Source organism: Roseovarius sp. Pro17 (genome assembly GCF_035599575.1).
Taxonomy (GTDB): Bacteria; Pseudomonadota; Alphaproteobacteria; order Rhodobacterales; family Rhodobacteraceae; genus Roseovarius.
The window spans coordinates 3,840,774-3,898,444 of sequence record NZ_CP141179.1 but is presented as its reverse complement, the minus strand read 5'-3'; the positions used below and the strand labels follow the sequence as shown (position 1 = coordinate 3,898,444).

Genomic DNA, 57,671 nt, shown 5'->3' with positions numbered 1-57,671 from the left:
CGCCGCTTGCGGACGGGCGACGGCGACGGCGCGCGCATGGCGCTCAGCCGCGCGGGAGAGGTGTCGCTGGCGCTGACGGTGCCCTGTGCCGTGGCGCTGGTGGTTGTGCCGATCCCGCTGATCACGGTGCTGTTCCAGCGCGGCAATTTCGGCTTTGACGATACCGCCGCGACAGCGCTGGCGGTGGCGATCTATGGCCTTGGCCTGCCGGCCTTTGTGCTGCAAAAGGTGCTTCAACCGATCTATTTCGCGCGCGAAGATACCAAGAGGCCGTTCTATTACGCCGTCGTTTCACTTGTGGTGAACGCGGCGCTGGCCATTGGCCTTGCGCCCTATATCGGCTGGATCGCGGCGGCCATCGGCACGACACTCGCAGGCTGGGCGATGGTGTGGCTGCTGGCGCGCGGCGTGCGCCCGTTCGGCGATGTGGCGCGGTTTGACTCCCGCTTTCGCAGCCGGATATGGCGCATCTGTGCAGCGTCGGCTGTAATGGGCGTCGCGCTATGGGGCTTTATGATTGGTCTATCGCCGTTTTTCGGGGTTGCTGGCTGGCGCTGGCTGGCGCTGCTGATACTGATCGTGCTTGGCTCAGCCGTCTATTATTTTGCCGGGCGCGCCTTCGGTGCATTCAAAAAGAGCGAGCTGAAGTCGGCGCTGAAACGTTAACGCTGCAAGAGACGCGCACGCAGCTTGGACCACCCGCCGGGTCGCAGCACAAAGGACGCGGCAAAGCCGGTCAGGAACCCGGTCAAATCCGCAACCCAACGCAACGTGCCGCCAAAGAGCAGGCTGAACAGCAGCTGTGCGCCCATCAGGAAACCGATCAGCACGAAGGCGCGCGACTGGCTGCCGCCCTGCTGGCCCAGCTTGAGCCAAAGCAGATAGGTGAAGGCTCCTATCAGGCCGTAGATGCCGGGAAACGCGCCGTAAAGCCACGGATTGTCCCGCGCGACGAGGCCATAGACCAGCGCGCCGCAGATAGCGGGGATGAAAAACGCGGCAAGGGTGGCTGCCGGGCGAAATACCTCGCCGACAAATTTGCCCATCGCCAGCAGCAGCGCGGCTGCGAACAGCATTTGGCTGAAACCGCCATGCAGGAAGGGATAGGTTATCACGCGCAGCAGCATCTCGGGCGGATAGACCCCATTCGCGATCATCCAGCGCATCAGATCGCCGCTAAAGCCGTATTGTTGTATCGCGGCCTGCCGCCAGCCCACGGCCTGCGGGCCGCCGATCAGCCCTTTGGAGCCGAGAAAGAACGCGATCTCGGGGATCACGACGGCGAGAAACAGAACCACCACGACGGGCGGCAGTGGGTTGAACGGGCTGGAATCGTCTGGATGGCTCATGGTTCGCTCCGGGCCTTTGCTTGACGGGGCATTGGCGCATGGGTAAGCGAGGCTGGCACGGAAATCCAGACGGAGTTGAGCGATGAGCGATGTGGCCTTCACCCCACGGGTGTTTTCGGGCATCCAGCCCTCCGGCGATCTGCACCTGGGCAACTACCTTGGTGCGCTGAAACGGTTTGCCGATGCCCAAGGTCGCGGGGTTCAATCGCTATATTGCATGGTTGACCTGCACGCGATCACCGTCTGGCAGGACCCAGCCAAGCTGCGCCATGCCACGCGCGAGCTGACAGCGGGGTTCATCGCGTCGGGGCTGGACCCCGAGAAGTCGATCCTGTTCAATCAGTCACAAGTGCCCGAGCACACCCAAATGGCGTGGATATTCAACTGCGTAGCGCGCATGGGCTGGATGAAGCGCATGACCCAGTTCAAGGACAAAGCGGGCAAGAATGCCGAGAACGCATCCCTCGGCTTGTTCGGTTATCCCGCGCTGATGGCCGCCGATATTCTGGTCTATCACGCAACGCACGTGCCGGTGGGCGAGGACCAGAAGCAGCATCTGGAATTGACACGCGACATTGCGGCCAAGTTCAACCACGATTACGGCGTCGAATTTTTCCCGATGGCCGAGCCGGTGATCGAAGGCGCAGGCACGCGGATAATGAGCCTGCGCGATGGATCGAAAAAAATGTCGAAATCCGATCCCTCGGACATGAGCCGGATCAACATGACCGATGACGCGGACACCATCGCCAAGAAGATCCGCAAGGCCAAGACCGACCCTGAGCCTTTGCCGAATGATCTGGACGGGCTGGACGGGCGGCCCGAGGCGCGCAATCTGGTGAATATTTATGCCGGATTGGCCGACATGAGCGCTGAGGCTGTTATCGCTGAGTTGGGCGGACGCGCGTTTTCCGAGTTCAAGCCGATGCTGGCCGATCTGGCCGTTGACCGCATGGCACCCATTTCCAAAGAGATGAGCCGCCTGATGCAGGATACGGCGGAAATTGACGCCATCCTTGGCCGCGGGTCCGAGCGGGCGCGCGAGATCGCGACACCGATCCTGAGCAAGACCTATGAGATTGTCGGAATGGTCGGACGATAGGCTTCGCGGTTCGCGGATTTTCTTCGGCGCATCATAGATGATGCGGTAGTCTTGGCGCGCGATGGATGCCTCCGGCGGGAGTATTTTTGGAACACTGAAAGAAGGGGCGTGCGACATGGCGACTGGCACCAATATCCGGACTTACTTCGAGGGCACATGGCATGAGGGCGACACGCCCGTCATGCGCGCAGCGGATCATGGAATGTGGCTGGGCAGCGCCGTTTTCGACGGGGCGCGGTTGGCGCATGGGCTGGTGCCGGATCTGGATCTGCACTGCGCGCGCGTGAACCAGTCGGCTGAGGCATTGATGCTGGTGCCGACTGTCGAGGCAGGCGAGATGGTAGAGATCGTGCGCGAGGGTTTGCGCGCCTACGCGCCGGGCGCGGCGGTCTATATCAGGCCGATGTATTGGGGTCAGGATACCGGCTATATGGCGATCGTGCCAGATGGCGCCTCAACCGGGTTTGCAATCTGCCTCGAAGAGATCGCGATGCCGCCCGAGGGCGCATCGACCACGCTGACGCGCACGCGCTATCGCCGCCCGGTGATGGAGGACGCGGTGGTCAACGCCAAGGCCGCTTGCCTTTATCCCAACAACGCTCGGATGCTGGCCGAGGCGCGAGCCAAGGGTTTTGGCAATGTCCTGTGCGCTGACGCGCTGGGCAATGTGGCCGAAAGCGCGACGGCGAATGCCTTTATGGTCAAGGATGGCGAGGTGTTCACGCCTGTGCCCAATGGCACGTTTCTGGCCGGGATCACGCGGGCGCGGCATATCGCGAACATGCGCCGTGATGGGATCGCTGTGCATGAATGCACGCTTGGCTTTGATGATTTCCACGCCGCCGATGAGGTGTTCCTGTCGGGCAACATGGCCAAGGTCACGCCGGTGACGGCGTTCGACGACACGTCCTATCAGGTCGGGCCGCTGACGCGCCGCGTGCGCGAGATGTATTGGGATTGGGCCGCGTCCAGCCCCCTATGATCCGTGCGCCGGGCGTTTGCCGCCCGGCGCGTTTTTGTCACATCGCGTTCCGCTCCAGCGGGGTCATGCGGAGCATCGGCAGCTGGCGCAGGAATACCGGTGAGACCAAGGCGAGGCCGACCAGCGTGGCATAGAGGTTCGGCGCGACCAGCAGGATCGCGGCGACAGCCAGCAACGCGCGCTCATAGGCGCGCATCGGGCCGATCAGCCAATCGGCGAAGGCTGCCGATAGCATCCAGATACCCGCCATCGCACCCGTCACGCCGATGAAAAACTCCGTCCAGGTGAACCCGTCCACCACCAGCAGCAGCGACGGCGAAAAGACAAAGACGAACGGCACCAGCGCCTTGCCCATGCCGAGACGGAAGGCCGTGTTGCCGGTCTTGAACGCGTTGGAATCCGCGATGCCCGCCGCCGCGTAGGCGGCTAGCGCGACAGGCGGCGTGATATCGGCCATGACACCGTAGTAAAAGACAAAGAAGTGGGCGACCAGCGGCTGCACCCCCAGCATGCTCAGGATCGGCGCTGCGACGGCGATCATAATTAGGTAGTTGGCCGTTGTCGGGATGCCGCAGCCCATCAAGATACAGACGATTGCCGTCATGATCAGCGTGAACATCAGCGTGAGGGCCGAAACCGACATCACCTCAAACGGCAGGAACGACAGGAAACTCCAGACATCCTCGGCCCAGCCTGCGGCGACCGAGGTGACCATGTAGGCGATCTTGAAGCCGACGCCGGTCAGGGTAACGACGCCGATAATGACGCCAACGAGGGCTGCCGCCGCAGTCACCGCCAGCGAGAATTTCGCGCCGGTGACGAAGCTGTCCCACAGCTCGGACATGGTTTGTTTGGCAAATCCAACGATGTCGGTGCCGTGACGCAGCAGGTTCTGAATGACCAGCACGAGGATGCACGACAGGATGCCGTAGAAAGCGGCCAGATACGGCGTCTTGCCCGACAGTAGCGTCGCTATCAGCACAAACAGCGGCAACGTGGTCAGCCAGCCAGCCTTGAACACTACCCATGCGACTGGCAGCTCGTCCTTGGTCATGCCGCGCAGGCCGCGGCGGCGGGCCTCAAGGTGGACCTGCACCAGCACGCCGAAAAAGTGCATGAAGGCCGGGACCAGTGCGGCGGTCAGGATCGTGGTCAGCGGAACGCCGAGATATTCGATCATCAGGAAAGCGACCGCGCCCATGACGGGGGGCGTGATCTGGCCACCGGTGGATGATGCCGCCTCGACCGCTGCCGCGAAATGGCGAGGGTATCCGATGCGGATCATCGCCGGGATGGTCAGCGAGCCGGTCGTCACGGTATTGGCAATGGACGAGCCCGAGATCGAGCCGAGCATAGCCGAGGACACTACCGATACCTTAGCCGGACCACCCGCAAACCTGCCCGCGAGGGCGGATGCGAGGTCGATGAACAGCTGGCCAAGGCCGATGCGCGTGGCCATCACCCCAAAGAGGACAAAGTGAAACACATAGGTCGCGATGACGCCCAGCGCGGTGCCGTAAATGCCCTGAGAGGTCAGGTAGAGGTGGTTCACGATGTTGGTCCAGCTGGCACCGGGATGGGTCAGCACCCCCGGCATCGAGCGGCCGAAATAGGCGTAGGCCATAAATAGGATGGCGATGACCGGCAGGGGCCAGCCCATGGCGCGGCGTGTCGCCTCCATCAGCACGACGATCAGGATGGTGCCCATGACCACGTCGATGGTCAGCGGGTTGCCGACGCGAAAGGCCAGGTCGCTGAAAACCCATGGCACGTAAAGCGCTGAGACGATGCCCGCGATTGCCAGCACCCAGTCGTAGATCGGGATGCCCATCGGGGTCGCCAGAGTATTGCGAGGCGTGGACCGAGCGCTAAAAACGGTAAACGAGAAAAAGATCAGCCCGAGGGTGAATGCCAGATGCGTGCCGCGATGCAGCGTCGCCTGCGGGATGCCAAAACCGGACGTGTAGAAGTGGTAGCACGAGAGCACAAAGAGAACGCCGCCGACGAACCATCCCATGCTGGGCAAGAGCGGCCTGAACCGGACCTCTGGATCGTATCTCTCTTCCAGAGCCTTCATTTCCGCGTCGGTCATTTCCTTGACGCGATCAGATTCTGGTGTCTGCGACATTGTCGCCTCGCTCGCTAGGTTTGGGGTAGGAAAGAACCGGCCCGCGCGTGGCGGGCCGGTAGAGCGTGTCGATTACTCGATCATGCCTTGTTCGCGATAGAACTTTTCCGCACCTGGGTGCAGCGGGATGCCCACACCGTCGAGGGCCGTTTCAACGGTGATCTCCTTGCCCTTCTGGTGGCCAGAATCCAGCAGCGTGCGGGTGTTCTCGTTCCACAAGGCAGCGGTGATGCCGTAGATCAGATCGTCGGGTACATCCGCGCTGGTCACCCACTGGGCGCCCACCGACAGGGTGGTGACGTCATCGTCCACGCCCTCATAGGTGCCACCCGGCACGGTGTTTTCCGCAAAGAAGCTGTATTCGCCGGTCACTGCCTCAGCCTCGGCGCCCGTAATCGGGACGAGGATGATGTCCTCTTGGCTCGCCAATTCCGCGATCGCGCCTGCGGGAAAACCGCCGACGAAAAAGAACGCATCCATCGCGCCGTCGCGCATACGATCCGCGGCCTGATCAGGCTTGAGGAAGGCGGCGTCGATGTCGTCCTCACTCAGGCCATAAGCGCCCAGAATGATACGCGCATCGACCAGCGTGCCCGAACCCGGCTCGTCCAGCGACACTTTTTTACCCTTCAGGTCCGCGACGGACTTGATGCCCGATGAGGCGGAGGCGACGAGGTGGATCGTCTCGGGGTAGAGGTTGGCGATAGCGCGTAGATTGTCGACAGCGTCACGACCTTCCCAGATACCGGTGCCGGAATGCGCCCAGGTGGCGACGTCCGACTGCGAAAAACCCGATTCCAGCGTGCCGCCGGCAATCGCGTTGATGTTCGCGACCGACCCGTTGGCCGACAACGCCGAGGCGATAAGGCCCGGGTAGCCGCAGGACCCACCCTCGTCGCAGGCCCGCGAGCCGGGTGGCGCCGAGATTGCATTCGCGATCAGGCCGCCAATGGGATAGTAGGTGCCGGACGTTCCGCCGGTGCCGATGCGGAAAAACTGAGGCTCTTGCGCGGTGGCGGCAGAGCCGACCGCGATCATCGCGGCGCCGACCGTCGCGGCGCGGATAAAGCGTGTAAAATTCATTTTCATGAGGGTTCCTCCTTGAACTCTTTGAGATCATGAAGTGCGACTAGACTACAGCCGACTTTGCGATGCAATGAGCAAGGTGAGAACAGTCATGCGACATGAGGTGGGCTAGGTTCAGTGCAAGGACCCGCCGAAAGCGTTTAGACATATTGTCGTGACCCGAATACTAGGTCAGAGCGCCTTAAATCACGATCACTCCGCGCGACATGGCGCAGGCGACCGCGTGGATGGTGTTCGACGCGCCCAGTTTGAATCGGGCGCTTTCGATATAGGCGCGCAGTGTGTGTTCCGAGATATTCAGTGTCTGCGCAACCTGTGCGCGACTATGACCGACCGCCAGCAAGGTCAGCGCGTCCACCTCACGTGGGGACAACGCCTGCGTCTGAGGCGGGCTGCGCTGTGGCTCAAACTCCAGCGCCTTTTGGTGGAACGCGTGGGCGATCAGGATCAGCGGGCGGCGGTTCGCCTTGGTGAACGTGGCCCAATCTGCGTCAGTGCAGCTGTGGTTGGCCGAGAATAGCGCAAACTGCCCATTTGGGCCCCTGATCGGCACAGAGTATCCTTGGCTGCCAACGCCGAATTCGATGGCCTCGCGCAGGAATTGGCGTGCGGCCTTGCCGGACCAGTCCAGTTGCTTCCAGTCGACCGGGTGAAAGCGCTGATAGCAGCCCTGTATAACCGGATCGACGCGCAGATAATCCTGTGCGATGTAATGCTTGATCCATGCGGCCGCGTACGTGCCGACACCGTAATTGTCGCTTGCCGCACTGATCCAGTGATAGCCCATGTGATCAACGCCGAAACTGTCGCGGCAAACCTCAATCGCGCGCTGAAGCGCGGCAATATCAGTTGCTGTTTCCAGCCTCTCCAAAAGCGCGTCTGGTGACAACTGTTTGGCGGCGATCATGCGCGGTCTTTCCTTGCCCTTGCTCATCCCCAAGTGCCGCGATTTCGGTCGCAGCGATCACACGGGCGTCGTCCAGTTGTTCCGACAGCGCTGGCAGGTCATGCTCAAGAGCATATGCGCGTAAATCCGCCAGTACCTCGAGTATCCAATCGTTCTTCATGCAAACCTCACCCATAGGTGTTAAATAACCATTAACACAACCCTAGCATGCAAGTATTGCGGACAGAATTCGCGGTTTCCATCCCCGCAGTTTTGGCGGGGTGATTCAGCGCAAGCTATTGATGACGCGACGTCAATCTAGTGACAAAAATGCCCGCGAACCGTTTAAGCGATTCGCGGGTTTTTGTTTGCGATGTGGCGACAGCAAAGACCTTTTCAATGCTGTGGGTGTTTTGCATCAAATCTGTAACTCGGATTAAACGCAAAACGCGTCATTCTTAGCTGCGCGCGTCCACTGCATCCTCGATCGTGCGCAGGCCAGTACGGGGCGATTGAACCAGCACGGCCATGTTGCCCGGCTTATGCTCATTCCGCAGCATTTTCAGATGCGCAGCGGGGATATCGGCCCAAGGGAACACCTCGGACATGCAGGGATCAAGGCGGCGCTCAACCATCAGGTTGTTCGCGGCGCTTGCCTGTTTCAGATGGGCGAAATGCGAGCCTTGCAGGCGCTTTTGGTGCATCCACATATAGCGCACGTCAAAGGTGCAATTGAAGCCGGTGGTACCGGCGCAGATCACGACCATGCCGCCCTTTTTACAGACCAGCGCCGATACCGGGAAGGTCGCCTCGCCCGGATGCTCGAACACCATGTCGACGCTGACGCCCTTGCCGGTGATCTCCCAGATCGCCTTGCCGAACTTGCGCGCCTCTTTCAGCCAAGCGTTGTATTCGTCGGTGTTCACCTTGGGCAACTGGCCCCAGCAGTTGAAATCCTTGCGGTTGATCGCGCCCTTGGCGCCCAGCGCCATGACGAACTCGCGCTTGTCCTCTTCGGAAATCACTGCAATCGCATTGGCGCCTGCCGTGTTGATCAGCTGAATAGCGTAGGAGCCGAGGCCCCCCGACGCGCCCCAGACCAACACGTTCTGACCAGGCTTCAGGTCATGCGGTTCGTGGCCGAACAGCATCCGATAGGCGGTGGCCAGCGTCAGGGTGTAGCAGGCCGATTCCTCCCATGTCAGATGCTTTGGACGGGGCATCAATTGCTGCGCCTGCACGTTGGTGAACTGCGCGAAACTGCCATCCGGTGTTTCGTAGCCCCAAATCCGCTGCGAGGGCGAGAACATCGGATCGCCGCCATTGCATTCCTCATCGTCGCCATCGTCCTGATTGCAGTGGATGACCACCTCGTCGCCCACTTTCCAGCGGCGCACCTTGTCGCCCACGGCCCAGACAACGCCAGCGGCATCCGAGCCTGCGATATGGTATTCCGCCTTGTGCACGTCAAACGGGCTGATTGGCTGGCCGAGGCCCGCCCAGACGCCATTATAGTTAACGCCAGCGGCCATCACCAGAACCAGCACCTCGTTGCTGTCCAGTACGGGCACATCGACCACTTCCTGCTTGAACGATTTGTCAGGCTCGCCGTGCCGTTCGCGGCGAATGGTCCACGCATACATCTGCTTGGGGACGTAGCCCATCGGGGGCATTTCGCCGACCTCATACAGATCCTTTTCAGGCGCGTCGTAGCGCGCGATGCCGGTGTCGGTGTCCAGAGCCATGAGGGCCTCCCTGTCATATCATTGCCGCGATGCAGAATCGCATATTTCTGCCCTTGGAGATACCCACGCATACGCAATAATGCAATGCCGGGGGGTAAATTTTGGTAACTTTATGACCCAGCAGGTGCAGAAATTTCCTGTGCAAGCGCAGCATTGGCAGGCAGCAGGTGCGTGACGGAATTGGCGTAATAGGTAAGCAGTGGCGCACCGCCTTCTGCCATGATCCACCCGCCGTCGTTTTGCTCAATCGCCTCACGGCCCTCCAGCGCCGCGCAGGCCTGCGCGACACCGGTCGGGATATCTTGGATCAACGGCGTCGTTCTGGCAGAGCTGCGCAGCATATCCTGAACCTCGGCCACCAGCGCAGCCTTATCCATCGGCGCATCGCGGTGCAAAAGCGCGCGCGCCACCATCGGGACGCACAGCATCGGCATTGCCGCCTCAATCCGGCCCATCAGGTCGTGGCCCAGATCACCAAGAGCGGGCGCATCGCCATAATCACTCAGCCTCACAGGCTCGGCAAAGACAACTGCCGCAGTACCGAACCGCTGAAAGCGTCCGCGCATCCGCTGCCACAACAGCCGCCACACTGCCTTGGCTATCACCGATTTACGCACGCGAAAGCGCCGGTTGCCCCGCGCGGCAGCCGCCATCAGCACGCGGTCCTCCAGCACACGGTCGTAATTGATCGCGACAGGCACGAATACCACGTCGCGCCCGCCGGGTTTCCATCCCTCGACCACGTAGGACAGCAGACCCAGCTTGGCCGGTTTCACAATGCCGTCCACGGTCAACCCGCCCTCAGGGAAAATCGCCTGCGTCACGCCACCCAGCGTCGCCATCTGCACATAGCGCGACAGTACCGTGCGATAGAGCCCTCCGCGCGAACGGCGGCGGATGAAATAGGCACCCATCGCCTTGATGATACGGCTGAGGGGCCAGACGCGCGCCCATTCACCCACGGCGTAGGACAGCGCCGAGGATTTCGCAGCCAGCGTCGTGACCAGCACGTAGTCCATATTACTGCGGTGATTCATGATAAAAATCATCGTCGCATCGTTTTCGATACTGTCGATGATCTGCGCATTTTGCGGCCCGGTCCGCACAGTATAGAGTGTGCGCGCCAGCCAGTTCGCCACCCGCGTGCCAAAGCTGAAATAGGCAAAGGCGCTAAAACTCGGAACGATCTCGCGCGCGTAGCTGCGCGCCTTTTCAAAGGCGACATCCTCGCGCACCTTATGCTTGGCGGCGTAGTCGACGATGGCTTGCGTCACGTCTGGATCATAGACCAGGCGCAGGATCATGTCGTGGCGCCGGGCCAGTTTGAACGGCTCGATCGGGCGGGTCAGACGCGTATTCAGCCGCGCCACCGCCCGCTCGAGTCGGCGGCGAAAGAACCAGCGCACCGACGGAAACAGAAAATGCGAGGCAAATGTGACCGCCGCAAACGCGATCAGCAACAGCAGCGCCCAAAGGGGCATATGAATCGTGGATGTCATCCTAGCCCCTCGTGAATGCCGCGCCCTGACCCGCGAATCCCTGACCCCTTATACGGACGGCAGGGCAAGGCGCCTCTCATTTCGGCTGCATCCCCGCCAACACGGCGGCCAGCGACCGCTGATCCACTTCGATCAGTCCACGGCGGGGCCGGTCAAGGTCGATGATCATGAATACCAATAGCACGATTAGCGCCAGCATCAGATAAACCGGCGTCGCAGGCAACGTCCCGGCCAAACCCGACGAAAAGCCCAGCATCGCGCCCGACAGGATAAACGTGCCGAACAACATAAACAGGACAATCTCCGGCACGTGCCGCTCAATTGCCGCATCCCGCGCGCCTAGCGCGTCGATCATGTCATTGAGGGACGCGGCATAGCTGACCGCCGACGGGCCGCCCTTGACCACCGCATGTTCCGACGCCTGTTTCCACAGATCGCCAAATGCGGCCTCGGCGTTGGCGATCAGGCGCGCACGGCGCTGGTGCTGATCGGCAGACACTTCGGCCGCCTCCAGCCGCAGCCGGGTATAGCGGCGCAGATCGGCCTGCGCGACGGTGCGCAGATCGGCAGGCAGGAAATCGGTGCGCAGCCATGCGGTGCCGATGGCGTTCGCCTCGTGCACTACCGCAGTTGATCGTGCGTCGTGGCGCGACAGGCCCAGCGAAAAGGTAAAACCCAAGAGCAACGCCAGCAGGCCCAGCATCGAGCCTTGCACGGCGGTCGTCTGACTACGCCCCTCTTCGGATTGGTTGCGGTGGCTGCGCCTGCCGATCAGATAGGCGATGATCATGGCGACCAGCATCCCAGCCAACAGACCGAGTGCAATGAAAATGGTTGGGATATCGTAAAGCAATTCGCGCGGTCCTGGCATTGTGGCCCCTTGTGGCACAGATGCCACCGGCACCCTTGGTGTGTCGTTTGCGCGGCTTTTATGCCATGCAGGACCGCCGTGCCAGCACCAAGGGCGTCGCGCAGCGATCCCGCCCGAATGTGCGGCATGGGTGCAATATGTTTGGACGACAGTAATGGCGTCGGCGCCGTCGGCGCCGCGCAGCGCGAGGCCAGAGCAGACTAGGACCAGCAGCGATTTGAAAAGTGTAACAACCATATCAGCATCGGCCTCGGACAAGATGCGGCGCACGAAATAAATGCGATGAGGCTGTTAGCGCTAAAACTGCAACATCTTGCGCAGATCGACGTCAAATTGCCGCGATGCAGCGAATTGACAACAGCGCAATCTTTCGCATAGTGGGGCCGAAGCGCAATAATGTTACCACCTCGCGAGGCCCGCCCATGTCGCATCCGACCCCCGATCGCCCCTGGCTGATCCGTACCTATGCTGGCCACTCGACAGCGGCAGCGTCGAACGCACTATACCGCGCGAACCTCGCCAAGGGGCAGACAGGCTTGTCGGTCGCGTTCGATCTGCCGACGCAGACCGGATATGACAGCGATCACGTTCTGGCGCGCGGCGAGGTCGGCAAGGTCGGCGTGCCGGTCTGCCATCTGGGTGACATGCGCCAGCTCTTTGCGGATATCCCGCTGGAGCAGATGAACACATCGATGACGATCAACGCGACGGCGCCTTGGCTATTGTCGCTATACATCGCCGTGGCCGAGGAGCAGGGCGTCGATCCGCGCACCTTGCAAGGTACGGTGCAAAACGATCTGATCAAGGAATACCTGTCACGCGGCACCTATATCTGTCCGCCAAAACCGTCGCTAAAGATGATCGGCGACGTGGCCGAATACTGCTATAAAAACGTGCCGAAATGGAACCCGATGAACGTGTGTTCCTACCACCTGCAAGAGGCTGGCGCGACGCCCGAGCAAGAGCTGTCCTTTGCCCTCGCCACCGCCATTGCGGTGCTGGATGAGTTGAAGCCGCGTGTGCCGGATGCCGATTTCCCGGCACTGGCCGGGCGTATCAGTTTCTTTGTTAACGCAGGCATCCGGTTCGTCACCGAAATGTGCAAGATGCGCGCCTTTGTCGATCTGTGGGATGAAATCCTGCAAGAGCGTTACGGGATCGAAGATCCCAAGTTCCGCCGCTTTCGCTATGGCGTGCAGGTCAACTCGCTGGGTTTGACCGAGCAGCAGCCTGAAAATAACGTCTACCGCATCCTGATCGAAATGCTGGCCGTGACCCTCAGTAAGAAGGCGCGCGCCCGCGCTGTGCAACTGCCCGCCTGGAACGAGGCGCTGGGCCTGCCGCGCCCATGGGATCAGCAATGGTCAATGCGGATGCAGCAAATTCTGGCATATGAAACCGACCTGCTGGAATTCGACGACCTGTTCGACGGCAACCCGGCAGTCGATCGCAAGGTCGAAGAACTGAAGGAAGGCACGCGGCACGAACTGTCCAGCCTCGAAGGGATGGGCGGTGCCATCGGGGCCATCGACTACATGAAATCGCGGCTTGTGGATAGCAACGCCGAGCGTTTCAATCGGATTGAGCGCAACGAGACGATTGTCGTCGGCGTCAACAAGTGGACCACCGGCGAACCTTCGCCCTTGATGAGCGCGGATGGTGGCATCATGACCGTCGATCCGGCCGTCGAGGCCCAGCAGATCGACAGCCTGAACGCCTGGAAGGCGCAGCGCGATGCCGCCGCCGTCAAATCGGCGCTGGCGGACCTGCGCGCCGCTGCCAGCGAGGGACGCAATATAATGCCCGCGTCGATCGAGGCCGCCCGCGTGGGCGTCACCACAGGCGAATGGGCGCAGCAAATGCGCGCCGTGCACGGCGAATATCGCGGCCCGACGGGTGTGTCGTCCAACCCCTCGAACAAGACCGAGGGCCTCGATGAAATCCGCGAGGCTGTTGCCGCCGCCTCTACCCGGCTGGGTCGCAAGCTCAAATTCCTTGTCGGCAAGCCGGGCCTCGACGGACACTCGAACGGAGCGGAACAGATCGCCTTTCGCGCGCGCGACTGCGGCATGGACATCGACTATCAAGGCATCCGCCTGACCCCCGAAGAGCTGGTGCGCGCCGCGTCCGATGACGGCGCGCATGTCGTCGGTCTGTCGATCCTCTCGGGCAGCCACATCCCGCTGGTCGAGGATCTGATGGAACGGATGCGCGCGGCAGGGCTGGGGCATATCCCCGTCATCGTCGGCGGCATCATCCCCGAAGACGACGCCAAACGCCTGCGCGCGATGGGCGTCGCGCGCGTTTACACGCCTAAGGATTTCGAGCTGAACACGATCATGCGTGACATCGTCACGCTGGTAGATCCCGGCGCGGTTGCAGCAGAATAACGAGTCTGGCCCAACAGGCAGCATGGGCTAGACTGACCGGCAAGCAGAATCAGCCGGAGCGCAGACCATGTCCGATACCATCACGATCCGCCCCCTCGCCGCCGCTGACGAGGCGGAGTGGCGTCGCCTTTGGACCGGTTATCTGGAGTATTACGAGACAAGCGTGCCCGAGGAGGTGTATCAGACCTCTTTTAGGCGCATGTTGTCCGAGGATCACCCGAACCAGAATGGCCTGCTGGCGCTGCAAGGCGACCAACCTGTCGGCCTTGTCCACTACATTTACCATCCCCATAACTGGAAGATCGAAGATGTTTGCTACCTTCAGGACCTCTATGCCGACCCTGCTGCTCGCGGCCTTGGTGTAGGGCGCAAGCTGATCGAGGCGGTCTATGCTGCCGCCGATGCGGATGGCCGCCCGTCAGTCTACTGGATGACGCAGGATTTTAATGTCACGGCGCGCCACCTCTATGACCGTATCGCCAATCTGACGCCTTTCATAAAATACACGCGCTGAAATCCCGCATCTTCTGGCGAAATTTTCGTGGAGGAGACGCAGAGAAGCCCACGAATTCTCGGCGGCCGGGACAAAGCGCCCTGATTGGTGCGACTCTGTCGGCCAAAACAGCACGCGATGGCACGCCAGCCACTTTTCAATCCCTCCGACGAGATTACATTGCTGCCATGCCCTATGAATGGTCACCCTCTGCGACAGGCACCGACGCGACGCGGCTCGACATGTGGCCACATCGCTCGCTGCCACGGCGTGGCTTTGCCGGCTTTATGCTGGTGACGTGCATCATGATATCGCTGCCGCTGTTTCCGCTGCTGGGTACGGTCGTGCTTTGGGGCCTTTTGCCGTTCCTCGCCGGGGCCGTGGTGCTGCTGTGGTGGGCGCTGGAGCGCAGCTATGCGGCGGGCCGTCTGCACGAAGCGCTGGTGATCGACGCTGAGGAGGTGGCGCTCACGCGCACCAATCCGCGTGGCGACGTTCAGAAATGGGATTGCAACGCCTACTGGACGCAGGCGCAGATCTATCCTTCTGGCGGACCGGTCCCTTATTACATCACCCTGCGCGGATCAGGCCGCGAGGTGGAGCTGGGCGCGTTTCTGTCCGAAGATGAGCGTAAGGCGCTTTTTGACGAGTTGCGTCGCGCGCTTAATACGGCGCGGGGCGGCTCCTGAGACACTGCTCAAACAGGGTGTTTCAGGTGCACGACTCTGAGTATTTTTTGGAACAATGAAAGCTATTCAGTGAATGAGGCCGTCACTGGATCAGGCGGTCCTTGATCTTGGGGCCGACGACGCCGAAATCCATCTGGCCAGTGTATTTTGCCTTGAGCACGCCCATGATCTTGCCCATGTCGCGGATTGATGTCGCGTCCGTCTCTTGTATGGCGGCCTCGATTGCGGCGTCTGCCTCGTCTGCGGTCAGTTGGCGGGGCAGGTATTCGGCGATGACGGCCACCTCCTGCTGCTCGCGTTCGGCCAGATCAATGCGCCCGGCCTCCTCATAGGCGCGCACGGATTCATGACGCTGCTTGGTCATCTTGCCAAGGATCGCCAGCACATCATCGTCACTCAGCTGGGTTTCGCCGCCCGTACCACGGGCCGCGATCTCTTGGTCCTTGATGGCGGCGTTGATCAGGCGCAGCGTCGCGAGGCGCGCGGAATCCTTGTCGCGCATGGCCTGTTTAAGCGCCGTATTAATCCGGTCGCGCAATGTGGTTTCCATGTTGGTACCCCTTGGCCGCAGAGATGGCCGGTCACCCGGCCCTTGTCACAAGCCCGAGTACCTATCCAATAGGGCGCTCCAAGGCAACCTGCGCGATGCCCTGCCGCAACGTCAGGCGCCGGCGCTTGGCCCTTGACCCTTTGGGGCGCGGCCCTTAGTTTCGCGCAGATTTTGCCCCCGCCATTCCCATATTCGGAGAGCCGCCATGACGCACGCGCCCCAGCCTCGCCCCACTGCCTGCCTCGCGCTGGCCGATGGCACGGTATTTTACGGCCGCGGCTTTGGCGCAGTGGGCGAGGTGGTGGCCGAGCTTTGTTTCAATACCGCCATGACCGGCTATCAGGAGGTCATGACCGATCCCAGCTATGCGGGTCAGGTCGTCACCTTCACCTTTCCGCATATTGGCAACACCGGCACTAATGCCGAGGATGACGAGAACGCCGATCCGGTGGCCGCAGGCATGGTGGTAAAATGGGACCCGACCGAGCCCAGCAGTTGGCGCAGCACGCAGACCTTGCAGGACTGGCTGGTCCAGCGCGGGCGCATTGCGATGGGCGGGGTCGACACCCGTCGTCTGACCCGCGCGATCCGCCAACAGGGCGCGCCGCATGTGGCGTTGGTGCATGATCCCGAGGGCAATTTCGACATCGCCGCGCTGGTGCAAAAGGCGCGCGGTTTCGCCGGGCTGGAAGGGCTGGACCTGGCCAAGGACGTGACCTGCGCGCAATCCTATCGCTGGGACGAGATGCGCTGGGCATGGCCCGACGGCTATCCGCGCCAGACCGACCCCAAGTACAAGGTCGTCGCCATCGACTATGGTGCCAAGCGCAACATCCTGCGCTGCCTCGCAAGCGCGGGCTGCGACGTGACCGTCCTGCCTGCGACCGCCACCGCAGAAGAGGTGCTGGCGCATCAGCCTGACGGAGTGTTCCTGTCGAACGGTCCCGGCGATCCGGCGGCAACCGGAATCTATGCCGTGCCGGTAATCAAGGAGTTGCTGAACGCAGACCTGCCGATCTTTGGTATCTGCCTCGGGCACCAAATGCTGGCGCTCGCGTTGGGCGCCAAAACCGTCAAGATGAGCCATGGCCATCACGGCGCCAACCACCCGGTCAAGGATCACACCACCGGCAAGGTCGAGATCACGTCGATGAACCATGGCTTTGCTGTTGATGGCCAAAGCCTGCCCGAGGGCGTCAAGGAAACGCATGTGTCGCTGTTCGATGGCTCGAACTGCGGGATCGCGATTGAGAATCGCCCCGTCTTTTCGGTCCAGCACCACCCCGAGGCCAGCCCCGGTCCACAGGACAGTTTTTACCTTTTCGAGCGTTTCGCAGATTTCATGGCGGCTAAAACCCCTGTTTTGTGACGTTTTCCCCTAAATTTGTTTACGTTCCGTTAACCGATATGAACGAAACTCATCGCTGGGCTTGAAGGCGAAGGGTATTCCATGGGCATCTCGGAACTGCGGCAGCTGGACACGCAGTCCTGGGCATCTGCCAGTCTGCGCGAGGGTGCCGCGAACGGCGATCAGTTGTGCGCATTGGGCCGCCACCTCGTGCGGACTGGCACGATTTCGCGCTCGGACGCCGAGCTGGCGTTGATCGTGCAAGAGAATTGCGACGCCCCCATCGACCGCGTTCTGATGGCCGAGGGCCTGATGGACGAACCCGACGCTTTGCGCGCGAAGGCCACCCGCAGCGGATTACGGCTGGCAAGCGCGGACGAGTTGACGTCGGGCGTCGAAGAACTGGCAGGCATTGACGCTCGCAGCATGATCCGACGCGGCATCGCGCCCCTGCGCGGTGCAGATGGGCAATTGCGCCTTGCCATCGACCGCATCGAGGCGACGGTTGGTCTGAGCGATCTGCCCGCGGGGATTCGCAGAACCGTTCCTGTCATCGCGCCGCGCCGCGAAATTCAGACCGCCATGGCAGATGCCGCGCGCGCCGCCCTGACCGCCGCCGCCGAGGCACGGCCCGCCGCATCCGAAAGCTGCCGCACCTGGAGCGCATCGCCCGCTCGGCGCCTGACGCTGGCGCTGGCGGCGATCGCGCTGTGCATCACCGCCAGCGTGCTCTATCCCACGATAGTTTTTAGCGTGTGCGTTGGCTGGGCCACGCTGACGCTGATCATCTCGGCGGTGCTCAAAATGGCCTCGGTCTGCGCGCGCCTCATCGCCGGCGCACCCGAGGCAGTGCAGCCGCCGCTGGGGGCGGGACAAAAGCTGCCCAAGGTGTCGATCCTCGTGCCGCTCTTTCGCGAGACCGAAATCGCGCACGCGCTGATCACGCGGCTCAGCCGTCTGACCTATCCCAAGTGCCTGCTGGACGTCATTCTGGTGTTGGAGGAAAACGACGCCACCACCCGGCAGACGCTGGCCCAGATCGACCTGCCCGCATGGATGCGCGCCGTCGTCGTGCCGGATGGCCAGCCGCGCACCAAACCGCGCGCGATGAACTATGCGCTGGATTTCTGCGAAGGCGACATTGTCGGCATTTTCGATGCCGAGGACGCACCCGATCCCGATCAGATCACTCAAATCGCGCGCCGGTTTGCCATAGCGCCGCCCGATGTGGTCTGCCTGCAAGGCATTCTCGACTACTACAACCCTCGCCAGAACTGGCTGGCGCGGTGCTTTACCATCGAATACGCGACGTGGTTTCGCGTGATGCTGCCCGGCATGGCCAAGCTGGGCTTTACCATTCCGCTGGGGGGAACCACGCTTTATTTTCGCCGCGACGTGCTGGAGGACTTGGGCGGCTGGGACGCGCATAACGTGACCGAAGACGCCGATCTGGGCTTTCGCCTCGCGCGGCACGGGTATCGCACCGAAGTTGTCGGAACCGTCACCGGGGAAGAGGCGAACTGCCGTCCTTGGCCTTGGGTCAAGCAACGCTCGCGCTGGCTGAAAGGGTATATGACCACGTATCTGGTGCATATGCGGCGGCCAGTGCTGCTATATCGGCAATTGGGCGCGTGGAAGTTCTTGGGCTTTCAGGCGCATTTCGTCACGGCATTGTCGCAATCCCTGCTGGCCCCATTCCTGTGGTCCTTTTGGCTGGTGCTGTTGGGCCTGCCGCACCCTCTGGACCCGGTGTTGCCGCGCGAGGTGCTTGTCGGATTTGGCCGATTGTTCCTGACGGTCGAGATCCTGAATATCGGCCTACACATGCTGGGCGTTTCGGGGCGCGATCATCGGCATTTGCTGCCTTGGGCGGTGACGATGCACCTCTACACGCCGCTGGGCACCATCGCGGCGATCAAGGCGCTTTACGAGATGATCGTCGCGCCGTTCTATTGGGACAAGACCAGCCACGGTCACTCGCTCAGTCATACCGAAAACACCGGATAGGCCATAGCGTCAGAGCGTTGATTTCACCTCACCGGATTCCAGTTTCAGCCGGGTGACGAACGCCTTGGAGATATGCGCCTTGAGCGCGTCATGCGCCGTTCGCGCCTCGCCCGCCTCAATAGCGGCGACAATCGCGTCATGCTCGGCAATCGCCGCCTCGCCCCTTCCCTCGGCGGCCAGCGACGTCGTGGCCATCAGCGCCATCGAGCGATGGACGAGGTCCAGCTGCTGCACCAGAAACCGATTATGCGAAGCGAGGTGGATCTGCTTGTGAAAACGGCGATTGGCGCGTGCCATCTGGCCGGGATGCCCGATCAGGGTGCGGTCCCGCTCGACCATATCGCGCAGCACGGCGACCTCTTCGGGGGTTGCATGGCGCGCGGCAAGGCTGGCGGCCAGCCCCTCTAGCTCGGCGCGCACGACATATAGCTCGGCACGCTGATTATGATCCAATGAGGCCACGATCAGGCTGCGCCCATCCCGCGCCAGCAGCGATTGCGTCTCCAACCGCTGCAGCGCCTCGCGGATGGGGGTGCGCGACACGCCGAACCGTTCCGCCAGATCGCTTTCAACCAGACGATCGCCGGGCTTGAAATCGCCCATGTCGATCGCCTCGAGGATTAGGGAATATGCATCTGTCTGGGGCGGTTTCATAGGCGCGGGTCCGGTCATTTCTGGCTACCGCGCGACGGTAGGCGCGCGGGCGCAGGCAATCAAGCCTGCATCCATTGACAGCCGCCCCCGCGCCGCTACCCTCACGGCCATGCCAAAGCACGACTTCAGCCATGTCGACACTTGGGTCTTTGACCTCGACAACACGCTCTACCCGCCGCATCTGCGCCTGTTCGACCAGATCGAAGTGCGGATGACGCGATTCGTCATGGATACCGTAGGCGTCGATCAGGCCGAGGCGAACCGCCTGCGCGCGCTGTACTGGCGCGAGCATGGCACGACGCTGGCCGGGCTAATGCGCGTGCATGGCATGGACCCCGAAGCCTATCTGGTCGATGTGCATGATATCGACATGGGCGCGCTGACGCCCGACGCCGATCTGCGCGCACGGATCGTGGCGCTACCGGGGCGCAAGATCATCTATACCAACGGCACAGCGCCCTATGCGGCCCGCGTCGCGGCTGCGCGGGGCCTCGACGGTATTTTCGACGCAATCTACGGCGTCGAGCACGCTGGTTACTTGCCCAAGCCTGAGCATAAAGCGTTTCAGGCGGTCTTTGCCACCGACGGGCTGGACCATAGCAAGGCCGCCATGTTCGAGGACGATCCGCGCAATCTGGCCGCGCCCCATGCGATGGGCCTGCGCACCGTGCATGTCGCGCCCGAGCCGCAGGAGGGTGCCCATATCCATCACCACACGGATGATCTGGCTGGGTTTCTGGCCCGCCTGATCTGAGGCCTGCGGCCTCTTGGCGGCTGGCCTCCGGCCCTGCGCGGCCCTATATTCGGTGCAACGGCGATGCGAGGATAGCGCGATGACCAAGGTAGGCATTTTGATCTCGGGTGGCGGCATTGCGGGGCTGACGGCGGCCTGCGCCTTTGGCAATGCGGGGTTTTCGGTGCTGTGTGTCGATCCCACCGCGCCGGTGACCGAGCGGGGCGCAGATGGCGCTGACCTGCGCAGCACGGCCTTTCTGCAACCCGCGCAGGCCCTGCTGGAGCGCGTGGGCCTGTGGGCCCGCCTTGCGCCCCACGCTATGCCCTTGCAGACGATGCGCATCATCGATGCGGGCGGCGCGGACGGCGCACCCCGCCTGACCCGCAGCTTTGACGCGGATGAGTTGTCGGATCGCCCCTTTGGCTGGAACCTGCCCAATTGGCTGCTGCGCCGCGAAATGCTGGCGCATCTAGCGACGCTGCCGGATGTGGAGTTTCGTCCCGGGGTCGGCACCGATGGGCTGCTGACGCGCGACGCCGAGGCGCGCGTGACCCTTACTGATGGCAGTCATGTGTGTGCGCGTCTCGTTGTCGCCGCAGACGGGCGCGCCTCGCCGATCCGCAATGCGGCGGGCATCGGCGTGCGCACCACACGCTATGGGCAAAAGGCGCTGGCCTTTGCCGTTACGCACCCGATCCCGCATTGCAATGTCTCGACCGAGATCCACCGCAGTGGTGGCCCTTTCACGCTGGTCCCGCTGCCGGATTACGAGGACTTGCCGTCCTCCGCGGTCATCTGGATGGAGCGCGGCGCCGAGGCGCAGCGCCTTGCCGCACTGGACGAAACTGCATTCAATACCGAGATGAGCGCGCGCAGTTGCCACATCCTTGGCCCGCTCACGCTTACGTCAAGACGCAGCGTCTGGCCCATCATCAGCCAGATCGCGGACCGCTATAGCGCCCAGCGTGTGGCGCTGATCGCCGAGGCGGCGCATGTGATGCCGCCCATCGGCGCGCAGGGTCTGAACACCAGCCTTGCAGACCTGCAAGCGCTGCTGGACCTCGCAGAAAAATCACCCGGCACGCTGGGCGACACGCCCATGCTGGACGCCTATCACCGCGCCCGGCACACTGAGGTGGCGCTGCGCATGAAGGGGATCGACCTGCTGAACCGCGCCTCGATGATGGACGCCCAGCCCCTGCGCGATGTCCGCGCCATGGGCCTGAACGCGCTGCACGCACTGGCCCCCGTCCGGCGGGGCCTGATGCGGCTGGGCATGGGCGCCAAGGGCTGAGGCGGCTACAGCACCTTGTCCAGCACGGCCCTCAGGCGGCCCAGCGCACCATCCACGTCGTAGAGCTTGTCGAGGCCGAACAGCCCCAGCCGGAATGTGCGAAATCCATCACCCTCCCCCACTTGCAACGGCACGCCTGCGGCGATCTGCATGCCCGCAGCGGCAAATTTCTTGCCGTTCTGGATGTCGGGATCATCCGTATAGCTGACGACGACCCCCGGCGCGCCGAATCCATCGGCGGCGACCGAGGCTACACCACGATCCTTCAACATCGCGCGCACACCATCGCCCAGCGCCCATTGTGCCTCGCGCAGCCGCTCGAACCCGTATTCCTTGGTTTCGACAATTGTGTCGCGAAAGGCGCGCAGCGCGTCGGTGGGCAGGGTGGCGTGATAGGCATGGCCACCATTCTCATAGGCCTGCATGATCTGGTGCCACTTCTTGAGATCCATCGCAAAGCTGCTGGACGTGGTCGTCTCAAGCCGCTCAACCGCGCGCTGCGACATCATCACGAGGCCAGCAGAGGGCGAGGCAGACCACCCCTTTTGCGGGGCCGAAATCAGCACGTCGACGCCCGTCGCCTTCATGTCGATCCATGCGCAACCCGATGCGATACAATCCAGCACCAGCAGCGCACCGACCTCGTGTGCGGCAGTCGCAAGTGCCGTGATGTAGTCATCCGGAAGGATGATCCCGGCCGAGGTTTCCACATGCGGGGCGAACACCACATCGGGCTTGGCCTCGCGGATCTGGGCCGTGACGTCCTCGATAGGGGCAGGTGCATAGGGCGCGGTGGCGCCATTGCCGGTCTGGCGCGCCATGCAGACGGTTTCCTGTGCGGTGAATTTGCCCGCGTCAAAAATCTGGGTCCAGCGGTAGGAAAACCAGCCGTTGCGCACGATCAGCGCATGCGCGTCACTGCCGAACTGGCGGGCGACCGCCTCCATCCCATAGCTGCCACCGCCGGGGATCACTGCCACCGCATCGGCGTTGTAGACCTCTTTCAGCATCCCCGAGATGTCGCGCATCACGGTCTGAAAGCTGGCCGACATATGGTTCAGCGAGCGGTCTGTGAACACCACCGAGTATTCCAGCAGGCCATCGGGATCGACATTATCGAGAAGGGCGGTCATGAGGCATCTCCTTTGCGGTTCCCCCAAGTGCTAGCGCGCCACATTCGCATTGGCAAAGGATACATGGGCATACTTGCACGCGCCACGTCAGCCGATGGGGCCGGGCCTGCGTTCTTCGCTAAGCAGCACGTTGGCCTCAACATCGCCGACCCCCGGCAAGGTCATGATCCGGCGCCGCAGCACACGCTCAAAATCGCTGATATCACGCGCAACGACGCGCAGGCGGTAATCAAAAACGCCAAGGATATGTTCCACACTCTGCACCTCGGGGATGGCCGAAACAGCGCGTTCGAAATCATCCAGACTGACGCGCCCCTTGGTGGCCAGCTTGACCCCCAGAAACACGGCGACGCCGAATCCCAGCCGTTCGCGGTCCAGATCCAGTCGCTGGCCCTTGATGACACCGGTGTCATGCAGCCGCTTCACCCGCCGCCACGTTGCGGGCTGCGACAGGCCCAGCTTGCGCCCCAGCGCACTGGCGCTTTGCGTGGCGTCCTGCACCAGGGCGCGCAGGATGCGGCGGTCCATATCGTCCAGCAGGATCACAGTGGCAGCCCCTCGTCCGACTTAATCCGCGCCATATGCATCAACGCCTCGATATCGGTGATATGCGGCAGAGGCAGAATCGCGCTGCGATAGATGTGCTGGTAATGCACTATGTCCCGCGCGATTACATAAAGCCGCAGATCGACGCGACCCAGAAACGTCTGGATCTCGATCACTTCGGGCACCTCGCGCGCCGCGGCCGTGAATTCATCGAACGCGCGCGGCTGCGTCTTGTCCAGCGCCACCCTCAGACTGACCTCCACCTCATACCCCAATGCGCGCCAGTCGATCACGGCCCGGTTGCCCAGAATGACGCCGCTCGCCTGCATCCGCTCCAGCCGCCGGGCGCAGGTATTCGCCGTTACCCCGGCCAGATCCGCCAGATCAGTCAGCCCCAGTGCTGGATCATGCTGATAGTGCCGCAATATGCGCCTGTCGGTATCGTCCAGCATGATTTTCCCACTTATCTCTTATTGTTCGCATAAATACTCAAAATTCCCGCAGCATCAACACGCTTTTGTAATTCCTCTAGCACCTCGCCCGTGTAATTTCAGCGCAAACACCGCATTGAAAGGGACCAAAACATGCGCGTCTATTATGATCGCGATTGCGACATCAACCTCATCAAAGACAAAAAAGTGGCCATCCTCGGCTACGGCAGTCAGGGCCACGCCCACGCGCTGAACCTGCGCGATTCAGGCGCGAAGAACCTCGTCGTTGCGCTGCGCGAAGGCTCGAAGTCGGCCAAGAAGGCCGAGGGCGAAGGCCTTAAGGTCATGGGTATCGCCGAGGCGGCGAAATGGGCCGACCTGATCATGTTCACCATGCCCGACGAATTGCAGGCCGAGACCTACAAGAAATACGTGCATGACAATATCCGTGACGGCGCGGCTATCGCGTTTGCCCACGGCCTGAACGTGCATTTCGGCCTAATCGAGCCGAAAGAAGGCATCGACGTCATCATGATGGCGCCCAAAGGCCCCGGCCATACCGTGCGCGGTGAATACGTCAAAGGCGGCGGCGTGCCCTGCCTCGTGGCTGTCGACACCGATGCCTCCGGCAAGGCGCTGGAGTTGGGCCTCAGCTATTGCTCCGCCATTGGTGGTGGCCGCTCGGGCATCATCGAGACGAACTTCCGCGAGGAGTGCGAGACCGACCTCTTTGGCGAGCAGGCCGTGCTGTGCGGTGGCGTGGTTGAGCTGATCCGCATGGGATTCGAGACGCTGGTCGAGGCGGGTTATGCGCCGGAAATGGCGTATTTCGAGTGCCTGCACGAGGTCAAGCTGATCGTCGATCTGATCTATGAGGGCGGCATCGCCAACATGAACTATTCGATCTCGAACACGGCGGAATACGGCGAGTACGTCAGCGGCCCGCGCGTCCTGCCTTACGAGCAGACGAAAAAAGAGATGAAGGCGATCCTGCACGACATCCAGTCGGGCAAGTTCGTGCGCGACTTTATGACCGAAAACGCGGTCGGCCAGCCGTTCTTTAAGGGGACGCGCCGTATGAACGACGCGCATCAGATCGAAGAAGTCGGCGCCAAGCTGCGCGGCATGATGCCGTGGATTTCCGCCGGCAAGATGGTCGACAAGGAAAAGAACTGATCGCCGCGACATAAGCTGCATTAGGGGCATCCGGTTTCGGATGCCCCTTTTTACATTTACCGTGCGAGGCGCTCCAATGACACAGATCACACCCGCCAATTGGCTGCGCCTCGCCATATTGGGTGCCATGTTCGGCGCCGCTTTCATGTTTACCAAGCTGGCGCTGGAGGGGGTCGGACCACGCACCGTCGCCGCCTCGCGGCTGGGTCTGGGTGCGCTCTTGCTGCTGGTCATCTCACATCTGCGCGGGGGCGGCCTGCCTTCGATGAGGGGGCCACGCGCTGGGATGATATGGCTGAGTGCGCTGGGGATCGGCATCTTTACCAATGCGCTGCCGTTCTTTTTGCTCAGTTGGAGCCAACAATTCGTCGCCTCGGGTTTTGCTGGGGTGTGCATGGCAGTGGTGCCGTTGTTGATCCTGCCGTTGGCGCATATTCTGGTGCCGGGCGAGCAGATGAATTTACGCCGCCTCATCGGCTTTCTGATCGGTACTATCGGTGTGGTCGTGCTGATCGGACCTGCTGCTTTCGCCGCAACCGGGGCCGAGTTTGAGACGACCGCGCGCATCGCCTGCATCGGCGCGGCGCTGTGCTATGCCATCGGCGCCATCATCATGCGGCTTTGCCCGGACGTCGACATGCTGTCGCTGGCTGCAGCCGCGCTCAGCATCGGGACGGTCCTGCTTGTGCCTTATGCGCTGATCGTCGAGGGGATGCCGGAGGGCGTGCCGCTGCACAGTTTGCTGGCGCTGCTCTACTTGGGCGCCTTTCCGACAGGCATCGCGCAGTTGCTGCTGGTGCAACTGATCCGCAGCGCCGGGCCGGTTTTCATGAGCCTCGTCAATTATCAGGTGCCGGTCTGGTCAGTGTTCCTCGGGATCGTGTTTCTGGGCGAGGACCTGCCCACGGGCATTTATTGGGCGATGATCCTGATCCTGGCCGGCCTCGCCATCGCGCAAGCGGGCGCGCTAAAGCGGCTCTTTGCCGGTCGTCGTCAGGGCTGACAATCTGGTGATTTTTTCAGGCGCGTCCGCTGGTGGCGGCGCGCCAGAGGGCGATTCCAGCGCGGGTTGCATCTACGTCATGCGCCCGAATGATCTGCACGCCTTGTGCGATACCGGCCAGCGCGACAGCGATTGATCCGGGCATGCGGTCCGCCGCGTTCGACGTGCCGCCAATGGTGCCGATGAACTTCTTGCGCGATGCGCCCAAGAGGATCGGGCAACCCAGACCGTGAAAGATGCTGATCTGGCTCAGCAGGGTCAGGTTATGCGCCTGATTCTTGCCAAAGCCGATGCCGGGATCGACGATGATCTGCGCGCGCGCGATGCCCTGGGCGGTCAGCGCCTCAATCCGTTCAGCCAGAAAATCATAAACGTCGAGTGTGACGTGATCATAGGTCGGATCATCCTGCATCGTCTGCGGATCGCCCTGCGCGTGCATGACACAGACGGGCAAACCCGCCTCGGCGCAATAGGGCGCGAGGGCGGTATCGTAGGTAAATGCGGACACGTCATTCACCAGATTTGCACCGGCCTCGATGGCCGCACGGGCGACTGGGGCCTTGCGCGTGTCAATCGAGATGGGCGCTTGCAGTCCTTGGCGGATGGCGGCGATCACCGGCGCGGTGCGGGTAATCTCATCCTCGGCCGGGACGGGCTGTGCGCCGGGTCGGGTCGATTCGCCGCCCACGTCGATTATGTCGGCCCCGGCATCCGCCATGACGCGGGCCTGCGCCAGCGCAGCGTCGGGTGCGTTGAACTTGCCTCCGTCAGAAAAGCTGTCCGGCGTGACGTTGAGGATGCCCATTAGACGCGGCGCGTCAAAGCTGAGGCCCGCGATAGGGCTGCGCGTGGCCGTCAGATGGTCCAGTATTTCTGCCGGAATGTCTGTGGCGCTGACCATTTCGCTGCCGCCCTCGCGCGTCATGCGCTCGGCGCGGTCGAACCATGCCCAGCCGCCAGCCAGCGGTAGCGCGCCCTTGGGGCGCAGCGCGTCGAACTGCGCAATGGGGCGGTAGTAAACGCGGCTCATGTCACAGGCCCGATTCGGCGATGTCCTGCACCAGCACCGGCACCGATGTGCCGTTTTCGAATGGCTCTGCGCCGATCAGCAGCAGATCGGACGCCTCCATATGGCCCGCGAACCATGCGGCCAGCGCGACAGGCTTGTCGGGGCCATCTGTCGGGCCGTCGACGGCATCCAGCACAATCTTGGACGGGGCCCAGACGCTGATGCGGCCATTGCGCATGGCCCAGTCCAGTTCGGTCCGCGTGTCGACGACGACAAAGCGATCGTCGCGGCCCGCCAGAACCCATGCGTTCTGTTCAATCGCCAGCAGATCGACGCGGCGCTGAGTCATCTTGTGACCGGTCTGGGGCGGCACCACATCGGCGCGGCCCACGCAGAGGATCACAGGCTCGGCCCGCTGTTCCAGCTGGTCAAGCCAGCGGATAAGATTGGGCGATTTTACAGCCTCATTGGTCAGATAGACCACATGCGGGCGCGGGGTGGTGGTGCCATGGGTGCCAATCGGTTTGGTCGCCAGATCGCTGACCGACCGGACGATTTCGACGCCCAGCGCGCCGGGGCCACGATCCAGCTTTTCGATACGCACGAAGGTTCGGACGGCCTGAGGTTCGGCCAGAATTCGCTCGGCTACGTTTTCGGCAAGGGTTTCCAGCAGGTTCAGACGTTCTTCTGCCAGCTCGGCGGCGATCGCCTCGGTCACGCGGTCATAGCTGAGGATGCGGTCGACATCGTCGTCCAGATCGTCGCCAGCTGGGCGCACCTCGACCACCACGTTAAAGCAGATGCGCTGGGTAATGCCGCGCTCGGCCTGAAAGGCACCGATTTCGACCTCGACGATGTGATCGCGCAGCGAAATGCGGTCCAGCGGGCCGTCGGGCGCGCTCGCTTGGGCGCGGGCATCGGGGTGCCCGAAGGCCAAGGTAGTCTCATTACTCATGCCGTGCCCCTGATCGTCGTGCCGGGAAAACCGCCCGTGCCGTCGCGCCTTAGCATGGCGATACGTCGCGCACAAATCCGCAAAGCGGCGCGGCGGGTCAGTTCTGCGACAGCCGCGTCGGTTGCTTGTAGAAGTAATGATACCCGATGGAAGCCGTGCGCGGAAAGGATTGGGCCCAACCGGGGCTGACCGACTTGGTATGGTAATGCGTAGCACCTTTGGTCAGGGGCCGCTTGGCGCCTTTTGCCATAATGCGTGCGATCTTGCCCACGCGTTCAAACGCGCGCGGTTCGGCGATGACTTCGGGGCGCCCGTCACACGTATAGGTGAACTGGCAGGCGTATTTCTGTCCGGTGCCCTGATTGATGACGCCGCAAATTGTGTCGGGATAGCGCGGGCTGTCGACACGGTTCAAAATGACCTCAGCGACTGCAAACTGACCTTTGACCGTTTCGCCGCGTGCCTCGAAGTAAAGCGCCTCAGAAAGGCAGCGCGACTGGGCATCGCCCGCAGCCGGTTTTTGTGCAGCCAGCCATTCGCTTGTATAGCCCGAGGTTGCGGCGGGGACATTGAGGTAGTTGGCGACGCGCACCTGCGACATGGCCGAAAGACCGCGCTGATCCTGACCCAGCACTTTCACGATGGCGGTATCGGCCCCGGCGGGGACGGCGGCGCCCACCGACATGGTTAAGGCGACAAGGCATAAATTGCGAAACATATAACAACCTGCAAGCTGCAAGGGGCGAGTCCCCTCAAGATCGCGGTGAGGTAGGTTTTTTAGCACCCTGCGTCCACCCCGCGCCGATTTTCGGCGGGATTACGCCGCTTTCAGACTCTCGCAGGAAACGCGCAGAGCCCGAAAATGCGTTGCATGTGGTGGCTTAGCGGGGCGCTTTCATCCGATCTTGTCCCGGACGGCCAGCTGTGCGGCAGCCAGTCGCGCGACCGGCACGCGGAAGGGTGAGCAGGACACGTAGTCGAATCCTGCCGCCCGGCAGAAGGAAATCGATTCGGGGTTTCCACCATGTTCGCCGCAGATCGACAGGGTGATGCCCGGACTGACGGCGCGCGCGCGCTCGGCCCCGATACTAAGCAGCTCGGCGACGCCGTCCATATCCAGCGTATGAAACGGATCCTCGGGGTAGACGCCCTGCTTGACATAATCCGACATGAATCGCCCGGCATCGTCGCGACTGAGGCCATAGGTCATCTGCGTCAGATCGTTGGTGCCAAAGCTAAGGAACGACACCTGCGGCGCAATATCGCCGGCGCGCAGTGCAGCACGGGGTGTTTCGACCATGACGCCAAGGCGAAAGGTGAACTCCTCCCCGGTTTCGCTGCGCACTGCGGCGGCGACGGCATCGACGCGGGCCTTGACCAGCTCAACCTCGCGACTGGCTGACACCAGAGGAATCATGATTTCGGGCACGATATGCACGCCCTCGCGGGCGACATGAATGGTCGCCTCAAAGATGGCGCGCACCTGCATCTCGTAGATTTCCGGCACGGTGATGCCCAACCGCACACCGCGCATCCCCAGCATGGGGTTATATTCCGACAGCGTTTCGACGCGGCGCGTGACCGTGCTTAGCGGCAAGTCCAGCGCCTCAGCCAGCGCGCGATGGCCAGCACGGTCGCTGGGCAGGAATTCGTGCAGCGGTGGATCGAGCAGGCGGATGCAGACCGGCTGCCCCTCCATGATGCGGAAAAGGTCGGCAAAATCACCGCGCTGCATGGGCAGTAGCCGCTCCAGCGCGGCGGCGCGGTCGGGGCGGGTTCCGGCAAAGATCATCTCGCGCATGACGCGCAGGCGGCCTTCCTCGAAAAACATATGCTCGGTGCGGCACAGCCCGATGCCTTGCGCCTTGAAATTGCGGGCCATCTTGGCGTCCATTGGCGTGTCGGCATTTGCGCGCACGGCGATGTCGCGCACGTCGTCGGCCCAGCCCATCAACACCTGAAAGCTGTCGTCGTGACCCGCGTCCAGCAGCGGCGTCTGCCCGAACAGCACCTCGCCATTGGTGCCGTCGATGGTGATCTCGTCGCCTTCTTGCAGCACCCGACCATCAGAGGTCGTCAGCTTGCGGTTCGCAGTTTGAAACCGGATTGAGGACGCGCCGACAACGCAAGGCAGGCCGATGCCGCGCCCGATGACAGCGGCGTGGCTGGTCATGCCGCCGCGTTCTGTCAGCACGGCGACCGCAGCATGCATGCCGCGAATATCCTCGGGGCTGGTTTCGCGCCGCACCAGCACGCACGCCTCGCCGCGCGCAGCAGCCGCCTGAGACGCCTCGGCGGTGAACACGATCTTGCCCGTCGCAGCACCGGGGCTGGCGGCGACGCCGCGCGCCAGAACGTCGCGTTTTGCCTCAGGATCGACTTGGCGGTGCAAAAGCTCGTTCAGCGCGCGCGGCTCGATCCGCATCAGCGCCTCTTCGCGTGTGATGATGCCATCCTCGGCCATCGCCACGGCGATGCTGACCGCCGCGCGGGCGTTGCGCGCGACACGCACGCCGTCCAGCAGGTACAGTTTGCCATTCTCGATCGTGAACTCGGCCTGCATTTCCTCGCGCAGCTTTTCGCGCATCAAAGACAGGTAGGATTTCAGCTGCGTAAACGCCTCCGGTGCCAGATCCTCTAGCGACGGACCGCGCGTGTCACGCTCGAGGTACAGCGCACCCTTGGAGCCGCTCAGCGCATCGCGGCCCTGACTTTGGCTTAGGTAGCGGCCAGTAATTTGGCGCGCGCCTGTCTTGCTGTGGACCAGTTGCATGACGCCACTACCGCTCTCTCCCTTGCCGAGGCCGATTGCCATTTCCTGCACGACAAGGCCCAGCCCCGCATCCGCTGGCGCGCCTTTGGCCTGTCGCAACAGGCGCGCGGTCGTGCCCTCCCACGCGCGCGCCATTGAGCGTAGCACCTCGGCCAGTTGCACGGCGGGATCCTGGGGGAATGCCTCTTCGACCTCATCCTCGTAAACACGCAGGGCAAAGGCCAGCGCGTCCTCGGGGTCGTCGGGCATATCGTCCAGCATGTCGGGGTCCAACCGCGCGACGTGGATCGCGTAGCTTTCGACAAAGCGCAGATAGATGCGCGTGGCCGCAGCCGCGCCGATCCGTTCTGCCAATGCGTTACACATGTCGCGCGACATCCCGATATTGAGGACAGCGCGCGGACCGCCCCAGTCGGAATCCTCGGAACTGGGCCGCACGCACAACAGAGCATTGCTATCCAGCATCGACAGCAGCGCGCGCAGGTTTGGCATGTTGCCCGCAGCGATGGCGTGGACAGCGCGAAACGACAGCGCGACGGTTGGCGGCACGGGCAGCTTTAGCCGCGCAAGGCGTTGCAGGCATTTCGCGCGCCCGCCATGCGTATCCGCGCCAATAGGCGCGCCGGGAGTGACGAGCGTGATGTCCGTATCGATTTGCTGCACTGCGGCACCTTTTCTTTGTGGGTGCAGCATAGGCGTGATCGCGCCCATGGCAAGGGAAACTCCGGGGGGCAGGCGCAACGTAAGCCGGGCGAAGGAGGTGCCCGGCCTAGCCGTCGATGCGTGTCAAATCTGCTGCCGCCAGCCCGATCTTGCGAATCTGGCCCAGCATATTCAGCCGGTTGCGCCGCACGATCTGATTGTCCGAATTGACCTGCACCGCCTCGAAGAACGCATCTATCGGCGCGCGCAGACCCGCGAGGGCAGTCATGACGGCGGCGAAATCCTCGGCCTTGAGGGCGCCGGCAACCTTTGGCTCGGCCTTGGTCAGGGCGGCGAACAGCGCGCGCTCCTCATCCGTTTCGGCGAATTTAGCGTCAGCACCGTAGGAGTATTCGACGCCGTCGTTTTCCTCGGCCTGCGTCAGGATGTTGTTGGCCCGCTTGAAGCCTTGCAACAGGTTGCCGCCATCCTCGGTTTTCAGGAAATCGCTGAGCGCCGTGGCGCGTCTGACCAGAAGGGCGAGGTCGTCGTTGCCGTCCATGGCGATGCAGGCGTCGATGACGTCATGACGGACGCCTTGGTCCTTGAGGTAGACTTTGAGGCGGTCGTGGAAGAAGGAGAGGAGGTCGTCGCGCAATACCCAAACGATGTGTAACTCGACCTGCATTCCTCGGGCCGCATATGCAGATGCAATTTGTTCCGCTTGCTCTTCCGTAACACCTGTTTTCTCTTCAGCTTCCTCAATAGCCGACCAAACTTGATTAATGTGATTGACATCGCCTTCTTCCAGCGCCCTCAACTCTGCAATTGTCTGTGTTGCGTCAGCGTAGTCTTCAACAAACTGGATTGTGAGTTTAGCTATCCGTTTCTCATAATCTTGCAGTATCGCGATATCGCGTGCTTCATGGATTATTTTCGAGAGGCCCAAGCTTAAATCATTCTCCAAAATTAACCGAATAACCCCCAGTGCCGCCCGACGCAGCGCAAACGGATCCTTGCTCCCAGTCGGCTTCTCATCAATCGCCCAGAATCCCGTCAGAATATCCAGCTTATCTGCCAGCGCCACCGCCACCGAAACAGGCGCGGTCGGCACATCATCAGACGGCCCCAGCGGCGCGTAATGCTCTTGCGCTGCTGCGGCCACTTCGGGCGGGAACCCGGCGGCGTCCGCGTAATACCGCCCCATCAGTCCCTGCAATTCGGGGAATTCATAGACCATTTCCGAAGGCAGATCGGCCTTGGCCCAGCGCGCGGCCTGCTCGGCCAGATCGGGATTAGCCCCAACGACCGGAGCGATCTCGCGCGCCAATGCGGCGATGCGGTTCACGCGGTCGGCCTGCGACCCAAGTTTGTTGTGGAAGGTGACAGCCTCAAGCGCATCCATCCACGCTTGCCCGCCAGCCTTGGCGATGCGCAGGTCATTCTCCCAAAAGAACTTGGCATCGGACAGCCGCGCGAACAGCACCTTTTGATTGCCCGCCAGAATGGTCGCGCCGTCGTCCGCCGTCTCGCGGTTGGCGACGGTGATGAAACGCTCGATCCGGGCCGTTTTCGGATTGCGCACCGAGAAGAACTTCTGATGTTCGCGCATGCTGGTTTGCAGCACTTCGGGCGGCAGGCCCAGAAACGCCTCGTCAATCGTGCCCATCAACACGACCGGCCATTCGACCAGCCCCGCAACCTCGGCCAGCAGGGCGCGATCCTCGGCGACCTCCAGCCCGGCGGCAAAGGCCTGATTGGTGGCGTCCTGCCAGATCGCCTCGGCCCGCTCACCCGCGTCCAGCACGACAAAGCGCTTTTTCAGCTTGGCGATGTAGTCGTCAAAGCCGGAGACACTAAACCGCCCCGGCGCCATAAATCGGTGGCCTTCGGTGGTGTTGCCAGCCGTGATCCCGTCGACATCCAGATCGACGCCGCTGGCCTCACCCAGATCATCGGTCAGGATGCACAGGATCGAATGTAGCGGGCGCACCCAGCGCAACGTGCCACTGCCCCAGCGCATGGATTTCGGCCACGGAAAATTGCGAATGACCCCTTCCAGCACCTCGGCGACGATTACATCCGCGTCGCGGCCCGGTTTGGTAATGGTGGCGAAATAAACCTGCCCCTTTTTCTCGTCCCGAACGTCCAGATCGTCGCGCGTCAGGCCCGCGCCACGCAAGAAGCCCTCAATGGCCTTTTCAGGCGCATCGACACGGGGACCTTTGCGCTCTTCTTTCAGCGTAGGCGAGGACGCGGTCAGACCCTCGATGGCCAACGTCAGACGACGGGGCGTGGAAAACGCAGCAGCGCCGGCGTAGGTCAGCCCGGCCTCGACGAGGCCATCGGTCACGCGCGCTTTCAAGTCATCTGCGGCGCGGGTCTGCATCCGGGCCGGGATTTCCTCGGAGAAAAGTTCGATCAGCAGATCGGGCATGGGTCAAATTCCTTGGGGGGGCGTCGGGCAATCGGCGGGGGCGGGCTGACCATCGAACACGATCTTGCCGCAGGGGTTGATCTGATCCCACGCCCAGCCGCGCCCATCCTCGTGAATGGCGACGACGCGGTCGATGCCGTATTCGATGTTTTCAGTGCCGATAAAGGCCAGCGCGCGGCCCTCCTCCATCGCTTTGCCGATCTCTTTGGCATCAAAGCAGTCGAACCAGCCGGGCGCGGTCAGCGGCACGGCGGCCTCGTCCAGCACGTAGGTCTCGGTCAGCATTGCGTGGCTTGCAGACGTGTTAAAACAGGCACGGTAGCGAATGGGCGAGCTGTCGGCGTCGATCGCGTGGAAGTCGTCATAGACCACCGGTTCGGGCGCACCTGTGATCAGCGACGTGATCTGCACGTCGGTCTCGCCGTTTGGCGTGACCTCTTCGTAATAGGCATAGACCTGTTGGTAATACATCAGTGCGCCGCCACCGATGGCAGAAACGAGCAGGAGCACGGTCAGAAACTTTCCCATCTAGGCCGCCCACCCGCCAGCGGTCGTCTGCACAAAGGCATCGGCGCATTGCTTGGCCAGTGTGCGCACGCGGCCGATATAGGCCTGCCGTTCGGTCACGGAAATGACGCCGCGCGCGTCCAGCAGGTTGAAAATATGACTGGCCTTGATGCACTGATCATAGGCGGGGTGCGCCATCACGATGCGCTTGCCAGTCTTGGGGTCGTCATGCGGGGCGTCGAGGATCGCGTGACACTCGGCCTCGGCCTCTTCAAAATGGCGCAGGAGGGTTTCGGTATTTGCGATGTCGAAATTCCAGCGGCTGAATTCCTCTTCGGTCTGGCGAAACACGTCGCCATAGGTCAGCGAAATGGGCGCTGCGGGGTCGTTGAACGGCATGTCCATGACGTGATCAACGCCAAGGACATACATCGCGAGACGCTCAAGCCCATATGTCAGCTCGCCGGATACGGGCGTGCAATCATGCCCGCCGACCTGCTGAAAATAGGTGAACTGGCTGACTTCCATGCCATCGCACCACACCTCCCATCCCAGACCCCAAGCGCCGAGGGTCGGCGATTCCCAGTCATCCTCGACAAAGCGGATGTCGTGCAGATCCATGTCGATGCCGATGGCCTCGAGGCTGCCCAGATAGAGCGCCTGCAAGTCGGGCGGGCTGGGTTTGATCAGCACCTGATACTGGTAATAATGCTGCAAACGGTTCGGATTCTCGCCATAGCGCCCGTCGGTGGGGCGGCGTGAGGGCTGCACATAGGCCGCAGCCCAAGGACGCGGACCCAGGCTGCGCAGCGTCGTCGCGGGGTGGAACGTGCCTGCGCCAACCTCCATATCATAGGGCTGCATCATGGCGCAGCCGTTGGTTGCCCAGTAGGCTTGCAACCTCAGGATAATCTCCTGAAAGCTGCGCGGCTTGGCTGAATTGTCGCTCATGGATGCCCCCCGTGGGTGTCACCGGGCCGATGCCCTTGAAATCGCGCCCTCTACCTACGGCGCGGCGCGGGAGGGGTCAATCAGGGGGCCGTGGGTATTTTGCAGCACCGCGCTATGGCAACACCAACGCCTGTCTCTGCATATTTTAGGTGCATAGAGCGGCGATTTTGGTAAAAGCCAAGGAAATGCAATGTTGTTTGCGATTGATGCAAGGGTTACGGGTAAAATGATACGGACATTTCTGGCGGCGTTTGTCGTGATGATCGCGAGCGCGGCTGGCGCACAGACACAACAACCCGGCGCTGCGCAGGATCTGGTCTGGATCCAGATCGAGGCACAGCCGAACCTTGCCGCCATCAATGAGGCGCTGCGCCGCCGCAGCGCGGATTTGCAGGACGTCAACGGTTTTGATCTGGACAGTTCGGGATGGTATGTCGTCGCCCTTGGCCCCTACGAGGCCGAGAACGCCGTCGAAATCCTGAGCCGTCTGCGCCGCGACGGCCGCATCCCGCGCGATAGCTATATCGCGGGCAGCGAGGAATACCAGCGTCAGATATGGCCCGTCGGCTCGAACCTGCTGACCGACATTGCAGCGGCGTCTAAGCCCGAGGCCCAGAACACAGCAGATACGGCGCAGGAACCCGTGCAAGACCCGGATCAGCAGATCGCCGCGATCAAGCCTGACCCCCAACCTGAACCTCTGCCCGAACCCGAAGCGATGGACGAAACCCCGCGCGAGGCACGCGCCAGCGAAGCGCAGCTTACCCGTGACGAGCGCGCGCAATTGCAGATCGCGCTGGCATGGGCCGGGTTCTATCAGGGCCGGATCGACGCGGCCTTTGGCGCAGGCACGCGCCGCTCGATGGCCAACTGGCAATCAGAGAACCAGTTCGAGGCGACCGGCATCCTGACCACCATGCAACGGGTCGAATTGCTGCGCCAATACAACGCCGTGCTGGATGGCATGGACATGCGCCTCGTTTCAGACCCGAAAGCGGGGATCGAAATGCAGGTGCCGCTGGGTGTGGTAAAATTCGCGCGATACGAGCCGCCCTTCGCCCATTTCGACACCACCGGCGACATTCCCGCGCGTGTGCTGATGATTAGCCAAGAGGGCACGCAAGACACGCTTTTTGGTCTTTACGACATCATGCAGACGCTTGAGATCGTGCCACAGAACGGCCCGCGCGAGCGTAAGGGTGACAGCTTTACGCTGGTCGGTGAGGACGCGCGCGTCATCTCACATACCGAGGCGCGCTTTCAGAATGGTGAGATTAAGGGATTTACCCTGATCTGGCCCGCTGGCGACGAAGAGCGGCGCAGCCGTGTTCTGGGCCTGATGCAAGACAGCTTTACCCGCACCGAAGGCGTGCTGGACCCTGCCGCTGGTGCGAATGACGCCCAGAGCATTGATCTGGTTTCGGGGCTTGAGATCCGCAAGCCGCTCTTTTCGCGCTCGGGCTTTTACGTCGATGGGCAAGGGACGGTCGTGACCACCTCCGAGATCGTCGGCGCCTGCGGTCGTATCACGATTGAGGATGGGCAGGACGCGGATATTGCCGCCTCGGACGAAACGCTGGGCGTCACCGTGCTGCGCCCGCGCGCCACCTTGGCACCTCTGGACGTTGCCGCGCTTAGCGATAGCGCCCCACGCCTGCAATCCGAAGTAACCGTCGCTGGCTATTCCTATGGCGGTGTTCTGGGCGCGCCCTCGCTGATCCATGGCAAAGTGTCGGATGTGCGCGGTCTCGACGGCCAGCAGGATGTGTCGCGCCTCGCGCTCAATGCGCTTGAAGGCGACGCAGGCGGGCCGGTGATAGATGCGGGCGGTGCCGTGCTGGGCATGTTGCTGCCGCGCAAACAGGGCGGGCGCGTTCTGCCCGATGACGTCGCGTTTGCTGCCAATGCCGCAGCGTTGACGCGTCTGCTAAGCACGGCCGGGACCACGCCCGCCAGCGCCATGGCCGGTGCCGCATTGGCCCCGGCGCAGATGTCGAAACGTGCCAGCGGGATGACCGTTCTGGTCAGCTGCTGGGAGTGATTGAGGCGCAAGGAGATCCGGCGGCAGGTGACCTTGCCGCCGAAACGCTTTAAGAGCGGGCCAATCGCCCAGAACCCCGAGGCCCGGCCCCAAATGACCAAACCCCTCAAACCCAAACGCGCGCAGATCTATACCGAGCGGGATCGCGAAAACCTGCGCTGGCTCTGGTCGCGCTATCTGCGAAAGAAAGCGCCGTGGCTGTTCGTGGTGCTGGGCATGATCCTCGTGCAGGGCGTGGTTTACCAACAGTTCCTGTCCATGACCGAAAGCGGGCTGCGCGTGATCTTTGACAGTGGCAGCGTCGCAGATCTGGTGATGGTTTGCCTCGTCGTATTCTTCCTTTTCGCCTTGCGCGGCCTCATGTCCTACCTCGTGCCGCGCGTCACGATCTGGATTAGCAACGACGCGATATTCCAGATGCGCCGCGATTTGATCGCGCACATGATGGCGCTGGACCTTGCCTATTTTGAGCGCACGAAATCGGGCGAAATCATCCAGCGGCTGGTGTCGCAGACGCAGGCACTTGGCGTCTTTGTCGGACAGGCGACGGCGAATGCCGTGCGCGATGCGGTCACCGTGATCATCGTGTCGGGCTATCTGATCTGGAAGAACCCGATCCTATTTTCTACCGCGGTCGTGGTCCTGCCCTTTATCATCTGGATCATGAACTACGTCTCGGACCGGGTGAAAATCACCCAAGGCGACGCCGAAACCGCCCTTGGCGAATACATGAACGGCATCGAAGAGACCGTGAACGGCATGCGCACCGTCAAGATCGCCAGTCAGGAGGGCGTCGAGACGGACCGCCTGATGAAGGGCACGGGTACGCTGCGCACTCTGATGAACCGCGTCCAGATCACGCAGGCGCTGGTAATGCCGTCGATCGACCTCAGCTCAGCGTTTGTTTACGTGCTGGTCATCGGCGGGGGCGGCTACATGGTGCTGTCGCCCAATTTCGACATGGACGGCGCTGGTATCATCACCTTCCTGCTGGGGATGGTCATGGTATTTGATCCGGCCCGCCTGCTGGCCTTGTTTTTTGGCGCTCTGCCGTCGAACCTGGTAGTGCTGGACCGCATCCGCCGCCTATATGACGAGGTGCCGTCGATCACCGACAAAGAGGGCGCGGTCACCGAATTCGACACCGGCGGCGATATCGTGCTGGAGGATGTGCATTTCTCCTACAGCCCGGACCAGCCGCTATTTCACGGCCTGGATATGACCTTCAAGGGCGGCGACGTGTCGGCCATCGTCGGCGCAACCGGGTCAGGCAAGACGACGGTGCTGTCGCTGCTGACGCGGTTATATGACACCAAGGGCGGGCGCATCACCATCGGCGGCCAGCCCATCGACCAGCTAAAGGTCGGCGCGCTGCGCGGGGCGTTTTCGGTCGTCGCGCAGGATATCGTGATCTTTAACAATTCAATCTGGGAGAATATCCGCTACGTAAATCCCGACGCCACCGACGAAGAGGTCTGGCAAGCCGCCGAGAATGCCGAGATTGCTGACCTCATTCGGGCGCGCGGTAATGCCCCCGTTGGCCCCAAGGGCGCGCAGCTGTCGGGCGGGCAGAAACAGCGCATCGCCATCGCACGCGCGTTCCTCAGCGACGCCCCGATCCTGCTGCTGGACGAGGCAACCAGTGCGCTAGATCAGGCCACCGAAGCGCGCATCAAGAGCGCGCTGGACCGGCTGACGCGGGGCCGCACGACAATCGTGGTCGCGCACCGGCTATCGTCGATCGCGGACGCGGACCGCATCTATGTCATGGAGGCCGGGCAACTGGTCGAGTCCGGGCGGCATGACGAACTGCTCAAGCAGAACCGGCTCTATGCGCAGCTTTATCATGCGCAAAAGCAGGGATATGACAAGAAGTAGGGCCGGGCCAAATGGCGCCCGTCAGGCAATTGTTGCACCCTTGCCCCCATCTGTCCCAGCCCATACCTTCACGCCAATCATCCCTCAGAGGAGCCAAGCATGACCCAACGCCTTCACCTCGTCTTTGGCGGCGAACTGACCAATCCGTCGCAAAACGTGTTCAAGAACGTCGACGATCTGCATATTGTTGGCATCTTCCCCAACTACAAATCCGCCCATAACGCATGGAAGGCCGAGGCCCAGCGCACAGTCGACAACGCGCATATGCGCTACTTCATCGCCCACCTGCACAAGCTGCGCGACGAAGAAGTCGCCGCCTCACCCACTGAAGAGCTGGGCTGAGGCCCGCACCATGGCGCGCTCGATCAGCCTTGCAGCCTACATGGCGCTGGCCCGGCGTGGCGCGGCTGCGGAGGATTCATTCGCCCCAGCGGCCAAGCGGCCAGAGGGCGCGCTGATCTGGGGCCATGCGACCAGCCTCGAACATGCCAACGCGCTGGTGCAACTGGTCGAGCGTTTGGCGGCGCAGCGTGGCAATGCGCCCGGCATCGCAGGCGGCGGGCTACACCTGCTGCTGACCACCGGGCAGGACGTCCAATTGCCCAGACATGCACGCGCCCTGACCTATTATCAACCGCTGAGCGGCGACACGGCATCCGAGGCCGACGCGTTCCTCGCCCATTGGCGACCCGATATCTGCCTTTGGACCGGGGGGGATCTACTGCCCGCGCTACTGACCTCGGCGGACGTCGCGGGCGTGCCGCTGATCCTTGTCGATGCCGACGCGGCGATGCTTGAGCGGTCCATCTGGCGCTGGCTGCCCGATATGACGCCCGCGCTGCTGGCGCGATTTCGCAGGATCATGGCGCGCTCGACCAGAGATGCGCGTCAGTTGAAGCGGCTGGGCGTCGATGCCGACAAGGTCACGGTCACCGGTCTCTTTCAGGAAGGCGCCATCGCCCTGCCCTATAACGAGGTGCTGCGCGACGAAATGGCCACCTCGCTGCGCGGGCGCCCCATATGGCTGGCCGCGATGGTCAGACATTCCGAATTGGACACTGTCCTGACGGCGCACCGGCAGGCCAGCCGCCTCGCACACCGATTGTTCCTGATCCTCGTGCCGGACGATCCCGAGGAAACCGAGGCGTTTCGCGCGACGCTGCGGCAGGGAAACTGGCGTCATGCCATCTGGTCGCAAGGCGGGATGCCCGAAGAGGCGACGCAGGTGCTGCTGGCCGACACGCGCGGCGAGATGGGGCTGTGGTATCGCCTCGCCACGATCGCGTTGATGGGCAATTCACTGCGACCCGGCATGAGCGGGAGCGATCCGAATGGGCCTGCGGCCCATGGCGCCGCAATCGTCTATGGCCCGAATGTCGCGCACTATCTGCCCAGCTACAAGCGTTACGCAGGGGCCGGCGGCGCGCGCATCGTGCGCGATGCAGATACGCTGGCCGCCGCACTGGCGCATCTGATCGCCGCAGACCGCAGCGCCACGATGGCCCATGCCGCGTGGGAGGTTGCGACCGCAGGCGCGGAGGTGACCGACCGGATACTGGAGCTGCTTCACGACATGCTCGACGATCTGGAGCTTGGTTGATGCGCGCGCCTGCCTTTTGGCTGCGCAGTCCTTCTGCGCCCGGCCTGCGCGCGCGGTTGCTGTCGCCACTGGGGATGCTTTATGCCCGCGCCACCGCCCGGCGGCTCGCACAGGGATCGCCAACGCGCGCAGCCGTGCCGGTGATCTGCGTCGGAAACCTGAACGCAGGTGGCACGGGCAAGACGCCGACGGTGATAGCGCTGGTCCAGCATTTGGTGAACCGTGGCCGCGCCGTGCATGTGGTCAGCCGCGGCCATGGCGGACGGCTGGACGGCCCGGTGCAGGTGGACCCCGCCGCGCATGATGCCGCCGATGTCGGGGACGAACCGTTGCTAATCTCGGCCTTTGCGCCCGCTTGGGTGGCCAAGGACCGCGCCGCCGGGGCCATTGCCGCGGCCGAGGCTGGCGCCGAGGTGATCGTGCTGGATGACGGATTTCAGAACCCGTCGCTACACAAGGATCTGTCGCTGGTCGTCGTCGACGCCGTCGTCGGTTTTGGCAATGGTCGCTGCCTGCCTGCCGGGCCGCTGCGCGAGCCCGTGGGCGTCGGCCTCGCGCGGGCAGATCTGCTGTTGTCCATCGGCGGTGCGTCCGCGCAAGAGGCGTTTCAAACCGCGTGGGGCGATGCCATCGACCTGCCTCATCTGCGCGGTAGGCTTGCGCCCCTGCAGACCGGCATGGACTGGACCGGCACGCGCTGCCTGGCCTTCGCGGGGATCGGGCATCCCGAGAAGTTCTTTGCCACTTTGCGCGGTATGGGTGCCGATCTGGCCGGATTCGAGGCGCTGGACGATCACCAACCGTTCACACCCGCGCTGCTGACACGGCTGGAGGCCGAGGCTTTTCGCCTCAGCGCGCAGTTGGTGACGACCGAAAAAGACGCAGTGCGATTGCCTGCAGGATTTCGGGCCAAGGTGCTGACGCTGCCTGTGCGGCTGGAGGTCGAGGATTGGTCGGCTTTGGACACGCGGATTGAGGCGTTAGGATTGTAGCACAAACCGGGCGATGCCTGGTTCAGCCGTTTTCGCCCAGTTTAGGTGACGGATTGCTCAGCGAAAGGGCCGCATCTGAAAACCTGATCGGCGTCCGGACCCCCGGCACACCATCCGGCGCAATCTGCATCCCGCGCGCCACGACTTGCGGATCGGCGTAAACCTCGTCCAGCGTGTTGATCGGTCCGGCGGGCACACCCGCGCCCTCACAAGCCGACAAAAGCGCCTCTTTCGAGAAGGTCGCCGTCCTCTCGGTCAGCAGCGCGCTTAGCTGATCGCGCCGCGCGACGCGGCCCTCATTGCTGGTGTATTCAGGCGCTTCTGCCAATTCAGACAGGCCCAGAACACCACACAAACGCCGGTATTGCGCGTCATTGCCAACGGCGATGATGATATACCCGTCCGAGCAGTCGAACACCTGATACGGTGCGAGGTTGGGATGGAAATTCCCGATCCGCCCCGGTGCCTCGCCGGTGGACAAATAGTTCATCGACTGGTTCGCCGTCACGGCCACGGCTACGTCAAGCAGCGCCATGTCGATCTGCTGGCCCTTGCCGGTCGCTGTGCGCTGATGCAGCGCGGCGAGGATCGCGGTCGTGGCGTAAACTCCGGTAAAGATATCGGTAATCGCCACGCCCACGCGCTGCGGCTGCCCCTCGGGCGCGCCGGTGATCGACATCAGGCCCGACATGCCTTGGATGATATAGTCATAGCCCGCGCGGTGCGCATAAGGGCCGTCCTGTCCGAAGCCCGTGATCGAGCAGTAGATCAGCGCCGGGTTGACCTTGGCCAGACTGGCATAATCCAGCCCGTATTTGGCAAGGCCCCCGACCTTGAAATTTTCGATGACGATGTCGGCCTCGGCCACCATGTCCCGCACTTTTGCCTGACCCTCGGGCGTGCGGAAATCAGCCGTCACGCTGGTCTTGCCGCGGTTGCAGCCGTGGAAATAGGCGGCCGAGCGATCGCCCTCACGCTCAATGAAGGGCGGGCCCCAACGACGGGTATCATCGCCCTCGGGGCTTTCGACCTTGATCACCTCGGCCCCTAAATCGGCCAAGGTCTGACCGGCCCAAGGGCCAGCCAGAATGCGGGCCAACTCAATGACTTTTAGGCCAGCGAGGGGCGCCGCGCTCATTCTGCCAGCTTCTCGTCGATGATCGTCTTCAGCTCGGAATAGGCCATGTTGCTGTATTGCGTTCCGTCGATCATCAGCGTCGGGGTGGACGAAATCTCGTCGGCATCCTTGTTCTGGTTGAACCACGCCAACAGCGTCTCGGCCTTTTCGGAATCCTCGAAACAGGCGTTGATCTGGTCCTCGTCCAGACCGGCGACCTTGCCGATGCGGCGCAGGTTGTTCGAAATCGTCACGGCATCATCCGCTGCCAGCCATTCCTTTTGCTGCTCATAAAGCATGTCGGAAATGCCAAAGAACCGATCCGGTCCCGCACAACGCGCCAGCATCGACGCCCAAAGGCCGACGCGGTCGAAATAGACGTCGCGGTAGATGAAATGCACTTTGTCGGTGTCGATGTAGTCGCGCTTCAGCTCCTGAAAGGTGGTCTGGTGGAACGTCGCGCAATGCGGGCAGGTAAAGGATGCGTATTCGGTGATCGTCACCTTGGCATCCTCAGGCCCCATGGTCATTTCGGTGATCGACGAGGTGTCGACGTCGGCATAGTCGGTTGCTTGGGCGACTGCGGCGCCCACGGGCTGCTGGCCGCCCAGCTGCCACCATGCCGCGCCGCCAACGATGGCCGCGAGGGCAGCCCCGATCAATACTCTCCGCTTCATTGTGGTATTCCTTTTGGATCAGCGTTTAGCTCTGGATAATACGTTTTGCGCAAGGGCTTCAAGCGCTGCGCGCAGGCCTGCATCAGCTATCGGCGCGGCGATGCGTCGCGCCTCGGCCACAGTCGCCGGATCTGGCGCGCGTGGCACAGGTTTCGGCGCGCGATGTTGAAAGCTGACCTGCCCATCGGCAAAGCCGGTCGGTGCCGTCTGGGTAATGGTGATGCGCGAGATGGCGTTGTAGCCATAGACGCCGTTGACCTTTGCGCGCAGCGTTTCCTTCTGCATCTCCAGCATCGGAGCCTGCGCGCCGGTGGTCAGCAGGGTCAGCGTCGCGCCCATGCCGCCGCGTCCGTAGTCTACCTTGACCGGGCGCGCGATGGCGGCGATATCCTCGCCCACAATCTCGGTCCACTGGGTCAGCAGGCGCGATTCGGCAAAGCCGCGGCTCTCGGATGTCTTGCGAATCCGGTCCTGGAGCAGCGTGCTGGAGCGTGCGAAACCCTTGGTGGTGGCGCGGCGGGGCGGCATTGGTTGACCTCCTGTGGCTAAACGCCATTTTAGGGCATGGGCCGTGTCATGCCAGCAGATATCCCGAATAGGACATAAAGAATGCGTGAGACGGTAAATGCCGCCGATTTGTCCCAACCCAAGGCGGCTGACCTGCTGGACTGGTATGACCGTTACGCGCGCGACATGCCATGGCGCGTCGGTCCTGCCGCGCGCAAGGCTGGCGATCTGCCCGATCCCTACTGTATCTGGCTGTCCGAGGTGATGTTGCAACAGACGACCGTTGCCGCCGTCACCGCCTATTTCCAGCGGTTTACAGCGCGCTGGCCCACAATCGCCGATCTGGCCGCCGCCGAAGATGGCGACGTCATGGGTGAGTGGGCGGGCCTTGGATATTACGCCCGCGCGCGGAATTTGCTGAAATGCGCGCGGGTTGTGGTGGCAGAACATGGTGGGCATTTTCCCAGCGACCACGCGGCGCTGCTGAAGCTGCCCGGTATCGGTCCCTACACCGCCGCCGCGATATCCGCGATCGCGTTTGATGCACCTGAGACCGTGGTGGACGGCAATGTTGAGCGTGTGATGGCGCGCCTGCATGATATCCACACCCCTCTACCAGCCGCCAAACCAATACTGATCGCCGCCGCAACCGCGCTGACGCCCCGCAAACGCCCCGGCGATTATGCGCAAGCGGTGATGGATTTGGGCGCAACCATCTGCACCCCGCGCAGCCCGGCCTGCGGCATCTGCCCTTGGCGCGAGCCTTGCGTCGCGCGCGCAAACGGCACAGCGCCCGAACTGCCCAAGAAAACGCCCAAGAAGGCCAAGCCGATCCGCCTTGGCATCGCCTATGTCGTGCAACGCAGCGACGGCGCGATCCTGCTGGAGCGGCGGGAGGGTCGCGGCCTTTTGGGCGGTATGCTGGGCTGGCCCGGCAGCGACTGGAGCGAAGACGCACCCGCACCCGCCCCACCCTTGAATGCCGATTGGCAAGGGCTACCAGAGGAGGCGCGCCACACCTTTACCCATTTTCATCTGCGCCTTGGAATCGAAGTGGCACAGGTCGGAATGGAGGCCATGCCATCGCGCGGCGACTTCATCCCGCTCGCTCAGTTTCAGCCCGCGCAACTGCCCACAGTCATGCGTAAGGTGTTCGATCTCTCGCGTGGCGCGCTGCGCGAAATCGGCTAGACTACGCGCATTATGCAACGGAGCCGCCCCATGTCCACCGCCGCCCAGATAAGGCAAGCCATCCCCTTCTGGATGTCGCTACTGCTAATCCCGCTTGCGGTGCTAGGCGCGATGCTGGGCGGCTGGACCGTGGTCTTGCTGCCAATCTTTACGTGGTATTTCTTTTCGCTGCTCGATGCGATGCTTGGCCTCAACGCCGATAATCTGGACTTGGAGAGCGACACCAGGTGGTATCGCGCCATCACGCTGGTCTGGGCGCCGGTGCAGTTTGTCCTGCTCTTCTGGATGATCTGGTATGTGCCCCAAGCCGCGCATCTGGGCACGCTGGAGACAATCGTGCTGTTCTTTGGCGTCGGCGTCATCACCGGCACGATCGGCATCACCTACGCGCATGAGTTGATGCACCAAAAGCCCAAGGTCGAGCGTTGGATGGGCGATCTGTTGCTGGCCATGGTCCTTTATTCGCATTTCCGGTCCGAACATCTGCAAGTGCATCATCGCCACGTCGCCACCCCGCGCGACACAGTGACAGCGCGGTACAACGAGGGGTTTCACCGCTTCTTTTTTCGCGTGCTGCCACAGTCCGCGAAATCCGCTTTTCGCGCCGAAGCAGCGATGCTGGCGCGCAAGGGTCGCAAATGGACGCATCTTAGCAATCCGTTCTTTCGCTACTGGGCGCTACAGGCCGCGATGCTGGCCTTTGCCCTGATCCTCGGCGGATGGGTCGGCCTCGCCCTATTTCTCTGGCAGGCGCTGGTCGCGATCTGGCAGCTGGAGCTGGTCAACTACGTCGAGCATTACGGCCTGACCCGCGAGCATCTGGGGGGCGGCAAGTATGAGCATGTCAAACCGCGCCACAGCTGGAACGCGACGCATAAGGCGACGAACTGGCTGCTGATCAACCTCCAGCGCCATTCAGACCATCATTACAAGCCCGACCGCCGCTTTCCATTGCTGCAAAACTATTCCGAGGATGACGCGCCGCAGCTGCCTTATGGCTATCCAATCATGACAACGGCCGCGATGGTGCCGCCCCTTTGGCGGCGCGTGATGAACCGACGTGTGCGGGCATGGCGCAAGACACATTACCCGCAGATCACCGACTGGCAGCCCTACAACAAGGCCAGCAATCCACCCCCGGCTTGAAGGCGCGGGGGCGGAGGACTAGCGTGGGGCAAACACCAGCCCAAGGTTACCTCATGCCAGATTCGTCGCAGCTATTTCCGCATCTGTTCAGCCCCTTCACAATCGGCGCGGTCGAGGTGCAGAATCGTATCCTGTCGACTGGCCATGACACGTCGATGGCGCACGCCGGGCAGGTGACGGACGCGATGATTGCCTATCACGAGGCACGGGCGCGGGGCGGCGCGGGCCTGATCGTGTCTCAGGTCGTCGGGGTGCACGAAACCGCGCGCTATACCTCGCACGTTCTGATGGGCACGGACGATGATTGTCTGCCGGGGTTCGAGAAACTTGCGCAGACCGTCCATGCCCACGGCACCCGCATCTTTGCCCAGCTCTTTCATCCGGGGCGCGAGATCATGGAGGTCGCGGACGGCACCGCGCCGGTGGCCTATTCGGCGTCGGCCACGCCCTCGGACAGATTCCACGTCATTCCGCGCGCCATGACCCAGCGGATGATCCGCGAGGTGGTGGAGGGCTACGCCGCCGCCGCACGGCGGATGCAGCGTGCGGGTCTGGACGGAGTCGAGATCGTCGCCAGCCACGGCTACCTCCCCGCGCAATTCCTCAGCCCGCATGTGAATCTGCGCGAGGATGACTATGGCGGCAGCGCGGAAAACCGGATGCGTTTTGTCCGCGAGGCGATTGACGCCGTGCGCGATGCAACTGGCAGCGGCTTTGTGATCGGCCTGCGCATTTCGGGCGATGAGCATACGCATGACGGGATGGAAGACGCGGAAAGCCTTGAGGTGATCCGCGCGCTTGCGCCCAGCCTCGATTATGTCAGCGTCATCGCTGGCACTTCGGCCACCATGAGCGGCGCGATCCATATTGTGCCGCCGATGTTTGAACAGGCCGCATACCTCGCCCCCTTCGCCCACGCGGTAAAGCAGGCCGTGGACATCCCCGTGATGGTCGCGGGCCGCATCAACCAACCGCAAGAGGCCGAAGGCATCGTCGCCTCGGGGCAGGCCGACATGTGCGGCATGACCCGTGCACTGATCTGCGATCCCGCAATGCCCGGCAAGGCGCGTGAGGACCGGCCCGACGATATCCGCGCCTGCATCGGCTGCAATCAGGCCTGCATCGGGCATTTTCACAAGGGCGTGCCGATCTCGTGCATCCAGTTCCCCGAATCGGGGCGCGAGCTGCGCTATGGGACGTTGCGCAAGGCAGATGCGTCCAAGTCGGTCTTGGTCGTCGGCGGCGGCCCGGCGGGGATGAAGGCCGCCGCGACTGCTGCCGCGATCGGGCATCATGTGACTCTTCATGAGGCCGCCGCACAGCTGGGCGGTCAGGCGCTGCTGGCGCAGCTGTTACCGGGGCGCAGTGAATTCGGCGGGATTGTCAACAATCTCAGCCGCGAGATGGCGCGCGCGGGCGTCACCGTGCATCTCAACAGCGAAATGACCGCCGAAGCGGTGGCAAAGGCCGCCCCGGATGCCGTCATCGTCGCCACCGGCGGTACAGCGCGGATGCCGCAGGGGATGGAGTTCGGCGAGGATGCGCATATCGTCACGGCTTGGGATGTGCTGCGCAGTCACGCCAATGTCGGTGGGTCGGTCACCATTGCCGATTGGCGCGCCGATTGGGTGGGCCTCGGCGTCGCCGAGCTGCTGGCCAGCGCGGGCCGCCGCGTACGCTTGTGTGTAAACGGCACCCATGCGGGCGAAATGCTGCAAAGCTACGTGCGCGATGCGATGGTGGGCCGCGTCCAGAAACTGGGGGTCGAGATCATCCCTTACGCCCAACTCTATGGCGCGGACGAAGACACCGCCTATTTCATCCACGCCGCCAACGGCGAGGCAATGCTGGTCGAGGACACCGAGACACTGGTCCTGGCGCAGGGAACGGACGTGTCGGACGCGTTGCTGACCGCGCTGGACGGTTATGCGGGGCAAGTCATCGGCATCGGTGACTGCATGGCGCCAAGGACGGCAGAAGAGGCTGTTCTGGACGGGTTAAAGGCCGCTTGGGCGCTGTAAGTGCCGCTGTGGAATTTGAGTATTTTCAGAACGTTGAAAGCCTGCCGGGAACACTTTCTACGTTCTGAAAATACTCAATGGAGCGGCGCCTCAGATACATGTTAAGCCCAATACAAATTATGGCCCCGCAAAAAAAGACGCCCCACCGAAATATCGGCAGGGCGCAGTTAAATGGTGCCTAGCGTCAGACCACAGGCACCGGCGGTGTTCTTGTTTATCTGGTGAAAACCTTAGTTCGGGCGGTCGGCCATCTCGGCGCGGATTTGCTGGCGCAAAAGGTCGATCGGCACACGCTTGCCGTCCTTCTTGAAATGCCAGTAAGTCCAGCCATTGCAACTTGGCGCGCCTTCCAGATGGGCGCCGACCTGATGTATCGAGCCTTTGATATCATCGCCGATCAGCGTGCCGTCGGCGCGCACCTTTGCCTTGTGGCGCTGGTTCAGGGAATACAGTTCCTCGCCCGGGCGCAGCATGCCGCGCTCGACCAATTGACCGAAGGGCACGCGCGGCTCGGCGCGTTTGGATGTGCTGACCTGCAGGGCCTCGCGGTCGAATTTGCGGATACCTTTCAGGCGCTTTTCAGCAACCTTGCGATAGGCCTCTTCGCGCTCGATCCCGATGTAGTCGCGGCCCAGCATCTTGGCCACGGCACCGGTCGTGCCGGTGCCAAAAAACGGGTCCAGCACAACATCGCCGGGGTTGGTGCTGCCCACGATGACGCGGTGCAGCAGGCTTTGGGGCTTTTGGGTCGGATGTGCCTTGTCGCCGGCCTCGTCCTTCAGCCGCTCGTGGCCGGTGCAGATCGGTAGCACCCAGTCGCTGCGCATCTGCACACCGTCATTCAGCGCCTTCAGCGCCTCATAGTTAAAGGTGTATTTGCCGCCCTCCTGCTTGGAGGCCCAGATCATCGTTTCATGCGCGTTGGTCAGGCGCTTGCCGCGAAAATTCGGCATCGGGTTCGACTTGCGCCAGACCACGTCATTCAGGATCCAGTAACCAGCATCCTGCAATGCGGCCCCGACGCGAAAAATGTTGTGGTAGGATCCGATGACCCAGATCGCACCGTTCGGCTTTAGCAGGCGACGCGCCGCTTTCAGCCATTCACGCGTGAACTTGTCATAGACGGCAAAGCTGTCGAACTGGTCCCAGGCATCATCGACGGCGTCGACTTGACTGTTATCCGGCCGGTGCAAATCGCCCTTGAGCTGTAGATTATAAGGCGGATCGGCAAAGATCAGATCGATCGAATTTTCCGGCAGCGCATTCATTGCGTCGATGCAATCGCCGCTCAGAATCTGATTCAAAGGGAGAGTCTGAGCCCCCTCAATGGTGGTCATCTTTGTCATATTATGCCTCTGTCCCGGCGCGTTTTTGCGCTCTGTCTGCTTGTGGATAAAGATCGGCTAAAGGCGATTCGCCGTCAATTTCTTTTTTGAATCAGCAGGTTAGTTATTTATCTTGATACAAGATATTGTGGACAGGTTTGAACGAACGTCTATGGTGAGGGGTCACGCCCAGATTTCGCAGCGCCTCTTTGTGGCTTTTGGACGGATAACCGGCGTTCGTTTCCCAGCCGTAGCCGGGATAGTGTTGCGCCAAATCCCACATGACACAATCTCGACATATTTTGGCCATGATTGAGGCCGCCGAAATGGAAACCGACAGCGCATCGCCCTTGATGATGGCGCGCGCCGGAATGGTCAGGCCGCGCGGGATCATGTTGCCGTCGATCAATGCCATGTCCGGGCGGCGCGGCAGGCCGTCGACAGCGCGCTGCATCGCCAGATGCGAGGCGCGCAGGATGTTCAGCTCATCTATCTCCGCGACGCTGGCATGTGCGATGCTGACCTCGGCGCAAGCAGCGATAGCGTCATAGCGCGCGCGGCGACGCGCGGCGCTCAACTTCTTGGAGTCGTTCAGGCCTTCGGGGATGCGCGCGGGATCCAGAACGACAGCGGCTGCCGTCACAGGCCCGGCCAACGGGCCGCGCCCGACCTCGTCGACGCCCGCGATGATGCCCGCACCAGCGGCGCGCGCCGCGTCCTCAAATGAATAGTCCGGACCTGCCATGCGCCGCAGAAAGCACGCCCCGCGTTTAAAAGCCAGCGCCCAAAGAAAAAGGGCCCAAGCCGGGCCCTTCTCGAACGTACCTATTTAGCTGGCATCAGTTGCTGTAGCCATAGGGCCGTGCGCTATAGCGATGTTGGTCTCCATATTGGTATTGGGGCGCGCGACGCTGGGCCCGGCGTTCCCGCACGATGCGGCGATGATCGGCATAGCCCTGACGATAGGCACGATCCACTGCTGACTTGTGGTGCTTGCGCTTGTGCTTGCGCATATGTTTGCGTTCATGTTTGCGCACATGTTTGGGTTCGGCCCGATACGGGCGATAGGTGCGGTAGGCGTTGTTGTTGTAGTAGCGTGGGGCAACCTGGCGCTTGTCCTTGCGCGCTTCTTGGATCACGGCGCCTACGATGACGACACCAGCGATAGCCGCCAGTGCGCGCGCCAGATCCCTGTCGCTCGCCGCCTGCGCGGGGGCCGCCGTCATGCCCGTGACGGCGATCGAGGCCGCGACGATGAGTGAAATGAATTTGCGTGACATTGATACGATTCCTTTCGATGTGATGAACAAAGACGTATTTTCAGGCTGGCCCCCTGCGCCCGGCCTAGCAATAACAGCGGTCTGTTATCGGATAACAACGTCGCACCGCGCCAAGGGTTATTGTATAGCGGCGCGCGCTTTGTCATTCTCAGGACCATGATGAAAACACTTATCCCTCTGGCCCTTGTGGCCCTCATGGCCGGCCCCGCCAGCGCCGCCTGCCTCGCTGAATACAAGGCCAAGCGGGACAACCCGCTTGAGCTGTTTTATGGCACCGCCAAGATCAACGGCGCCTGCACCAAGGCCGCCGCCAGCGCCCAGCTGAGCCGTAAACTCAAGGCTGAGGGGTTGACCTTGCTCAAGGTGCTATCGGTGTCCAAGCAATGACGGACGATGCCGTCTCGGCCGCTGATGCACGCCGGTCGGGCAGCCGGGTCGTGACATTCGGCGTCGTTGCGATCGTCGCGATCCTGACGCTAGCCGCCGTGCTGCTGTTTCTGACACTTCCCGACGCCGGGGCATTCAACGCGCGGGTCGAGCGGATATTTGTCGAGAACGACGCGCTGACCAGCGGCACCGACATCAAGCTGCTGGAAATCCTCGCCCTGTCCGGCACTGCGTTCAGCGAAACACTGGTCAGTTACCGCATGGTGATCTTTGTGCTGCTGGTCTTTAGCACCGCCCTACTGATCGCCGCACTGGTGTTCCTCGTCATGCTTACCTTGCTCAATCGCCGCATGGCCCAGATCGAGCGGTCGGGCATTCAGGTCAGTTCCCTTCTTATAAGCCGGGTCGAGAAGTCGGTCTATTTGAACAATATGGGATTCAAGCTGACCGATGCGGCGATGGAGACGCTTTCGGTGCTGGCCGAGGCGCGCATGGATGGTGATATCCTGTCAGGCGCCGAAATTGAGGGCATGATCTCGGGTCGTCGCCCCTCAGACTGCGAAGAGGCGGCGGGCGCAACGCGCATCAAGCGGCTGCGCGATACGCTGGGCAATCAGATGGTCAGCGAGCTGCTGGTCAAGAACATCGCACGGCAGGGCTATGTCCTTGCCATAGACAAGGATGTCATTCGCGTCATTTGATGGGCTGCAAAGGGTAAAGTCACCTGCCCTCTAATATCAGCCGCCCGTCAGGGCCTGATCGCGGAATGCACGTGTGGTCAGGATGAGCCCTGCGAGGGTTTCCATCTTGGTCAGTGCGGCACTCATATCCTCGGGCGCGATGCCCGACCCAGCCAGCAGGTGACGCGCGGCAAAATCGACCTCGGCCACCCCTTCGGCGCCGGTCATTGGTGCGATCTGAAAGCTGGCGCGCAGCCAGATGCCATCCATGACCGTGCGCAACTGAAAGGCAATTCGTGCGGCCTCACCCTCGGGAACGAGGGGGCGTAGCGCGCTCATCAGATTGCTGCGCATGCGCGCGTGCACGACCGTCTGGATACGCTGGCTTTGCCTGTTATGCGGCACATCCGAGCAGAGCGATATCCAAGCGTGGCAGATTTCCTGCTGAAACACCGGCGCGGCGAAATTGCCGACGATGATGGCATAGAGCCGCTCCAGAGGAGTCACGGCATGGTGCAACAGCTCGGTCACGCAATCGCGCAGCACGGTGTTGGCCTTGCGCTGGACCCCTTCAAACAGGGCGTCCTTATCCTTGAAATGATGCAGCACCACGCCCTTGGATACGCCCGCGATCTTGGCGACGCGGTCCAGCGTCGTTCCACGGATGCCGTGCCGCACCAATGCGTCGAAGGCAGCCTGCGAGAATTCGGCACGCCTGATATCTCTGATCGATTGCCGTGCCATACGCCTGCCGCCTTGCTAAGCGGCCACTCTATCGCGGCGGCGGCGGGGCCACAATATTTACCTTTTGACTATAATACTGACCATTGGTAAGTATTTCTAAGCACCGCTCGGGAAAGGACCCATCATGCAGGCCGATTTCGTCATCATCGGGTCAGGATCCGCCGGGTCGGCCATGGCCTATCGGCTGTCCGAGGACGGCAAGCACAGCGTTCTGGTGCTGGAATTTGGCGGCAGCGATGCGGGGCCGTTCATCCAGATGCCCGGCGCGCTGAGTTATCCGATGAACATGAAGCGATACGACTGGGGCTACACCTCGCAGCCCGAGCCGCATCTGAACAATCGCCGCCTCGCCGCGCCACGCGGCAAGGTGATCGGCGGATCGTCGTCGATCAACGGGATGGTCTATGTGCGCGGCCATGCGCGCGATTTCGATCATTGGGAAGAAAGCGGCGCGAGCGGATGGGGCTTTAGAAACGTGCTGCCATACTACAAGCGGATGGAGACGTGGGACGGTAACGGGCATGGCGGCGATCCCGCTTGGCGCGGCACCGATGGACCATTGCATGTCACGCGCGGGCCCCGGCTCAATCCGCTGTACGACGCCTTTGTGCAGGCCGGGCAGCAGGCGGGGTATGAGTTGACCGACGACTATAACGGCGAAAAGCAGGAGGGTTTTGGCCCGATGGAGCAGACCGTTTACAAGGGACGGCGCTGGTCTGCGGCCAATGCATATCTGCGGCCCGCGCTGAAACGGCCCAATTGCGATATGCTGCGCTGTTTCGTGCGACGCGTCATCATCAAGGAGGGGCGCGCGACCGGGGTCGAGATTGAACGCGGTGGGCGCGTTCAGGTGGTCACAGCGAACCGCGAGGTGGTGCTGGCCGCCTCTGCCTTTAACTCGCCCAAGATCCTGATGCACTCGGGCATCGGCCCTGCCGCGCATCTGGCCGAGCATGGTGTGGATGTGATTGCCGACCGGCCCGGCGTAGGCGGCAACCTGCAAGATCATCTCGAGCTTTATATTCAGCAGGCCTGCACGCAGCCGATCACGCTGTTCAAGCATTGGAACCTCTGGTCAAAGGGGATGATCGGGGCGCAATGGATGCTGGGAAAATCCGGCCTCGGCGCGTCGAACCAATTCGAAAGCGCGGCATTTCTGCGCTCGCGACCGGGTGTTGAATATCCCGATATCCAGTATCATTTCCTGCCGCTGGCCGTGCGCTATGACGGGAAAATTGCCGCCGAAGGTCATGGATTTCAGGCGCATGTCGGGCCGATGCGGTCGGCCTCGCGCGGGCGGGTCAGCCTGAGTTCGGGCGATCCGATGGCGGCCCCGCATATCGCGTTCAATTACATGGCGCATGATACCGATTGGCAGGATTTCCGCCGCTGCATTCGCCTGACCCGCGAGATTTTCGGGCAGGCGGCGTTCGATCCCTATCGCGGCAAAGAGATCCAGCCCGGCGAAGACGTGCAGAGCGATGAGCAGCTCAACGCCTTTATCGCGGAGCACGCCGAGAGCGCGTATCATCCCTGCGGCACCTGCAAAATGGGCGCAGTCGATGACCCGCAAGCGGTCGTCGATCCTGAATGCCGCGTGATCGGGGTCGATGGCCTGCGCGTCGCCGACAGCTCGATCTTTCCGCGCATCACGAATGGCAACCTGAACGGCCCCAGCATCATGACGGGCGAAAAGGCGGCAGATCACATCCTTGGCCGCGATCCTCTGCCCGCCTCGAACCAGCAACCTTGGATGCATCCCGCGTGGCGCACGACGATCAAGGCCGCTGAACCGGCCTAGTCCTTGCTGCCTTTGGGCGGGCCGCTGCGCGGCTTGCCGAATGGCTTTGCGCCGGGTTTGCCAGCAGGTTTGCCGCCCGGTTTACCACCAGGTTTTGCGCCCGGTTTGCCAAAGGGTTTACCGGCTGACTTACTCGCAGGGGCGCCCGGCTTGCTGGTATAGCCCTCACCTGCCTTGGTCGCCGCGCGGGCGCGGTTTTTCTTGCTGGAGGGTTTTCCAACAGGGGTCTTGTCCTTGGTATAGCTACCCGGCTTGCCCGCGAATTTCGGCTTGGGCGCGGCATCGGTAACGGCACCGTCGCGGGTGAAATCGGGCTTTGGCCCCTTGTGACGCGGCTTGGCCGGTGCGTCGGTCTTGGGCTTTTTATAGCGCGGCGCGGGCGCGTCATCATATTGCACCTTGGCGGTGCTTTTAGGTGCGCTCGGCTTGGGCGCGCGGTTTTCCTCGGGCGGCAGGATGGCGGGCAGGTCGTCCAGCTGGCTGGCAGGCGGGGGGCCTTTGCGCGCGGGTTTTTTCCACTCGGGCTTGGGTCCGGAATGGGACGTGGGCTTGCCGCCCGGTTTGCCTGCGGGACGCTGAGCCATCGCAGGGGGCTGAGCCAATTCGGCCACCTCTGCGCCGTCCTCGACGCGCATATTGTCGCCAATGGACGCCTTAAAACCAGCAGCGGCGGGCTTGCGCAGTTCCACATAGCTTTCGGTATCGCCAATACGGATCGCGCCGATATCTTCGCGCGTTATTCCGCCCGCCTTGCAGAGCATGGGCAGAAGGCGACGCGGCTCGGCCCCCTTGGCGCGACCGCCCGAGACCGAGAACCAGACGCTGGGGCCAAATGCGGCGCGCGGCGCGGGCTTTTCGCCCGGATCGCCGAGGTCTTCGGGCGCGGAATGTTTGCTGTGGAACATGCGCAAGTAGGCGGCTGCGATCTGTTCGGAAGAGAACCGCTCGATCAACTTGGCAACTGGACCCGCCTCACTTTCAGTGATCGCCTCGGACCATGCCTCATCGTTCAGCATCCGCTCTTCGTCTTTGGCGGTCACGTCGTCGGCCGAGGGCGCGGAGCCCCATTCGGCGCGCAGCTTGGCCCAATTCAGAATGCGCTCGGCCTTTTTGCGTGCCACCGGGGGCACTATCAAAACGCTGACGCCCTTGCGTCCGGCGCGGCCGGTGCGGCCAGAACGGTGCAGCAGCGTCTCGTGGCTGCCGGGCAATTCGGCGTGGACGACCAGATCGAGGTTAGGCAGGTCGATGCCGCGTGCGGCCACGTCGGTGGCAACGCAGACGCGGGCACGCCCATCGCGCATGGCTTGCAGCGCGTGCGTACGCTCGGACTGCGACAATTCACCTGACAGGGCCACAACGGCAAAGCCACGATTTGACAGGCGTGTGGTCAGGCGGGCGACCATGGCGCGCGTATTACAAAATACGAGAGCGTTCGGCGATTCGTAGTAGCGCAGCACATTGATGATCGCGTTCTCGCCGTCGCGGGGCGACACATTCAGGGCGCGGTATTCGATATCGGCATGCTGGCCCGCCTCGGCGGCAGCGGTACTGATGCGCACGGCGTCCTTTTGATAACCTTGCGCCAGCTTGGCGATGGCAGCGGGAACGGTGGCCGAAAACAGCAGCGTCTGGCGCTGCTCCGGCGCCTCGCCGAGGATGAATTCCAGATCCTCGCGGAAACCCAGATCGAGCATCTCATCGGCCTCGTCCAACACCACGGCGCGCAAGGCGCTGAGGTCGATGGAACCGCGCATGATATGATCGCGCAAACGGCCCGGCGTGGCGACGACGATATGCGCACCGCGCTGCAGCGCGCGCCGCTCGTCGCGCATGTCCATGCCGCCGACACAGGACGCCAGCACCGCGCCCGCCCCGGCATAGAGCCACGACAACTCGCGCTTTACCTGCAAGGCCAGCTCGCGCGTCGGCGCGATAATCAAGGCCAGCGGCGCGGCAGCTTCACTGAATTTTTCGGCCTCACCCAGCAGCGTCGGCGCGATGGCGAGGCCAAAGCCCAACGTCTTGCCCGATCCCGTCTGCGCCGACACCAACAGGTCCGAGCCGGTCAGGTCCGGATTCGTCACAGCCTCCTGAACGGGGGTGAGCGTGGTGTATCCACGGGCGGCGATGGCATCGGCGAGAGCTGTTTTCACGGGGTAAGGATTTTCTGCTGTTTCATGGGTGGGCACCAATACGGGAACCCCAAGGTGCGGCCTCTATACCTTTGTGTCGCAGATGTATAGCGGCGCAATGCCGCGCGCAGTGCGCCGCTATCCAGTCCTAAAACAGTTGCAGCACACCCCAGCCTGCCAGTAGCAGCGCGGCGAGGCCCAGCACCAGATATCGCTTGGGGATGCCCAGATGCGCAATCCGCTCGCCCACAAACTGCGCAAGGATCGCCATGCCGAAATAACGCAGCCCTCGCGACAACGCGATCGCGATGATGAAAACTACTGGATTGGCACCGATCACGCCCGCGCCCAGCGTCGCCAGCTGCAACGGTGCAGGCAGAAACGACACGAGGAACACTGACCAGAAGAGGCCACCACCCGACAAATTCTGCGCCATGTCGTTGAAACTGTCCTCAAGGCCCAGTTGGCGCATGACCGGATGCACAACCGGATCGGCCAGCAAAAGGCCAACGAGGTAGAACAGGATCGCCCCGACCATGCAGGCCAGCCAGATGATCAGCGCGATCCTCAGCGCGCGGCGCGGATGGCCCACCATCAGCGGCACCACGATAGCCTCAAGCGGGATGGGCAGCACCGTGCTTTCGGCCAGTGACAGCGCGGCGAGCCCTGCCTTGCTGCGCGACAGGCGCGCCGTCCAGCCGGACTGATCAGCGCTGGGTTTGCCCGTGTCGGAACGTATCGAGGGATTTTGGCTCATGCGGGTGGCCCCTTGGGCGA

The 57,671-nt window shown here is 62.4% G+C and carries 51 protein-coding genes (1 of these 51 only partly in view); 23 read left to right on the top strand and 28 right to left on the bottom strand.

Translation table 11 applies throughout. From position 1 onward, the window contains the following. Positions 1-666: the 3' portion of a murein biosynthesis integral membrane protein MurJ gene (gene murJ, locus U3654_RS18800; protein WP_324753060.1), read on the top strand. 873 nt of this gene lie to the left of the window's left edge; 666 of the gene's 1,539 nt are visible here — the last part of the coding sequence; its start codon lies beyond the left edge, outside the window; the stop codon is at positions 664-666. On the opposite strand, the gene U3654_RS18795 is transcribed toward murJ, so the two are convergent. Then, positions 663-1,349 (bottom strand): rhomboid family intramembrane serine protease, encoded by a 687-nt coding sequence (locus U3654_RS18795; RefSeq protein WP_324753059.1) that lies wholly within the window; start codon positions 1,347-1,349, stop codon positions 663-665. The two genes, murJ and U3654_RS18795, sit on opposite strands and share 4 nt — an antisense overlap. Before the next feature lie 82 nt (positions 1,350-1,431). On the opposite strand from U3654_RS18795, the gene trpS reads away from it, so the two are divergent. Beyond that, complete coding sequence (trpS, locus tag U3654_RS18790; protein WP_324753058.1) at positions 1,432-2,451, top strand: tryptophan--tRNA ligase; 1,020 nt, start codon at positions 1,432-1,434, stop codon at positions 2,449-2,451. A 115-nt stretch (positions 2,452-2,566) separates the two neighbouring features. Continuing rightward, positions 2,567-3,433 carry a branched-chain amino acid aminotransferase gene (locus U3654_RS18785; RefSeq protein ID WP_324753057.1) on the top strand — a complete coding sequence of 289 codons (867 nt, stop codon included), beginning with the start codon at positions 2,567-2,569 and terminating at the stop codon, positions 3,431-3,433. 37 nt (positions 3,434-3,470) lie between these two features. Here U3654_RS18785 and U3654_RS18780 read toward each other — a convergent pair whose 3' ends face one another. The 6 genes from U3654_RS18780 to U3654_RS18755 form a co-directional block, all read right to left on the bottom strand. Beyond that, the gene (locus U3654_RS18780) at positions 3,471-5,561 is read right to left on the bottom strand and encodes a TRAP transporter permease (protein ID WP_324753056.1); all 2,091 of its coding nucleotides are present in this window, start codon (positions 5,559-5,561) and stop codon (positions 3,471-3,473) included. A gap of 72 nt (positions 5,562-5,633) precedes the next feature. Continuing rightward, entirely contained in the window at positions 5,634-6,644 is a 1,011-nt protein-coding gene (locus U3654_RS18775) for a TAXI family TRAP transporter solute-binding subunit (protein ID WP_416384606.1), read from the bottom strand. 184 nt (positions 6,645-6,828) lie between these two features. Further along, entirely contained in the window at positions 6,829-7,554 is a 726-nt protein-coding gene (locus U3654_RS18770; RefSeq protein ID WP_324753053.1) for a LuxR family transcriptional regulator, read from the bottom strand. A 437-nt stretch (positions 7,555-7,991) separates the two neighbouring features. After that, positions 7,992-9,278 carry a crotonyl-CoA carboxylase/reductase gene (gene ccrA / locus U3654_RS18765; protein ID WP_324753052.1) on the bottom strand — a complete coding sequence of 429 codons (1,287 nt, stop codon included), beginning with the start codon at positions 9,276-9,278 and terminating at the stop codon, positions 7,992-7,994. Positions 9,279-9,388: 110 nt separating this feature from the next. Further along, a complete protein-coding gene (locus tag U3654_RS18760) occupies positions 9,389-10,777 on the bottom strand; it encodes a 1-acyl-sn-glycerol-3-phosphate acyltransferase (protein ID WP_324753051.1) in 1,389 nt (462 codons plus the stop codon). Between the two features lie 76 nt (positions 10,778-10,853). After that, entirely contained in the window at positions 10,854-11,648 is a 795-nt protein-coding gene (locus tag U3654_RS18755; RefSeq protein ID WP_324753050.1) for a hypothetical protein, read from the bottom strand. A gap of 422 nt (positions 11,649-12,070) precedes the next feature. Here U3654_RS18755 and U3654_RS18750 point away from each other — a divergent pair, with 422 nt between their 5' ends. The 3 genes from U3654_RS18750 to U3654_RS18740 all read left to right on the top strand — a co-directional run bounded on the left by U3654_RS18750 (position 12,071) and on the right by U3654_RS18740 (position 15,220). Beyond that, entirely contained in the window at positions 12,071-14,038 is a 1,968-nt protein-coding gene (locus U3654_RS18750; protein ID WP_324753049.1) for a protein meaA, read from the top strand. A gap of 67 nt (positions 14,039-14,105) precedes the next feature. After that, positions 14,106-14,552 (top strand): GNAT family N-acetyltransferase, encoded by a 447-nt coding sequence (locus U3654_RS18745; protein ID WP_324753048.1) that lies wholly within the window; start codon positions 14,106-14,108, stop codon positions 14,550-14,552. Between the two features lie 167 nt (positions 14,553-14,719). After that, the gene (locus tag U3654_RS18740; RefSeq protein WP_324753047.1) at positions 14,720-15,220 is read left to right on the top strand and encodes a DUF2244 domain-containing protein; all 501 of its coding nucleotides are present in this window, start codon (positions 14,720-14,722) and stop codon (positions 15,218-15,220) included. A gap of 82 nt (positions 15,221-15,302) precedes the next feature. Here the strand turns inward: U3654_RS18740 and U3654_RS18735 are convergent, their stop codons facing one another. Next, positions 15,303-15,770 (bottom strand): GatB/YqeY domain-containing protein, encoded by a 468-nt coding sequence (locus U3654_RS18735; RefSeq protein ID WP_324753046.1) that lies wholly within the window; start codon positions 15,768-15,770, stop codon positions 15,303-15,305. Positions 15,771-15,975: 205 nt separating this feature from the next. On the opposite strand from U3654_RS18735, the gene carA reads away from it, so the two are divergent. Both carA and U3654_RS18725 read left to right on the top strand, forming a co-directional pair. Beyond that, a complete protein-coding gene (gene carA / locus U3654_RS18730; RefSeq protein ID WP_324753045.1) occupies positions 15,976-17,139 on the top strand; it encodes a glutamine-hydrolyzing carbamoyl-phosphate synthase small subunit in 1,164 nt (387 codons plus the stop codon). A gap of 81 nt (positions 17,140-17,220) precedes the next feature. Continuing rightward, on the top strand, positions 17,221-19,125 hold the full coding sequence (locus tag U3654_RS18725; protein WP_324753044.1) for a glycosyltransferase: 1,905 nt from the start codon (positions 17,221-17,223) through the stop codon (positions 19,123-19,125). Positions 19,126-19,134: 9 nt separating this feature from the next. On the opposite strand, the gene U3654_RS18720 is transcribed toward U3654_RS18725, so the two are convergent. After that, complete coding sequence (locus tag U3654_RS18720) at positions 19,135-19,779, bottom strand: GntR family transcriptional regulator (protein ID WP_324753043.1); 645 nt, start codon at positions 19,777-19,779, stop codon at positions 19,135-19,137. 109 nt (positions 19,780-19,888) lie between these two features. Here U3654_RS18720 and U3654_RS18715 point away from each other — a divergent pair, with 109 nt between their 5' ends. Both U3654_RS18715 and U3654_RS18710 read left to right on the top strand, forming a co-directional pair. Beyond that, on the top strand, positions 19,889-20,533 hold the full coding sequence (locus tag U3654_RS18715; protein WP_324753042.1) for a pyrimidine 5'-nucleotidase: 645 nt from the start codon (positions 19,889-19,891) through the stop codon (positions 20,531-20,533). A 79-nt stretch (positions 20,534-20,612) separates the two neighbouring features. After that, on the top strand, positions 20,613-21,809 hold the full coding sequence (locus U3654_RS18710; protein ID WP_324753041.1) for a UbiH/UbiF family hydroxylase: 1,197 nt from the start codon (positions 20,613-20,615) through the stop codon (positions 21,807-21,809). 5 nt (positions 21,810-21,814) lie between these two features. On the opposite strand, the gene U3654_RS18705 is transcribed toward U3654_RS18710, so the two are convergent. From U3654_RS18705 to U3654_RS18695, 3 genes are all read right to left on the bottom strand, one after another. Further along, positions 21,815-22,942 carry an aminotransferase class V-fold PLP-dependent enzyme gene (locus U3654_RS18705; RefSeq protein WP_324753039.1) on the bottom strand — a complete coding sequence of 376 codons (1,128 nt, stop codon included), beginning with the start codon at positions 22,940-22,942 and terminating at the stop codon, positions 21,815-21,817. Between the two features lie 87 nt (positions 22,943-23,029). Next, entirely contained in the window at positions 23,030-23,488 is a 459-nt protein-coding gene (locus U3654_RS18700) for an Lrp/AsnC family transcriptional regulator (RefSeq protein WP_324753038.1), read from the bottom strand. Then, entirely contained in the window at positions 23,485-23,940 is a 456-nt protein-coding gene (locus U3654_RS18695) for an Lrp/AsnC family transcriptional regulator (protein ID WP_324753037.1), read from the bottom strand. The genes U3654_RS18700 and U3654_RS18695 overlap by 4 nt, the downstream gene beginning before the upstream one ends. 132 nt (positions 23,941-24,072) lie before the next feature. Here U3654_RS18695 and ilvC point away from each other — a divergent pair, with 132 nt between their 5' ends. Together ilvC and U3654_RS18685 are read left to right on the top strand one after the other, a co-directional pair. Beyond that, positions 24,073-25,095 (top strand): ketol-acid reductoisomerase, encoded by a 1,023-nt coding sequence (gene ilvC, locus U3654_RS18690; protein WP_138935652.1) that lies wholly within the window; start codon positions 24,073-24,075, stop codon positions 25,093-25,095. Positions 25,096-25,171: 76 nt separating this feature from the next. Continuing rightward, positions 25,172-26,098: a DMT family transporter gene (locus tag U3654_RS18685; protein WP_324753036.1), complete on the top strand. Its 927-nt coding sequence runs from the start codon at positions 25,172-25,174 to the stop codon at positions 26,096-26,098. Positions 26,099-26,114: 16 nt separating this feature from the next. On the opposite strand, the gene folP is transcribed toward U3654_RS18685, so the two are convergent. From folP to U3654_RS18650, 7 genes are all read right to left on the bottom strand, one after another. Further along, positions 26,115-27,128 (bottom strand): dihydropteroate synthase, encoded by a 1,014-nt coding sequence (folP, locus tag U3654_RS18680; RefSeq protein WP_324753035.1) that lies wholly within the window; start codon positions 27,126-27,128, stop codon positions 26,115-26,117. A gap of 1 nt (position 27,129) precedes the next feature. Further along, positions 27,130-28,062 carry a dihydroneopterin aldolase gene (locus U3654_RS18675; protein WP_324753034.1) on the bottom strand — a complete coding sequence of 311 codons (933 nt, stop codon included), beginning with the start codon at positions 28,060-28,062 and terminating at the stop codon, positions 27,130-27,132. Between the two features lie 97 nt (positions 28,063-28,159). Continuing rightward, positions 28,160-28,780, bottom strand: coding sequence for a cell wall hydrolase (locus U3654_RS18670; protein WP_324753033.1), 621 nt, complete (start codon positions 28,778-28,780; stop codon positions 28,160-28,162). A gap of 177 nt (positions 28,781-28,957) precedes the next feature. Beyond that, positions 28,958-31,528: a pyruvate, phosphate dikinase gene (gene ppdK / locus U3654_RS18665; protein WP_324755329.1), complete on the bottom strand. Its 2,571-nt coding sequence runs from the start codon at positions 31,526-31,528 to the stop codon at positions 28,958-28,960. Positions 31,529-31,604: 76 nt separating this feature from the next. Continuing rightward, complete coding sequence (gene glyS / locus U3654_RS18660; RefSeq protein WP_324753032.1) at positions 31,605-33,914, bottom strand: glycine--tRNA ligase subunit beta; 2,310 nt, start codon at positions 33,912-33,914, stop codon at positions 31,605-31,607. Between the two features lie 3 nt (positions 33,915-33,917). Next, the gene (locus U3654_RS18655) at positions 33,918-34,442 is read right to left on the bottom strand and encodes a DUF6446 family protein (protein ID WP_324753031.1); all 525 of its coding nucleotides are present in this window, start codon (positions 34,440-34,442) and stop codon (positions 33,918-33,920) included. Further along, positions 34,443-35,372: a glycine--tRNA ligase subunit alpha gene (locus U3654_RS18650; RefSeq protein ID WP_324753030.1), complete on the bottom strand. Its 930-nt coding sequence runs from the start codon at positions 35,370-35,372 to the stop codon at positions 34,443-34,445. A 226-nt stretch (positions 35,373-35,598) separates the two neighbouring features. Between U3654_RS18650 and U3654_RS18645 the strand changes: the two genes are divergently transcribed. The 5 genes from U3654_RS18645 (at position 35,599) to lpxK (ending at position 41,883) form a co-directional block, all read left to right on the top strand. After that, entirely contained in the window at positions 35,599-37,413 is a 1,815-nt protein-coding gene (locus tag U3654_RS18645; RefSeq protein WP_324753029.1) for a serine protease, read from the top strand. 93 nt (positions 37,414-37,506) lie between these two features. Beyond that, positions 37,507-39,291 carry an ABC transporter ATP-binding protein gene (locus U3654_RS18640; RefSeq protein ID WP_324753028.1) on the top strand — a complete coding sequence of 595 codons (1,785 nt, stop codon included), beginning with the start codon at positions 37,507-37,509 and terminating at the stop codon, positions 39,289-39,291. 99 nt (positions 39,292-39,390) lie between these two features. Continuing rightward, a complete protein-coding gene (locus tag U3654_RS18635; protein ID WP_324753027.1) occupies positions 39,391-39,633 on the top strand; it encodes a DUF4170 domain-containing protein in 243 nt (80 codons plus the stop codon). A 10-nt stretch (positions 39,634-39,643) separates the two neighbouring features. Continuing rightward, the gene (locus U3654_RS18630; protein WP_324753026.1) at positions 39,644-40,891 is read left to right on the top strand and encodes a 3-deoxy-D-manno-octulosonic acid transferase; all 1,248 of its coding nucleotides are present in this window, start codon (positions 39,644-39,646) and stop codon (positions 40,889-40,891) included. Beyond that, positions 40,891-41,883: a tetraacyldisaccharide 4'-kinase gene (gene lpxK, locus U3654_RS18625; RefSeq protein ID WP_324753025.1), complete on the top strand. Its 993-nt coding sequence runs from the start codon at positions 40,891-40,893 to the stop codon at positions 41,881-41,883. The genes U3654_RS18630 and lpxK overlap by 1 nt, the downstream gene beginning before the upstream one ends. Before the next feature lie 22 nt (positions 41,884-41,905). On the opposite strand, the gene U3654_RS18620 is transcribed toward lpxK, so the two are convergent. Genes U3654_RS18620 through U3654_RS18610 form a run of 3 tightly spaced genes read right to left on the bottom strand, consistent with a single transcriptional unit; the run spans position 41,906 to position 44,205 of the window. Next, complete coding sequence (locus U3654_RS18620; protein WP_324753024.1) at positions 41,906-43,021, bottom strand: CaiB/BaiF CoA-transferase family protein; 1,116 nt, start codon at positions 43,019-43,021, stop codon at positions 41,906-41,908. After that, positions 43,018-43,677 (bottom strand): thioredoxin domain-containing protein, encoded by a 660-nt coding sequence (locus U3654_RS18615; protein WP_324753023.1) that lies wholly within the window; start codon positions 43,675-43,677, stop codon positions 43,018-43,020. The genes U3654_RS18620 and U3654_RS18615 overlap by 4 nt, the downstream gene beginning before the upstream one ends. An 18-nt stretch (positions 43,678-43,695) precedes the next feature. Continuing rightward, entirely contained in the window at positions 43,696-44,205 is a 510-nt protein-coding gene (locus U3654_RS18610; RefSeq protein ID WP_324753022.1) for a DUF721 domain-containing protein, read from the bottom strand. An 81-nt stretch (positions 44,206-44,286) separates the two neighbouring features. On the opposite strand from U3654_RS18610, the gene mutY reads away from it, so the two are divergent. The 3 genes from mutY to U3654_RS18595 are packed head-to-tail and all read left to right on the top strand — an operon-like array spanning position 44,287 to position 48,542. Continuing rightward, positions 44,287-45,375 (top strand): A/G-specific adenine glycosylase, encoded by a 1,089-nt coding sequence (gene mutY, locus U3654_RS18605; RefSeq protein WP_324753021.1) that lies wholly within the window; start codon positions 44,287-44,289, stop codon positions 45,373-45,375. Positions 45,376-45,405: 30 nt separating this feature from the next. After that, a complete protein-coding gene (locus U3654_RS18600; protein WP_324753020.1) occupies positions 45,406-46,521 on the top strand; it encodes an alkane 1-monooxygenase in 1,116 nt (371 codons plus the stop codon). Positions 46,522-46,574: 53 nt separating this feature from the next. After that, positions 46,575-48,542: an FAD-dependent oxidoreductase gene (locus tag U3654_RS18595; RefSeq protein ID WP_324753019.1), complete on the top strand. Its 1,968-nt coding sequence runs from the start codon at positions 46,575-46,577 to the stop codon at positions 48,540-48,542. 230 nt (positions 48,543-48,772) lie between these two features. Here the strand turns inward: U3654_RS18595 and U3654_RS18590 are convergent, their stop codons facing one another. From U3654_RS18590 to U3654_RS18580, 3 genes are all read right to left on the bottom strand, one after another. Beyond that, positions 48,773-49,888: a site-specific DNA-methyltransferase gene (locus U3654_RS18590; protein ID WP_324753018.1), complete on the bottom strand. Its 1,116-nt coding sequence runs from the start codon at positions 49,886-49,888 to the stop codon at positions 48,773-48,775. A 103-nt stretch (positions 49,889-49,991) separates the two neighbouring features. Continuing rightward, positions 49,992-50,612 carry a ribonuclease HII gene (locus U3654_RS18585; protein ID WP_324753016.1) on the bottom strand — a complete coding sequence of 207 codons (621 nt, stop codon included), beginning with the start codon at positions 50,610-50,612 and terminating at the stop codon, positions 49,992-49,994. Positions 50,613-50,706: 94 nt separating this feature from the next. Continuing rightward, positions 50,707-51,147 (bottom strand): hypothetical protein, encoded by a 441-nt coding sequence (locus U3654_RS18580; RefSeq protein ID WP_324753015.1) that lies wholly within the window; start codon positions 51,145-51,147, stop codon positions 50,707-50,709. 156 nt (positions 51,148-51,303) lie between these two features. Between U3654_RS18580 and U3654_RS18575 the strand changes: the two genes are divergently transcribed. Both U3654_RS18575 and U3654_RS18570 read left to right on the top strand, forming a co-directional pair. Next, a complete protein-coding gene (locus tag U3654_RS18575) occupies positions 51,304-51,534 on the top strand; it encodes a hypothetical protein (RefSeq protein ID WP_324753014.1) in 231 nt (76 codons plus the stop codon). Beyond that, positions 51,531-52,235: a hypothetical protein gene (locus tag U3654_RS18570; protein ID WP_324753013.1), complete on the top strand. Its 705-nt coding sequence runs from the start codon at positions 51,531-51,533 to the stop codon at positions 52,233-52,235. The genes U3654_RS18575 and U3654_RS18570 overlap by 4 nt, the downstream gene beginning before the upstream one ends. Positions 52,236-52,271: 36 nt before the next feature. Here the strand turns inward: U3654_RS18570 and betI are convergent, their stop codons facing one another. Further along, positions 52,272-52,958, bottom strand: coding sequence for a transcriptional regulator BetI (gene betI / locus U3654_RS18565; protein WP_324753012.1), 687 nt, complete (start codon positions 52,956-52,958; stop codon positions 52,272-52,274). Positions 52,959-53,082: 124 nt separating this feature from the next. Between betI and betA the strand changes: the two genes are divergently transcribed. After that, positions 53,083-54,759 (top strand): choline dehydrogenase, encoded by a 1,677-nt coding sequence (gene betA / locus U3654_RS18560; protein WP_324753011.1) that lies wholly within the window; start codon positions 53,083-53,085, stop codon positions 54,757-54,759. On the opposite strand, the gene U3654_RS18555 is transcribed toward betA, so the two are convergent. Continuing rightward, positions 54,756-56,915, bottom strand: a complete 2,160-nt coding sequence (locus U3654_RS18555; RefSeq protein ID WP_324753010.1) for a DEAD/DEAH box helicase — start codon at positions 56,913-56,915, stop codon at positions 54,756-54,758. The genes betA and U3654_RS18555 overlap by 4 nt on opposite strands. Before the next feature lie 127 nt (positions 56,916-57,042). Then, a complete protein-coding gene (locus tag U3654_RS18550; RefSeq protein WP_324753009.1) occupies positions 57,043-57,651 on the bottom strand; it encodes a hypothetical protein in 609 nt (202 codons plus the stop codon). Positions 57,652-57,671: the final 20 nt, after the last annotated feature.

Coding starts and splice junctions, on each gene's coding strand:
- U3654_RS18795 (WP_324753059.1), bottom strand. CDS start 1,349: ATGAGCCATCCAGACGATTCCAGCCCGTTCAACCCACTGCCGCCCGTC.
- trpS (WP_324753058.1), top strand. CDS start 1,432: ATGAGCGATGTGGCCTTCACCCCACGGGTGTTTTCGGGCATCCAGCCC.
- U3654_RS18785 (WP_324753057.1), top strand. CDS start 2,567: ATGGCGACTGGCACCAATATCCGGACTTACTTCGAGGGCACATGGCAT.
- U3654_RS18780 (WP_324753056.1), bottom strand. CDS start 5,561: ATGTCGCAGACACCAGAATCTGATCGCGTCAAGGAAATGACCGACGCG.
- U3654_RS18775 (WP_416384606.1), bottom strand. CDS start 6,644: ATGAATTTTACACGCTTTATCCGCGCCGCGACGGTCGGCGCCGCGATG.
- U3654_RS18770 (WP_324753053.1), bottom strand. CDS start 7,554: ATGATCGCCGCCAAACAGTTGTCACCAGACGCGCTTTTGGAGAGGCTG.
- ccrA (WP_324753052.1), bottom strand. CDS start 9,278: ATGGCTCTGGACACCGACACCGGCATCGCGCGCTACGACGCGCCTGAA.
- U3654_RS18760 (WP_324753051.1), bottom strand. CDS start 10,777: ATGACATCCACGATTCATATGCCCCTTTGGGCGCTGCTGTTGCTGATC.
- U3654_RS18755 (WP_324753050.1), bottom strand. CDS start 11,648: ATGCCAGGACCGCGCGAATTGCTTTACGATATCCCAACCATTTTCATT.
- U3654_RS18750 (WP_324753049.1), top strand. CDS start 12,071: ATGTCGCATCCGACCCCCGATCGCCCCTGGCTGATCCGTACCTATGCT.
- U3654_RS18745 (WP_324753048.1), top strand. CDS start 14,106: ATGTCCGATACCATCACGATCCGCCCCCTCGCCGCCGCTGACGAGGCG.
- U3654_RS18740 (WP_324753047.1), top strand. CDS start 14,720: ATGCCCTATGAATGGTCACCCTCTGCGACAGGCACCGACGCGACGCGG.
- U3654_RS18735 (WP_324753046.1), bottom strand. CDS start 15,770: ATGGAAACCACATTGCGCGACCGGATTAATACGGCGCTTAAACAGGCC.
- carA (WP_324753045.1), top strand. CDS start 15,976: ATGACGCACGCGCCCCAGCCTCGCCCCACTGCCTGCCTCGCGCTGGCC.
- U3654_RS18725 (WP_324753044.1), top strand. CDS start 17,221: ATGGGCATCTCGGAACTGCGGCAGCTGGACACGCAGTCCTGGGCATCT.
- U3654_RS18720 (WP_324753043.1), bottom strand. CDS start 19,779: ATGAAACCGCCCCAGACAGATGCATATTCCCTAATCCTCGAGGCGATC.
- U3654_RS18715 (WP_324753042.1), top strand. CDS start 19,889: ATGCCAAAGCACGACTTCAGCCATGTCGACACTTGGGTCTTTGACCTC.
- U3654_RS18710 (WP_324753041.1), top strand. CDS start 20,613: ATGACCAAGGTAGGCATTTTGATCTCGGGTGGCGGCATTGCGGGGCTG.
- U3654_RS18705 (WP_324753039.1), bottom strand. CDS start 22,942: ATGACCGCCCTTCTCGATAATGTCGATCCCGATGGCCTGCTGGAATAC.
- U3654_RS18695 (WP_324753037.1), bottom strand. CDS start 23,940: ATGCTGGACGATACCGACAGGCGCATATTGCGGCACTATCAGCATGAT.
- ilvC (WP_138935652.1), top strand. CDS start 24,073: ATGCGCGTCTATTATGATCGCGATTGCGACATCAACCTCATCAAAGAC.
- U3654_RS18685 (WP_324753036.1), top strand. CDS start 25,172: ATGACACAGATCACACCCGCCAATTGGCTGCGCCTCGCCATATTGGGT.
- folP (WP_324753035.1), bottom strand. CDS start 27,128: ATGAGCCGCGTTTACTACCGCCCCATTGCGCAGTTCGACGCGCTGCGC.
- U3654_RS18675 (WP_324753034.1), bottom strand. CDS start 28,062: ATGAGTAATGAGACTACCTTGGCCTTCGGGCACCCCGATGCCCGCGCC.
- U3654_RS18670 (WP_324753033.1), bottom strand. CDS start 28,780: ATGTTTCGCAATTTATGCCTTGTCGCCTTAACCATGTCGGTGGGCGCC.
- ppdK (WP_324755329.1), bottom strand. CDS start 31,528: ATGCTGCACCCACAAAGAAAAGGTGCCGCAGTGCAGCAAATCGATACG.
- glyS (WP_324753032.1), bottom strand. CDS start 33,914: ATGCCCGATCTGCTGATCGAACTTTTCTCCGAGGAAATCCCGGCCCGG.
- U3654_RS18655 (WP_324753031.1), bottom strand. CDS start 34,442: ATGGGAAAGTTTCTGACCGTGCTCCTGCTCGTTTCTGCCATCGGTGGC.
- U3654_RS18650 (WP_324753030.1), bottom strand. CDS start 35,372: ATGAGCGACAATTCAGCCAAGCCGCGCAGCTTTCAGGAGATTATCCTG.
- U3654_RS18645 (WP_324753029.1), top strand. CDS start 35,599: ATGATACGGACATTTCTGGCGGCGTTTGTCGTGATGATCGCGAGCGCG.
- U3654_RS18640 (WP_324753028.1), top strand. CDS start 37,507: ATGACCAAACCCCTCAAACCCAAACGCGCGCAGATCTATACCGAGCGG.
- U3654_RS18635 (WP_324753027.1), top strand. CDS start 39,391: ATGACCCAACGCCTTCACCTCGTCTTTGGCGGCGAACTGACCAATCCG.
- U3654_RS18630 (WP_324753026.1), top strand. CDS start 39,644: ATGGCGCGCTCGATCAGCCTTGCAGCCTACATGGCGCTGGCCCGGCGT.
- lpxK (WP_324753025.1), top strand. CDS start 40,891: ATGCGCGCGCCTGCCTTTTGGCTGCGCAGTCCTTCTGCGCCCGGCCTG.
- U3654_RS18620 (WP_324753024.1), bottom strand. CDS start 43,021: ATGAGCGCGGCGCCCCTCGCTGGCCTAAAAGTCATTGAGTTGGCCCGC.
- U3654_RS18615 (WP_324753023.1), bottom strand. CDS start 43,677: ATGAAGCGGAGAGTATTGATCGGGGCTGCCCTCGCGGCCATCGTTGGC.
- U3654_RS18610 (WP_324753022.1), bottom strand. CDS start 44,205: ATGCCGCCCCGCCGCGCCACCACCAAGGGTTTCGCACGCTCCAGCACG.
- mutY (WP_324753021.1), top strand. CDS start 44,287: ATGCGTGAGACGGTAAATGCCGCCGATTTGTCCCAACCCAAGGCGGCT.
- U3654_RS18600 (WP_324753020.1), top strand. CDS start 45,406: ATGTCCACCGCCGCCCAGATAAGGCAAGCCATCCCCTTCTGGATGTCG.
- U3654_RS18595 (WP_324753019.1), top strand. CDS start 46,575: ATGCCAGATTCGTCGCAGCTATTTCCGCATCTGTTCAGCCCCTTCACA.
- U3654_RS18590 (WP_324753018.1), bottom strand. CDS start 49,888: ATGACAAAGATGACCACCATTGAGGGGGCTCAGACTCTCCCTTTGAAT.
- U3654_RS18585 (WP_324753016.1), bottom strand. CDS start 50,612: ATGGCAGGTCCGGACTATTCATTTGAGGACGCGGCGCGCGCCGCTGGT.
- U3654_RS18580 (WP_324753015.1), bottom strand. CDS start 51,147: ATGTCACGCAAATTCATTTCACTCATCGTCGCGGCCTCGATCGCCGTC.
- U3654_RS18575 (WP_324753014.1), top strand. CDS start 51,304: ATGATGAAAACACTTATCCCTCTGGCCCTTGTGGCCCTCATGGCCGGC.
- U3654_RS18570 (WP_324753013.1), top strand. CDS start 51,531: ATGACGGACGATGCCGTCTCGGCCGCTGATGCACGCCGGTCGGGCAGC.
- betI (WP_324753012.1), bottom strand. CDS start 52,958: ATGGCACGGCAATCGATCAGAGATATCAGGCGTGCCGAATTCTCGCAG.
- betA (WP_324753011.1), top strand. CDS start 53,083: ATGCAGGCCGATTTCGTCATCATCGGGTCAGGATCCGCCGGGTCGGCC.
- U3654_RS18550 (WP_324753009.1), bottom strand. CDS start 57,651: ATGAGCCAAAATCCCTCGATACGTTCCGACACGGGCAAACCCAGCGCT.